We start from the raw sequence: 57,671 nt of genomic DNA on the forward strand, positions 1-57,671 counted from the left end.
ATATAATAATATTACATTTCTTGTTTTAATTTTTTACCAATATCACCTATTTTTAGAGAAACTTATTCTGTGAGTTTCTCTCTTTTTTTACCCAACTAACGCTTGCGTTAGTTGTACAACAGTTCAGTTTAATTAAAAGAAATAAAAGCATCATTTTTAAAATAGTACAGAAATGCCTCAAATAAATCTATTTCAGAACAATCTGGTCTTTGTTGCTTAACATTGTCTACAATATCCTGAATATCCACCATATTAAGTACATAACAATAATTGTTTTGAGTAGCAAATTTAGGTATTTCTTCATTATCATCCAATTTGTCTAGATCAAATAAATAACAAGAAGAATTCAAATCCCATTTCTCTCCATTTGTTAAAAATAGAGAGTCGTTCCATTGGTAGTCACTTGCATTAATCAATATATCTCTTAGCTCCACTAAATTTTTCATGTTTTATTACCTCGTCATTGACCCTTCAATCACTTGTTTTTGTCACTTATTTATATAAAATTATACCATCTCTTATTGCACTAAACTGCCATTATGTTGAAAAGTAAAAAGCGATCTTCTATTGAAGAATCGCATCAGTTAGTGGAATAAATTATTTTCTTATAACTGCAAACTCATAGTGACTGTCCTAATGCTAAATCCCAATTTTTCATACAGTTTAATTGCTTGATTCCCTGCAAATGCACTTAAACGGATTTCTGAGTATCCATCTTGTTTTAGTTGTTCAATACCTGCTTTCATTAATAGTTTGGAAATCCCGCTCCCTCTAAATTCTTCTTTAACAAATAGTTCGTAAATAAATCCACTAATCATATCAGTAAATGGGTCTTTGTTTGTCCCTATAAGAATCCAGCCCATTAATTTATCGTTTTCAGTTGCTATTAAATAATAACTTCCCTTTTCCAAAAGTGGTTTAACAAGTTGGTCAATTTTTTCTTTCGTAGGTTCTACTTCACCTAACGTGCCATCATAAACAGCTTGTGGAGAAAGTAATAATACCTTTTTCAGTTCAAAATCGTTAGGTTTTCTAATTTCCATTAATTGAATCAGTCCTTTAATATTCTTTTCTTCAGTTTAGCATAATGTCCCCATTATTCTCTTCAAAAGGTTATGATTAACTTGAATTATTATTGTGCTAATCTGCAATTTAGTTGAACAAGATTGTTACCAATTTGAGTATTAATTCTATTGATCTATGTTCATGATAAAAGATAAAAAAGCCGACTTCCCAGGAATCGAAATCGACTAAAAAAATCATATATTTACGAATCTGAATTATCCTTATTTCAGCTAAAACAGTACTGTAACTAAATATTTCCAAATTGAAGTTTCGTTCAGTTTCTCCTCTTTAATAGACCTATATAACTATTTATTCTTTAAAATAGAACAAAAAAAGAATCAACTAAACTGTTGATCCTTTTGTTTTAACTAATTCATTTATTTAACCCCTGATTATCCGCGTTCTCTAAATTCAAAACATACTTAAATATTCTCTTAAATTATCTTCTACACAATCTATAACCAATTTCAAAAAATTCTCTGTTTTGCCGGTCATACTAGCAAGCTCTAAAGCTTCATAATAATGAATACGTTTAACTGGATCTGCTTTAATGATTGCTAGAGACCCCCAATCAATTATGAATATTCAATAGTTGAAATTATAGTCCACGGTCCTTATCAAACCATTCATCCGGATTTCATTCAGCAGAAAGACCACCTAAGCATTAATTTGAATGATATCTAGTACTATATGTGCATTTAAAAAAACTGATTCAAAAGGTCAAATTATTTAAACCCTTCAAATCAGCCTCCACTAAACTTTCTCAGAAAAATACTTATTCATCTTATATAAAAGACTTTGTCTAGATATCCCAAGTTTTCTTGCTGCTTTTGCAGGCTGACCTAGTGAATCATCAAGAGCTTTTAATATGTACTTTCTCTCGATTTGGTCTAAAATTTCTGGTAAAGGGAGATCGTCATTCACTGACTCAATTAAACTTTCATTCTTCATTTCACGTATTTCTCTTGGAAAGTCCTCAATTACAAGTCTTTCGCCGTTACATAAAACGACTGCCCTTTCAATTGCATTTTCTAGTTCACGTACATTTCCTTGCCAATGATAGTTCATTAAATAATTTAATAATTCTCGGTTAGCTTGGTAATTTTTTTGATGCTTGTTACGATACTTATCTAGAAATTTTTCTACTAAGAGTGGAATGTCTAACTTACGCTCCCGTAAAGGTGGAATATATAGGTCAACGATATTTAATCGATAATATAAATCTTCTCGAAACTTGCCTTCTTCTACTAATTTCTTTAAATCCCGATTCGTTGCACAAATAATTCGGACGTCAACAGTTCTAAGCAGATCGCTACCAACTCTCATAAACGTTTTATCCTGTGTGACTTGAAGAAGCTTTGCTTGGAAAGCAGGTGAAATCTCACCAATTTCATCTAAAAATATGGTCCCTCCATTTGCAGCTTCAAATTTTCCTTTTCTACTGGCGACAGCTCCTGTGAATGAGCCCTTTTCATGACCAAATAATTCACTCTCCAATAATGATTCTGGAATTGCTGCACAGTTTACTGGAACAAATGGTGCTTGTTTTCTACCACTTAGATTATGGATCATTTTAGCAATTTTTGTTTTTCCTGTTCCGCTTTCTCCTTGAATCATAATATTAGCTTCCGTATCGGAAACCCGTTCTACTAAGTTAATGATGTTTTTCATCTGAGGACTACTTGTTACAATTTCTCCATAAATTTCCGATTGTTGAAGCTGTTCTTTAAGCAGTTTATTTTCCTCTTTTACACCAAGCCATTCGAATGCCTTTTCAATTACAACGACCAATTCAGTTAATTTAACCGGTTTTACCATGTAGTCAAATGCGCCAGCTTTCATTGCTGAGACTGCATTGTCTACATTCCCAAAAGCCGTCATCATAATGTAAACCTTATTAGGATAAAGTCCAATAAATTCTTGTAAAAGCTCTAGGCCTGATACATCAGGGAGTTTCACATCTAAAAAGACTAAACTAGCGGAAACTTCAGCCATTTTTTTTCGAGCCTCTTGCCCATTCGCCGCCGTATAAACGGTATACCCCTGTTTGGAAAGCGAGGATTTTAAGATTTTTAAAATTTTCGATTCATCGTCTACAAGTAAAATATTTTTCATTAATCTATTACTCTCCTTTCCTATACAAATTTTGGGAGTTTTATCGTAAATATTGTTCCTCCCACATCTGATTGTGCATAAATTTCTCCACCAAATTGCGTCGTAATTTCATGGGCAATGGATAATCCGAGTCCTGTACCTTCCTTTTTCGTTGTATAAAATGGATCAAAAATCCAGTTAATTTCCGATTCTGGAATCCCGACACCTGTATCTTTAATTTCAATGGACCAAAAATTACTAGACTCCGACAACTTGATTGATAGGCTTCCACCATCTTCCATTGCATGTAAGCTATTAATTATAATGTTTAAAAATACTTGGCTTAACTTCCCTTGCGAAGCGAAAACGAAAGCTTCTTCCGTTTGGAATATTTTAGTAACGGAAATGCCTTGTTCGATCAATTTATTTTTTAATAGATTAAGAAGCTCATCAATGACAGCTGCTACATCTACCTTTTCCCAATCTTCTTCAATCTCACCTTTTGATAATTTTAAGAATTCAGATAATATTTTGTTTAGTCGATCTGTAGTTTCTAAAATATCATCTGACATTTCCTCTACAAAAGTAGGATCAGTTAAGTCTAATTGAATGGCTTCCGCTGCAGCTTGTATAATGCTTAACGGATTTTTAATTTCATGTGCAATTCCTGCAGTTAATTGTCCTAATGAAGCAAGCTTTTCACTTTGCTTTACGAACTCTTCCATTTTTTTATAATCACTAACATCCCTTAAAATCAAAATGGAACCAATCGTATTTTTCCATTCATCACTAAAGAATGAAGAATATATGCGGACGTCACGCTTATTGCCAAATTTATCATAAATATGACTTTCCATCTCGTTAATTTCAGTACCTTCTTTAATCGTTTTCCATGCCAAAAATTCGTCTTCATTCTTTTTAAAAGGCACATCAATAATATACTTACCTGTGACTTCCTCTCTAGAATGACTCGACAATTCCTCGGCTCCTTTATTAAAGGTAACGATTCTACCTTCATTATCCATCGTGATAATTCCGTAGGGGATCGATTCTACTATATTAAATAAATATCTCTCTTTATTTTTAAGCTCTGTCGCCATATTCCCCATCGTTGTTGCTAGGTTCTCAAGCTCGTCCCCTGTATGAAGAATCTCAAAATTATCCCTTTTTCCTTCAGAATATTCCTTTGCTTGTTTCGTTAATAAAGTGACAGGTTTAATAATGCGAAATGCTCCAAACATCGTTAATAAGAAAGTTAATAAAAGAACAACGAAAAAGCCTTGCAGTAAAAGTACTTGCACTTGATTTGCTGGAGCAAGTGCCTGATCAATCGATTCACCGATCATCAAACCCATTCCTCCTAAAGTCATTGGCTTGTAGGAAATAAGCATTTCTTTATTGAATAATTTTCCTTCCCAAATACCGCTTCGATATTTGCTAAGCTCTTTTCCTAAATGATGATTCGATAGTGATTCACCAATATTCTTTTCAGTCGTATCAGATATAATTGTTCCATTGCGATCGATTAATAGATTGATACCTTTTGAACCAATTTTGCCCTCTGAAAGATAGTCTGATAGCGTACTCAAATTCACATAAGCAATAACCGCTCCATGATAATTTAATTTATCGTCAAGAATTGGATAAGCAACCGCAAATGTTTTCCTTCCATCATCTAAGGTTAAAAGATTCGAAATGTAGAAGGTTTTACTCCATTCTAATCGTTTAACAATACTATTGATTTCAACCGTATATGAATTATTAACATTTGGGATTGTCGTGATTGAATATCCGTTTTGATCGAGCACATCAATAAATAAATAGAGTGGATTTTTAGAGACGACATGATTCATTTCTCCCTGATAGGAAAGCGTATTTTCCTTCTTTGCGAATTCGGTGATCACACGGGTATCATTTATCATTTTGTCGATCATGAAACTTGTCTTCGTAGCAATTGTCTTACTCATTAATTGGTTCCGGTACTTAATCTCAGACCGGACCGAATTATTTAATACATTCGTCGTTATATAATAAATGGAGGCTAATGAGGTAAAAACTACAATAAATGTAAGTAGGACATATCTTTTCGTAATTCTAGATTGCAATAATTGTTTCAAGTTCAATACCTCCATTGGAAGTTCTCTATTTCATTATATATTTTTAGAAAATTCGTGTAAATTATTATTAGAGAAAAACAAAATGCCCTCTCTACCTAAAAGGAGGGCATTTCCTTTTCATCGAAACTGCAACTCGGCAATTTCTTGATAATGCTTCATCGTTACATGAGAATCCTCATCTCTTATGACAGGAAGCAACGTTCTTACTTCTCTAACTAAACTCGAATCGATTTCACATATTTGAACTGACGGTTCGCCATATGGACATTGAGCAATTATTTTGCCATATGGATTAAAAACCTTCGAATTTCCATAAAATGAAATTCCGTTTTCCTCTCCAACTCGATTCACTAATACAACATAACAGCCATAAATACTTGCATAAAACTTCCCTACGGTTTCCCAACCTTCAGAACTAGAATACTGACTGCCAAGGCCACCAGCTGGACTATTAATTAATCCAATTAGTAGGGATGTATGATGATGGGCTGCAATATGAGGTAGTGACGGTTGCCATAAGTCATTACAAATTAACATCGCAGAATTAAAGGAATTGATTTTTTGTGTAATTACTTTTTTTCCTTTTGAAAAATATTTACCTTCTTCAAAAATCCCATAATTAGCCGGATATACTTTTCGTTGAACAGAAGTGACCTGACCATTTTGGATCATGATTGCCGAATTGTAAATTTGATCTCCTAGGCCTTCTTCCACAAAACCGAAAACTACACTCATGCCAAACTCTCTCGATGCTCGGCAAACCTTTTTTATTTCGTTTGAATCTGTTGTTAACGCTACATCGAATAATTGACCTTTTAAGTCATACCCTGTTAACGATAACTCTGGAAAAACTAGTAAATCTGTTTTCCCCTGATATTTCTCCATAAGATTAATCATTTCTGATAAATTCGCTTCAATATCACCAAAAACTGGTGCAACTTGGGCTATTCCTACTTTCATATAACTCTCCTTTTCAATCAAACTTTTAAGAGATTCCACATGCTTCAGCCAGTACATCTACTAAATGCACTCCTTGAACATGAGAACTACAGCCCTTTCTTTCAATCCCAACTCGCATTTGCAGTAAGCACCCTGGATTTGTGGTGACTACAGTTGCTGCTTTCGTCTTTTCCACATTTTCCATTTTTCGATCTAGGATTTTCATTGATTCTTCAAAGTGTAAAAGATTATAAATTCCACCTGAGGCGCAACAGCTATCACTACAAGATAATTCAACAAAGTCAGCTCCAGGGATTGAACATAATAAGGTCCTTGGTTCTTGTTGGACTTCTTGAACATTTCGTAAATGACATGAATCCTGGTACGTAATGACACCTTTCCATTCTTTCTTAAATGGAAGTGGTCCGTATTCTACAAGTACTTCACTTATATCTTTGGAAGTCGAAGCAAAGTTCTTAGCACGCTCTGCCCACTCTTCTTCATTTCTTAAAAGATGGTCGTATTCTTTTAACTGAGCTCCGCAACCACCAGCATTATTAATAAAATATGTTGCGTTTGCTTCCTCAAAAGCAATAATATTCCTTTTCGCCATTTCTTTAGCCTGATCTGTCATCCCTTGGTGTGCATGAAGTGCTCCACAGCAATTTTGAGAGTCTGGAATAATAACTTCGCATCCCACTAAAGTTAGTAGCTCAATCGTTAATCGATTCGTTCGATTTAAGATGGCATCGGATATACAGCCTGTAAAAAACGCGACCCTTGTTTTCGTTTCACCTTTTGCAGGAATGACAGTACCATACTTATTACGTTTTAATGGAGATTCGATCACTGGTAGAACGCTTTCAAATTGTGCCATTGGTTCTGAAATCTTGGAAAGAATCTTCGTCTTTTTCACAATTTTTCTCATTCCAGATTTTTGATAAAACCACGTTAAATTACCTAAGAATCTCATGCGTTTCGGATATGGAAATACTTTTGATAATAATAATTGCTTTACTTTATCATTCCTCGTTTTCTCATTTTTTTTCATTTGCTCCTCAGCAATGACCTCTTTTGCAGATTCTAGAATATGCCCGTAAGGAACACTTACAGGACAGGCTGTTTCACAAGCTCTGCATCCTAAGCATAGATCAATCGGTTCAGCTAAATGCTTGGAAACATCGATTTTACCTTCAGCCGCCATTTTGACGAGGTTAATTCTTCCCCTCGGAGAAGCCGATTCTTTCCCCATTGATTCATAAGTCGGACAGGCGGGTAAACAATAACCGCACTGAATACATTGATTGGTCGCTTCATATGCTAAATCAAATAATCGATGACCTTTTTTAGGTTCGACTTCGATCGACTTTACTAATTCCTTTAAAGGAGGAGGATTCATACTAGACGAGCACCACCTTTGTTTGCCCTGCTTTTGGAAAAATCTTTCCTGGATTTAGGATCTGGTTAGGGTCCCAAGCATTTTTAATTTTTTTCATTAAATCTAGACCATCTACTCCAAGCTCCATCTCCATATAAGGTGCCTTCAACGTACCAATTCCGTGTTCACCTGAAAGTGTGCCACCTAAGGATACTGCTGCTTCAAAGATCTCACTAACCGCATCTTCTACTCGTTTCATTTCCGCAATATTTCGTTTATCCGTAATAATATTCGGATGTAAGTTCCCATCACCCGCGTGACCAAATACAACTAAATTGAGCTCATATTTCCTACGAATTTGATCCAGTTTTTCCATCATAGCTGGGATTTGGCTTCGAGGGACAGTCGCATCTTCTGAAATTTTCGTCGGCCCCATTTGTGTGATCGCAGGAGATACCATTCGGCGTGCTTTCCAAATGTCATCCCTTTCTTCATCGGTTTTAGCCGTTCGAACACTCGTTGCACCAACACTCCAGCAAAGTTCTTCACATATTTCAATTTCTTCTTCAATCGCCAAAGGATGCCCATCTACTTCAATAATGACAAGTGCCTCCGCATCAACTGGAAGCCCGCATGGACTGAAATTTTCAACTGCTCTTATACATGCGTTATCCATTAATTCCATCGCAGCTGGTAAAATACCAGATGATAAAATTTTTGTGATGGCATACCCTGAATCAACTAATTGACTAAATGTCGCTAATAACGTTTTCCGTGCGAGTGGCTTTGGAATTAACCTTAAAGTCGCTTCCGTAACGATCGCCAATGTCCCTTCAGAGCCTACTATTAATCTAGTTAAGTCATAACCTGTCACATTCTTTACTGTTTTCCCACCAGTTCGAACGATTTTCCCTTCTGGTGTAACGATTTCTAAGCCAATGACATATTCCTTTGTCGTTCCATACTTTAGCCCTTTTGGTCCACTCGAATTCTCTGAAATATTTCCGCCAATAGTGGATATTTTCGAGCTACTTGGATCAGGCGCATAAAACAATCCCACTTCTTCCGCTTTTTGATGAATTTCTCCTGTCGTGATTCCCGGAGATACGATTGCTAATAGATTCTCACGGTCTATTATTAACTTTCGATTCATTCTAGTCATATCTAAAACAATACCGCCTTCAACAGGCAAAGGTCCTCCGCTTAAGGAAGTCGCAGAACCTCTTGGATAAACCGGAATGCGATACTTGTTTGCTATTTTCATAATTTCACTAATTTGCTCAGCATTTTCAGGTTGAATCGCTAACTCAGGTAAATACTCACCAAATGAAGCATCATAACTGTAAGAATATAACTCTGCCAGGTCGGTCAGTATCCGATCAGACGGGATAAATTGTTCAATCTCTTTTACAATCATTTCATCCAATTCGATTCTCCCTTTCTAAATCCCTAACAGCTTTTTAGGTTTGTAATTTACCATCGTCAAGATTTCCTCTTCAGTGATTCCATGTCTTAACATATCTTCAATAAAATTACTTAATGCCTTAATTGGCGGGATATTGTGCTGCTGTCCATAGTCGGTAACCATTACACATGACTCGGCTCCTAACTGTTTAATACTCTCGGCCATTCCTTGCGTACTAATATCATTAAAATCTTCACTACTTGCTAAATAACATTTTTCAAGAATGCAGCCTTTTTTCACTAATTGTTTTTCGTATTCAAAAGGAACTCTCGCAATACCAAGATCTGTATGTTGGATTAAGATTTTCTCTACTTTTCGATCTTTCGCCGCATCAACCAATGCAAGAACTTCTTCCACTTCCAAATGTCCAGTAGCTAAAATAACATTCGCTTCCGCTACTAACTCTAAAATCTCATAAACCTCTGGATAGATGTTTCGATCCTCATCCCAGATCTCAATTCCAGCCGTTGGATGAGTCAATGCACGTTTACTATTGAAGAAATTCGATTTTTTCTTACCGAAGAATCGCTGATGCTGCTCCGCTGAAAAAGTAGGCATCCAAATAACTTTAGCTCCTAAACGAATCGCCGCGTCTACCGCTGTAGGAGATAGACCTCCAGTAAAGTAGTTGCAAACTAAACCACCGTACACATGTAATCCAGGTTCCTTTTCACGAATAAGAGTTGCGCGATCTGCAGTTTGAGCCTCGTGAGCTTTTAAAACTACACCTGCCATTCCTGCTTTTTTCACATCTTCTACAAGTTCCCAGTCTGTTTGTTTTCTTGGGAATAAACTTGGGGAACTATGAACATGTAATTCTATTGCACCTTTTAGTAGGGGGTGGAATTCTTGGGTCAATTTTGGTCACTCCTTAATAAATTTGGGTTTTATTGATTTATTAAGCAATATTTGTGCCAATTCTTCTTTAGGGTTAGTTTGAATGAAAACGATTAAAAACCCCCATATATTGATTCACAAGGGTTTAATTTTATAATTTAATTTTAAATTATTTTTATAAACTAAAAAATGTTAGAGTGAAGTGTAAAAAAATATATCAAATGTGCAATATTTTTTTACACTTTTGTGATAAGTACTATTAAATATTTTCATCATTAACTTACATGTTCGTATTCGTTGTAATATGGATCAGCCCATAGTGCTTTTATCTCCTCTCATGTTTAAAGGAAAAACAGAGTAGTTTTCATCGTAAAAAACCTTGATCAGCATAGGCCGACCAAGGTTGCATTACACTTTAGTTTTAATCAATATTTATATCAGATATTTTTAGCCACATATTTATTTCATCATAGCCTACTACTCTACCCTTAACCCATTGATCATAACTTAAATCACATTCACCCATATAAATTCCAAACAAATCTTCTACTTTTAATAACCATCCAATGGGATAATTAAAAGCTACTTTAAAACGCAATTCTTTTCCAATTGGGTATTTTTTCTTTTGACATTCCCAAAATTCCCTTTTTACTAATGTAGCCTTATACCACTTTTCCTCAAATTCGTGATGTGTAATTATTTTTAAAGTACCATCCATTTCATTTTCATCTATAGGTCCCTCAGCTAAACAATCTTCCCAACATGAAACATGAACATTTTTATCATTATCTATAACAATTTGTCTTGATGCATAGCCATCTGTACCTACTTCAATCCAAAACTCTTCTTCTTCAAAAATAATTAAAATATATTTCATATTTTTATATCACCTCACTATTTCACGCCAACTTTTCCAGATCTAACTATTCTTCCAGCTAAATCTAATGGTGTTTCGTTTGGTATTACAAAAACACCATCTCGCCCTTGTATTACTTCCAAACCAGTTACATCAATTTCCACGTAATGAGTATATTTATACTTATTTGGAACATTTATAAATTTTTTTGCGAGTTGTGCGGGAGTTTTTGTTTCTGGCGCAATGTCAGATAAATACTGACCATTACCATATCTTACATCTTTAGGATTATTTGTTTTTAATGATGGATTTAATTGATTTGAATCAATTATTCCATTTGCTCCTTTCTCATTTGTATAATGATATAAGGAATGTTTACCAGTATCGTTAGAAACAGACTTTCCGTCTATCCGTAACATTGATCCAATATTATCACCAGCAACCGCATGCTGTGTTTTACTTTCTACAAGCCTTGGCTGTTTCACATCTCTAGCAGGTTTAGGAGATGGTATGGATTTAGGTTTAGGCTTAGCTGTTACACGACTTACTTTATAAGCTGCCTTGTTTTCTACTTTAGGCGTACTCCTAATTGAAGAAGCATGTACTGTTTTTGGTTTCTTATTTACTTTTGATGCAATTTTTTTAGCAGAGGAACGAACTACTTTTTAAGCTCTCGAAACGGCTTTACTTACTTTATAAGCCTTAACTGCTTTTCTTGTCCCCTTAATCGCAGCTTTTGCAACTTTGGAAACAATTCCGCCTCCTGGTATAAAGTTAGATGCAATACTTACAGCTGCTCCAGCTTTATAATACCATTTTGTTTTCTTGCTTGTTAAGGTTTTAATGTCATCCCCAATCGCAAAATTGTAAGCTGCCTTTGCACCTTTTTTTACACCTTTTGAAAGCTTCTTCAACCATTTTGGTAAATAACCGTCTGGATCAATATTATTTACTGGATCTGCTTCAGCATACAAGTATCGGTTAAAGGAGATCGGATTGTTATCTTCACCTTCATATTCATCCGCAACAATGTATCTACCAATCTTTGAATCATAATCTCGCCAGCCCATAAAATAATGATTCGTATCTTTGTCATATTGAACACCAAATTTTCCAACGTATCGATATGGGTTTGCATTTGCAATTTCTAAACCGATTTCAGTAGGTGCATCAATTTTTTCAAGATTCCCCCACTCATCATAAGTATAGCGTACAATAACTTCTTGTAGCTCATCTGTAATGGCAACTATGTCTCCTCTTTGATTGTAAACATAGTCATACCTTTGTCCTTTGTATTCAAAGTTTAATAACTGACCAGATGCATCTCGATAGAAGTTTAACAAATTATCAATTGAAGAAGATTGTCCAATTTGTTCTGAGATACTTACTCAATCACCATTCGAATCATAGTAATAATATTCAGTACGGTCACCCTCAGAGTTAGTAACCTTTTTAGATGTTCGATTGTCTTCACTATCATAAGTGAATTCCACTTTTTCAACAACGGAACCACCTTTTTTAGATATAATACTTAATAATAGATTAATAGAACCATAGTTATACTCTTTTTCCACATCAATTGCAGCTTTTGAGTTAAAATACAAAAAAAGAAAAACCCTAGTTAAACTTATCTCTAACTAAGGTTTTCTCTTTTCTTAATACCTTTTTCACCTTTAAATTTCCAAACATAATAAATAATCCAAGCAATAATAATGGGTATGTACAAGAGATACCTATATTGATTATCTAATATATAAAATAAAATAAAAACAATTAAAAATGTCGGAATCATTACTATTACATACTTTTTAATATCCATTAAATATCACTCCTCTTTAATCTCCTCAACTAAATGAGAATTGTTCCTCATAACCGTTTCGAAACATAACTCACGCAAACTACCATCACTTGTATACTAACATTAGTTTGATAAGCATTGCTTTTATATTTGTTACAATATTAATACATAAAAAAAGATACCCAAATATGGCATCTAAAATTAAAACCGAACTAATATCCCAGTCTTATCATCAGAATGAATCTTACTTTTCAACTCTTCCATTTCTAATCGTTTTGAATATTCTTCCAAACCAATCTCTTTAATTACTTTAAAAGAATGGATCAAATCAAATTTCGGGTGAAATAAGCCATCACTGATTAGTAAAATTGAGTTCAAATTTTTAGTATCAATATATCCCAATTGAATGTAGTTTCCGACAACTTCAGTTCCATTTGCAACTGAGTAACCATCAACTGTATTAGCCATACTTCGATTATAAATAAGTTGATTTTTAATAGAATGGTAGTACGATTCATCTGGTAAAATCAGCCCTTGCTTCCGCTCTTTTTCTCGTCTCATTTTTGCCCTTGTACTTATTTCCTTCACAGTATCTTTAGTCAGTATTTTAATTTCTCCATTATGGTATTCTGCTAAAATCATGCAATCCCCAAGTTGAGCAAATGCTACCTTTTGCTTATCAATTTTTATAATGGCAACACATGTTGACCATAGTTCTTCTGGACGGTTTATGTCTATTTTATTTAACTTCATTTCTTCCATCAGTCTTCTATTTGCTAAAATAATTCCTTCTGATAGAGTCATATCAGTTCTAAAATGATTTTTAAAATACTTCCTAAATAAATTCGAAGCAATATATGCCCCATTCATGCCATCAGGATTCTTAAATGGAGTAATTGGCGTTGCTCCATCAAAAACCCCGTATACATTTATTTCATTGTTTACTACCATTGCATCCTCGGATACTTTTTTTGATAGAGATACTCTAGAACTAGTACTAATCTCCATATTTTTCTCACCACCAAACAAATGAATTTGCAGGTCTTTAAATTAATATGGAACACAAAAAGGATTATGTACTTTTTCTGTATAAATCCTAAAAATTTGGCTCTGTTAAAAAAACTATAGAACTAATTGCTTCCCGAATTGGTAAATAGTTTCCAAAATTTAACAAATTTTCACACAATAGAAACATCTCGTTAACAAAAACTTATTATACTTAAACATTGTTGCTTGTAAGACAACAAAAAACAAAAAAAGAAGGTGTATCATGAAAAAACGTATTCAATCAAAAAAGCTATTATCATTAGTTGCTGGAAGTGCACTTGCAATCACATCATTACTCAGCAATGATCAGAAAGCATTCGCATGGTCTGACGAGGATGTTCACAATCAAGATCATAGTACACATCATTTTATCGTAAATGGCAGTGTCAAACTTATTGCCGATAATACGAATCCTGCAATAAACAAGCCTACAACACTGCTTAATCAGTTTCGCGATCGTTGGGAACAGGGCTTATACGATGCAGATCATATTAACCCTTTTTATGATACGGGCACATTTATGTCTCACTTTTATGATCCAGACACACAAACAAATTATACGGGAGTTTCTTATCCAACAGCTCGTCAATCAGGAGCGAAGTATTTTAATCTAGCATCAGATTATTATAAGAAAGGCGATTTTAACAATGCATTTTACTACTTGGGAGTATCTTTGCACTATTTTACAGATGTAACACAGCCTCTACATGCTTCAAGTATTTCCAATCTTGATCATAACGCACCTGGCTATCATTCGAAGTTTGAAACTTATGCCGAAAGTATTCAAAATCAAATGACACTACCAGATTCAGGTCTATATAATTGGATCGCTTCAACTGATCCTGGAGCATGGATTCATCAAGCTGCGGTACAAGCAAAATCCGTTTTACCTCAAATTTGGAATGATACGATCATTAATTGGTTCTGGCAAGCAGCTTATAGTAATTATTATTCTTCCATGTGGAAAAACGAGGTTAAAAATCCGACTCTTGTTCAGTTAAATCAAGCAGAACGAGAGACTGCTGGATTCATAGATCTGTTTTTTCGCGTAAACGGTGTAGATATGCCTGTGACGGTATATAAGGAAAATGCTTTTGGTGGTGCATCAGAATTACTTGGATCTGGTAATTATGATTACGATCAGCTTATAAAAGGTATTGGAAATGATACTATTTCTTCGATTCATATTGCACCGGGCTATCAAGTCACTTTATTTTCCGATGCAAATTATAAAGGAGCGTCGATTGTTCTTACAGATGATGTAAATGATTTAGGTAACTTTAATCATCAAGTATCAAGCTTAAAAATCGTGAAGATCTCAGCAATTTCTAAGTAATCTAAAGATAAAGGGAAAGCTGGAAGTTATAGAGGTTCAAATGCAACTAACAAATAATACATAAGATTATATAAAGGAAAATAATAAATTATTTAAAAATAGTATAGTCCTATCGGATAAGTCGTCATATAATAGTAAAGGTATTATTTATACGAAAAAAGTGAGGTGGAACATTTTTATGGGTAGTCCCAGTATAGGTGAGTCGGATAATTTACCGACGACATCAGAGGAAGTCATACAATTGAATATCCGAGGAAGATTACATCATAAAAATGTAATCCAACTTTTATAAGCTTTTGAAGGCTTCCTCTAGAAAAGAGGAGGTTGGAAACATGGTACACAACATTTGGAAGCAAATTTACGTTAAAAAACAAGTTGAGAAACCAAAAAAAATTCAAGGGTTTGATATTGATTTAAACCATGAAAACTTATCACGAATTGACCGATTAGTGGATCGTTATGAGTCAGAAATTCTGCAACATTTAAATAGTGATTACACCCAACGAACAAAATTGTCTGAAAGAATCGCTGATAAAATTGCGCAATTTGGTGGTAGTTGGAAATTTATTATTTGGTTTAGTTGTACACTTGCTGCCTGGATGATTTGGAATAGCTTATCCTTCACGAAAGCTTTTCATTTTGACTCTGCACCGTTTATCTTGTTGAACTTATGTCTATCATTTATTGCAGCATTTCAAGCACCAGTCATTATGATGAGTCAAAACCGTCAGGCAGTACGCGATAAGCATGAATCCGTTATCGATTTCGCAATTAATTATAAAGCCGAACAAGAGATTGGCGACATGCAAAGCCGTCTAACCAGCATTGAAAATCAATTAGCAGAGATTAGAGATCTACTTAAGCAAAAAAATTGAAGATATTTTGATAAAGGATCTTACTAGTGTTATTATCCCCTTATAGTAGACAGTCAAAAAAAGGATCGTACCGTCTATTATGGAGGGGATTTTTTTTATGGGGAAAATTAGAAAAACTTATTCTAAAGAAACTAAGTCCATAACCTTATGAAGCACCCAACATAAACTTAGATAATGTTGCCAAAGCACCAATTCGCACAAGCATGATATCCCACATCGGTAATTGCGCCGAATGCGGAACCCTTGATAGTGAGTAATAATCTCCAACATTTGCCAAAACAGCCCGTCCATTATGCATTGGAACGACAAAGCTTGGATCTACAATCTTTTGTAAATTTTGTGTAATCTTGCTTCTTTCATAATGAAATTTGATTTATTTTTCAATATTAGTGATATACTTAAATTATTAAATCCCTATTATAGGAGGAATGAAAAATGAACGAACAAGAATTAAAAGAATATCGTACAAATGTCATTTCATCACTAGAGGAAGAAATCACTCACTACCAAAACTTAATCAAACTAACAAGACACAGCAGACTGAAAGAAAGCCATACATATAATCTTAAATTCATGCAAGAATTATTGGACGCTGAAAAAGCTGATCAAAAATAATTATGAGGTACCTTCTATTTGGAAGGTGCCTTTTTTGATGATGGGAAACTAGTTATTTTCATTTTTTTGCGTTTAGTCCGATTTCATCTTTAATTAAGCCATGTTCAAAATCCGTTTGTAGTTTCAACAATAGATAACTTCAATCTGTTTTGCATATACACAAAAAAGCCTATATACTTATTTGAATAAATAAGTTATAAGGACCAAAGGGCACTTATATTGATACATTAAGAGGCACCTCCCAATCGGAAGGTGCCTCTCTCATTCTTTATTTACTTCAATCCAAAAGCTTTAATAATGTCCTGATTAATACTATTTCCTGCATCATCCCAAGCACTTGCTCTTAATGATACAGAAGATGCCTTCTTACGGTTTTCAATTCTAGCTTTCCAGCCATCTTTTTCACGATTTAAATCAACAAGTTCCCAAGTCTTGCCTTCATCATATGAAACTTCTAATGTTGCACCTTTCATTTTACCGTTTCCTGGTGCACCAGCTACTTGAATAGCTTTCATTTCTAAATCGACCCAACGGCCTGATTTTGCATTACCATTCATGTCAGTTTCTACATTGTAATCAAGCGAGATTAATGGAAGTTCTGTTTGATATTCTTCTTGCTCTTTAGACCAGAATGTCCACTCTGTATGTGTTTTTACAGAATTATCAAAGCGAGCTGGATCGCGCCAAGCATCACTAACTACTTTATACTGCGTATTTGCAGTTGGGTATTCATTAAATGAGTAGATTGCTTGTCCTTTTGCTTCTTTTACTAGTTTTGATCCTTGGTATAGTTTTAATGTTTGTGAACCTGGATAATTAGATTCTGAACCTGTGCTTCCTACTCCAGAATCAGCCCATGCAGGAATGTTAATAACTAAGTTGTTTCCTGTACGATAAGGTTTCCAGAAGCCATCACCTAAACGAGGACGAGCAACTGGTGAGAACCACTCTTCATCTAATGTTTGGCCTGGTTTGTATGTTGCTTTTGGTTGGCGTACTTCCCAAGCAGCATCTAACACACTAGCTTGATGATACCAAGAAGTGCCTTTTTGAGCTGAAACCCATTCAGTTCGAACTGATGGTAGATTTAATTTAGTTAGGTAACCAACTCCATTTGGTCGGTATGACGGAATATCCCAACGGAACTCTCCACCTGCTGTAGGCTGATCTGATTTATATTCAGCATTAATTTTAACTAGATCGCTCGCTTTAGGTGAGTAAGTTACGTCCTTTGGAATTGCATTGTCATGGTTGTCAACAAGATCATAAACGTATTTCGTATTAGGAGTACCTTTTACGTCGAGTGTTGCTTTTTTGGACTTCGCAGCATCAATCAGTTTTTTACCTTCTGTTTGACTGATTGCTACAACCGCGATTGGAGAATCTGAAAGTGAGTAATCATCATTTTCAACTCCAACATATTCACTAATTTCTTCTGGTCCATCATTTACAGTAATAACTAGTGTTGCCCCTGCTGCATATGCTGCTGCAGAACGCTCCATACCAGTTACTTCATCACTTCGGTCAACAATCACAGCCTTGCCCTTTACGTTTAGCCCTTTATAATCTGCTGGAGCTCCTTTACCTACATAAATAGCGTCAAAGTTGTATTTTCCATCTAGTGGCGTACTTCCTGCTTGTGGAATATCATCTAATTCATTGCCTTTAAAATTAATTGTCATATATGATTCAATCAATCTCCAGCGAGTATTAAATGCAAATTTTCCATTTTCAACTTTCTTAGTTGGCTCAGCATACATCTTATCAACTGTAGCCGGCATCACATAGATGTCACCAACATTGTTGCCATCAATTTCACGGTAATATTCCATTTTTCTAAAACTTGCTTCTGTTTTATTTGGTACGTTTGCTGTAATTTCATTCGCTTTACGTGCATCCAATGTAACAGTTTGTGGACCATTTAAATTAATTTCAGGATTTCCTACAAGTGCAACCCCAGCGTGGTCAGTGTCAGTGTCAACATCCATCATTGACATTGCAGAATATGTTCCTGGTTTTAGACGTAATTCTGTTGTACCGTTAATTGCAATAAACTCTGGAATACCATCTGGACCAAGTAGATTGATATACGCTAATGTAGGGTTACCGTCGCGTCCAATTGCTTTTAATGTTAGTGGATATCTTTCCTCTTCTTTAATCATAGCTAATGCGGTATGCACAACTGTTTTACCATCAACATTTGCAGAAATCTGACCTTGGTAACGTTGTCCATTAGCAGCTGCATTCGGATCAAGTGTTACATTTACTTTTGTACTACCTTTTGCCGGTACAGTTACCTTGTTCGTTGAAAGTTTAAACAAGCCAGCAGGTGCATCTGCATCGCTATTATCAGTAATTTTCGCTGATAGGTCTAACGTCACAGGCTTATCACTGTCGTTAGTGTACGTAATTGGTTTCTCTTTCAATGCATCATTTTCATGAGGCCAAGCGTAGAAACCAAAATCAAGTGAGCCTGTTGCACGCAAATCACCAAGAGTTGCTGCTGCAACGTCAAGTCGTCCAGTTCCACCTTCTAACGGCTTAATATCATCTAATTTTTTAGTTGTACTCATTAATGCATCTTTCAGCTGTGCGCCTGACCAATCAGGATGGCGTTGTGAAAGAATCGCAGCTGCTCCTGCTACGTGTGGCGTAGCCATCGACGTACCACTCATTGAAAGATAAGATCCGCTACCTTGAGTTGAATATTGAGATCGAGCAGCAGTTATATTTACACCCGGTGCTGTCAGATCAGGCTTTAATCCTTCACTTCCAAAACGTGGACCTCGTGATGAGAAGTAAGCAAGATTATCTGATTTATCAACTGCACCAACTGTAAGTGCCGCATCTGCTGCTCCAGGAGAACCGATTCCTTCACGACCTGTATTTCCAGCCGCAATAACAAACAGCGAGCCCGTCTCAGCACTTAAATTATTAACTGCTTGTGCCATCGGATCCGTGCCATCACTTGACTCATCGCTTCCTAAACTCATGCTTACAATTTTGGCATTATGTGCAGCCCATTCCATACCATCAATAATCCATGAATCAAGACCAAAGCCTTCATTGCTTAACACTTTTCCTACAATTAGACTCGCTCCTGGAGCTACACCTTTATATTTTCCACCTGATGCTGCTCCTGTTCCTAATACAGTTGATGCAACATGAGTACCATGTGCATGAAAATCTCGTACATCTTGATCCGGAACAAAGCTTTTTGTTTCTTTTATTTGACCAGATACATCTGGATGCTGTGCATCGATACCCGTGTCAAGAACTGCTACTTTTACGCCACTTCCGTTGTAACCAGCATTCCAAGCAGTAGGTGCTCCAATTTGAGGAACACTTTGCTCAAGCGTAGCTTTAACACGTCCATCTAACCAAATTTTTTCAATGCCAGGTGCAACTAATGACTTTGTAGATTTTGTAGAATCCGCAGATTTTATATTTTTCTTAACATCCTGCCAGAACTCTTTCGAATCCTTCTTATCTGCAGAAAGCGCTGCTCCATTTATACTTTCAAGTTCATGTGTTTTTGTTGAAGCTTTTAATGTCGGCTTCACGCTTGAGCGAGTTTTTGACTCTGAATATTGTACGATAACAGGTAATGTCTTTTGAGACGCATCATCATAACCATCCGCAAGTAGTGCAGTTATGTTGAATAAATTTCGATCTAAAGCACCTGAAGCTAAGTAAGGCATCGCTTGTTTTGGAATAACATATGTATCCTTATTAACTGTCATGATATGTGAACCACCTTCAGCTTTGTCCGCTGGCTCAACACTGATCACACTTTGTCCATCTGCAAACTCAGTTACAGTAACTACATCACCTGTAATAAGAGTTATCACATGCTTTCCTGTACTTGCTTTTGCGTTAATTCCTTGAAGTTTCGTTTCTACAGCATTACTATTTGTTAAATTTGAAACATTATTGCTTGTCCCTGCAGCTAACGCTTGAAAAGTTGGAACGGCAATAAGAGCTGTCGTCATCATCGCAGTAACATACTTATTTAATCTAGGCTTTCCTGTCATCTTACACTCTCCTATTCTGATAAAGTAAAAAAAGCGACTTCTCATATGAATCTATTAAAATCGATTTAATCGTTCATATCCAAACCACTTCTAAAAAAGCTCTCTACATTATCAAAATATAAAGAATATTCAATAATCGGTCAATTGGGTTATTTAGGTGCTGATTTAACAGCATTTTATTAAAAAACACTAATTTTTCTTATTATATTTGAATGTAATTAACCCACTTTTTATCACAAAATAAATGAATAGTTATTTACTTTTAAAATTTTTATCTGGTTATATAATCCTATAAATAAGTCGGAGAAATAAGTCGGAGAAATATCAAAAGGGAAAAAATATACCTATTACTATTTTGCTATTTCATGATTCTTTTTTAATAGTACTTAACAATTCGTTTGTTAAGTGGCATTCCTCTATTTTCTATTAATTTCGTTTCCACAATTAAAAACAGGAGCATTCACAGTTTCTTCACTTTTTTTTCTGGTTAGTGGAAAAACTTTGCTTATTTTAAATGATGATTCAGTAAATCCTCCATTTACTAAATCATCATTGTTAGACCTTACAATCTTGATCCTTTTTTCTTCTAGTTTTTACCTCTAACTATTATTCTTGTAAGTTCCTCCATATTCTTTAAGGAACTAAAACCATCCGTTTTTCCATCAAAAACAACTTTTTGGGGATTAATTTTCAATTGATTATTGGCAGAAATAAAGTGTTTATATGAAGAAAAACCTGCTATTGTTAAGATAATGACAATGCTAACTAACATGCTGAAAAATTTAGTTTGCCTACTAATTTTCATAAAACATCACCTCTTTCAATTTAAGATTAGTATTTAGCTTTAATACCGGCAATATCGTCTGATAAAGGATAATCCTTATTATTAAAATCTAATTTCCTCATTACTGAAATTGAATTATTTTTACTTTGTGTGTGGTCTAGACCAAGCGCGTGCCCAACTTCATGTACTGCTGTTTCTTTTCTTTTTGTAGAACCCTTAGATCTGTACGCCAATTTTTATAAAATGTTATATTCCCCTGAGTTCTATGAACTGCATAAACATCTCCATATAAACTATTTACATATTCCATTTTCACATCAGCTCCCCCCACTGTAGTCACTTCCTTAGTAAATTGAATTTCTGGAAGCGAGTTCCATGCAGTCAATCCTCTTTTAATTTCTGATTTCAGCCCGTAAGTACTAAATTCATTTTCAATCCAATAATAAGCATCTTTCGGATGTGAGACTTTGTTACTTTTTAGTACATACGCATTGCTAGTAGTAGGAAAAAATAATAAAAAGACTCCCAATATAGGTAAATACGGTAAATACAAACTACTAAATCTTTTTTTCATAAAACTTCCTCCGTTTCTATTAAATGTAAAGATTGTGCACTTTTTAACAATTTAGTATATTAATATATATAATCAATTAGGTTTTTAATTAATTCAAATAAATGTCATAACTTTTTTAAAGATTTATTACAATAATTAGGAGTGGTTTTTATGAGGATGAAAATTCTAGTTTTATTTGCTACAATGCTTTTAATAGTTTCTATCTATGGTTGTAATAATAAAAATAAGTTTGATAACCAGATAAATCAGGTAATTAAACTTGAAAAAGATTATTTACAAAAACAAATGAAAATAAAAAATACAGAAAAAATAAAACGACCTAGTATTGTTATTGCTGTCTATAAAAATGGTAAATATATCAATCTAATTTATGAAATAAATAATTCTAATAAAATAGATTGCTTTTATAAAAAAACGAAAAAATCAAAATATATACGATACTTGAATACAGATAAAGAAATTGAGAAAGTAGAGAATGATTTAAGAAAGGCTGATTATATAGAAAATACTTATAACAAGTAATTTTAAATACCAAATAAAAAATGGAATGCAAAATAAACCAATATTCTTGGTTTTATCTTGCATTCCTATAATTTCTGCACTTTATTCTATCCTCACTACCAATCACTCAATATTACTAACCTCCAAAACAATCTCAATCTTCCGCTTCTTTTTCTCAATCATTCTCGCAATAAATTCACTAAAATCATCTTTTTGGCTTTTTGGATTTTTATTTGTATCACCACTAATTGTAGCGATTCGATACAGGATCTTTAATTGTTCCATATGTTCATTTAGACTCATATTTGATAAATCTCATATTGTTCAATGAGCCTTTTTCTAAAAATAATTTCTAAGTCATCGTTTGTGGCGGTTTCGTTTGAAGTATTTTTTCTAATATAAATTTTGTCTGTAAATAATTTATCGGAGCCTCTTTTAGCAATAAATGGGATAAATCGATTTTGCTCGGGGATATAAATGATGAAGAAGGTTTTACCACTAAAGTATCCGTACATTTCATTCTCGTCATAATCAATTTGTTGAAGATGATAAATTAGAATAGAAGGTAAATAGCCATTTAATTTTCTTTGAAAATCGGTTGGATCCTTTATCTCTTCTTTAAGGATTCCGACTGGGTGATTATCATCATTTACGCCAAAAATAATTGATCCTCCACCAGAATTCGCCATTGCAATTATTAATTTTGCAATTTGATCTTCTCTAACGAATGTTTCCTTAAAATCTAATGCATTATTTTCTCCAAAAGATTGTTCAATCAAATTTTTAAGCGAAACAATATCAAAATTCTTGTCTGCATAATTAAATGTATTTAGAAATTCCTGTTTATAAATCGGCCTTTTAACCATAATTCCACCTAGTTTCATATTTTTTAAAATCTAAACTAGATCTGTTATTACATTTAATGTTAGGAGAAAAGAAATGGCACCTAAATATCGTAGAATTTTTCTGGTAAAAAATTCAAAGAAAACTCGTCGATTCGCGAGCCTTTTGGCGAAGACAGAGGCGTAGTTGCACTTATACTTAATTCCTAAAATTGGCAACCACGTCGATTCTTCTTCCCCGCTGCCAATTTATACTTTCTTAATGTGCAAAAAAGCCAAAGCATATTACCTTGGCCTCAAATAACAATTATCTAAAAATCGCTAGGAAATATTCTTCGTTTAAAGTGATATTCAACTGAGCGATTATTAAACAGATTACTATAATTTACTTTAATCTTTTTAACTTCTAATTGCTTAATTTTCTCTTCTAATGACTTCCTATCCTCATCAGTTAATTTTCCATCCTCTGACAAACTAGAAATTTCATCTAATAATTCCTGAATCTTTTCATCACGAAATTCTTTTTCTTCGTTTTGTTGATAAATAGTCATCTTAGTATGAAGGATTGAATTGACCAATTCATCTGCCCCACCCGAAAGCCTATTTAAAATTAAAAGCTGTTCATTTAATATCTCATTATCTAAATCATAAGGATACCTTAGTTGATGATCTATTTCGCTCCAGCCTTCTTCAAATATCGTTCTTACTTGAATTTCAGCTAAATAATTTACTTTTGTCATTTGCGACTTAATTACATAATGCCATGATCGATATCCGGCATCATGAACTAAAAACTGGAACTTTTCTTCTTCGATATGTTGTTCACTCGTCATATCACCTAAGCGATGGTAAATTGTCGCTTTTTCGTGTAAATTCCAATTCTGTCTAATTGTTTTGTCTATATCTGCAGCTTGGTATTTATATAAATGTAATGCTCTTATACCAATTAGATCTGTAATTTCTGATTTATAATTCGAAACATTGATTTCATATTCTGAGTCTGATTTTTTACCTTTTATCGTCTTTCGAATAATCTTTTCAATTAAATGGTCAGGATATTTAATTCTTGATTTTACAGTATGAATTTCGGGATTTTTACGGAGTATCTCCGAAATAAAAGTAGCTACTGTTTCAAGATTCGGTATTTCTGATATGTATTCATTATAAATTTCAATATATTTTGACCAGTCTAAACAGTACGTTTCAAAATCCTGTTCATCGATTTTATATTTTTCAAAGAAATACTTTTGATTTTCTATTAGGCCCATACGTTTTCTCCTTCTAACAATTCCATAACCATATCCTACCATATTTGTGGAAGAAACATACTTTTTCAATTCAGAATTTGAGTACAAAAAAACATTGGTTTTTTTTGCGTTGAAGGGGTATTTGTTTTCGCTAAATCCTAAGCTTAAGTTTTAAACCCTGTAAGATAAATAGTGTCATTAAAATAGAACAGCCAGGACTAATGGCTGTTCTATTTTTTTACCAATCATATTAATAGAGAATCGAACAAACGACCTATTTTGAATATACGTTCGCAAAAAATCTATATATTTTCTAAAAAAACTACTTACATTAGAATAAATGTTCGTGTATAATAAAAACATCCAAACAAAACAGAACATACAATCTTAAAATTTAAGACAATTAAAACTTAAAAGTAGAACAAAAAAAAGGAGATGTGAAAAATGGAAATTATCATTCTATGTAGTGTCTTATTATCTTGGTGTATTTTAGAGGGTTTTAATAAATTTGTAGTAAATCGTTGAGAGCACTGAAAGAGATACTTTATATTACTCTAGAAAGGATAAACTCTTATTCCTTAAAACTAAATTCAAACAAAAAAGTGCTCTTCTACTTTGAAAAGTTAAAAGAGCACTCTTAGAGATTTTTTATTTAGCTATGTATTCCTGCAATTCCTTAATAAGAATTTCTGCGCCGTATTTACTTACTACAATCTTTCCTCTATCAAACGAGAAATTATTTTCATCAATAACTCCTGTTACCATACAAGCATTACTCGAAACAAATTGTCTAAGGATAATCTTTTGTTCCTCAATAAATACTTCAAATGGTTCATATTTATTTAGATTTAACATTTTTCTTAGTTCCTTTGGTAAAACAATTCTTCCTAAGTCATCTAGTCTTCTGACAATTCCACTTAGACCGGAATTTTCATCATATTTTGTAAGAATAATCATACCTTCTTCAAAATGAATTTCAAATGGAGCATTGTTCTCTAAATTCATTGTATTTCTTAGTTCTTTCGGTAGAACAATTCTTCCAAGATCGTCTAGTTTTCTAATAATTCCAGTTGATTTCATACTTGCAACTCCCCATTTATTTCTATCTCTTTATATACTCAATATAATTCTCTCTATAGCTACATTGAGTTTAATTTAATAATACCAAATTATTTTAATTTTCTCTCTACTTATATCGACTCATTTTTAATTATATTAATACAAATTAAAAAAATTTTCTTGATTTTTTTTAGTTTACTTCATCTTTAACACTATCATAATTTAAAATTATGAAAAGTTTCTTAAAAAATTCAAAAAGAGATGAGTTAATCATTTGGTAACGTATTACCTTTAATTAACTCATCTCTAAAATTAAATCTATTATCTTGAATAGCCACCGAGACTTTGTTCAGCCATTTGAACTAAACGTTTTGTAATCTCTCCACCTACTGAACCATTTGCACGAGACGTTGAATCCGGACCTAAATGTACTCCAAATTCTGTTGCAATTTCATACTTCATCTGATCGATTGCAGATTCAGCATTTGGTGAAACATATTGATTTGAAGATCTGTTTGCCATGATATGTAGCCCCTTTAATAAAATTTTCTGATATAAACTATCAGATTGCTGTTAGTATTTCATATTGAATTTAAAATATTCATCATATAAATATTTCTGTAACTTTTTGAATGTTTCATATGAAATTTTATAGCAAATTTATTTGAATTTAATTTCTCTGCAAAGATTGTCAGATTATTTCCCAAAAAATAAATCAATTGATAAATAGGATTGAATCAATAGCTAATCACACTTAAACAGAACTCCCATATATTATATTGATATAATTCCATTTTCTGAAAGGTAGGTGTAACAAAATGAAAGTAGATGGTATCTTTGAAGGAGGAGGAGTTCGAGGAATCGGACATGTTGGTGCTATTTGTGCTTTAGAAGAAGAAGGTTATGAATGGGCACGTTTGGCAGGCACTTCTGCTGGCGCAATTGTTGCTACTCTTCTAGCATGTGGCTTTAAAGGAAAAGAATTAAAGGAAATTATGGATCATCTAGATTATAAGAAGTTTATTACAAAAACATGGTTGCACTTTATTCCTTTAATCGGATTAGGATTAAACATCTTATTTAAAAATGGATTATATAAGAATGACTTTGAAGAGGAATGGTTAGAAGCTTTATTATCCAAAAAAGGAATTCGCTATTTCGATGATCTAGAAGAAGGAAAATTAAAAATCATTATTTCAGATATTAGTAATGGGAAAATGGTCGTTTTACCTGATGATTTACCCGATTACGGCTTATCAGCAAAAGATATAACAATTTCTCAAGCAGTTAGAATGAGCGGTACAATCCCCTTTTTCTTTCAACCAGTTAAACTAAAAACTCCTATTTATAATTATCCAATATTAATTGTCGATGGTGGAATTCTAAGTAATTTTCCAATTTGGATTTTCGATGACCATCAAGAATGGCCGACTTTTGGTTTTCGCTTAATAGATGAAGAAATTATTGCAAAACCGCTGGATGGTCATAACCCAATCTCATTTTATAAATCAATATTTATAACGATGAGACAAGCACATGACATTCGGCATCTAACAGCAGAAGTAAATGAACGAACAATAAAAATCCCAACTGGTGAAATTTCAAGCACAGATTTTAATTTAAATAAAAAAGAAAAAGAAGCACTTTTCACAAACGGATACCAAGCCGCAAAAAAATTCCTTGGAACTTGGGATTTTGAAAAGTTTAAACACAACTATCCACCTGAACCTTACTGCCAAAAGGTGAATAGCCTGTAGTAACTTAAAAAACGCAATCTTTTCTAGATAATCATAGAAAAGATTACGTTTTTGTTTTTCCTATCTAAAGACTCCTTTTTTAATTCATTTAACTCTTATTTTAGCATCACCTTTAATATATACAGGATAAAAAGCCAGCTTAAGCTTTAATGGATTAGTGTAATTTTGAGAAGAAATAGTTATTCCTTCAATTTGCTTACCACCATCATGATATTCTGTTGATCCCGAGCTAGTTTGCACTTCTTTTCCATTAGCATCAAAAATTGATCCTACCAATGAGTAATGAAATTCTTTTTTTGTATTTAAGGTGAACGTCAAGTCATTTCCATCTTTTTTAAAGTCAGTTACAAAATTGCCTTTTGGCTGTTTTAGAATTTGTTGTTTATCTGTATCAACTAATATATAGTCTTCATCCTTATCAACAGCCTGTAACTTATTAATAACTAAATATAATTCTTTTGGATTTTTAAAGTAATTACTCTGTAAAAAGACAATTCTTTCATTATCGCTAATATTTTTTGCAGTAGTCCCATTTGTTATTTTAGACCATACCTCACCATTTTGATCAACAAGTTTAATATTAGAGAAATCAAGTATTTTCTTTGAATTACTTGGATCCATTTCAACTTGTACTGCTACACGGAGAGGGTAGATTGTAACTTTTTTAATTGTTATTTTTTGCCCTTCAATCATCACTGTTTTATTTAGCTCATATATTTGATTCGTTTTTTCATGTTTTTTTATTGAAAGTGGAATCGAAAATTGTGCTGATTGCTTTTCATTCTTAATACTTAATTCTAAATTAAAATCCTGCTGTTCATATGGTTCATTAAAATCGTATTCTACTGTACTTGTATATTGACCTCCGACTTCATTGACAGTATCTCCAAAAGATAATGAGTGATCGGGTAATTCTTCTCCATTACTTGGTTTAAGATATGCAGATTTTATTTCAAAATTTTTCTGTTTCGACTTACTATTAATCGTATAAAACACTACAATATCTTGTTCATCAGCAATAACAGAATCGATTGTAACATTAATTCCATTCTTTTCTTGTGATGTGCCAATCTTTTGGGCATAATTATTTTCTACTGCTGAAAGTAATCCTTTATCATCACTCATACGAACCATTTCAACAATTTTCTCCATTCCTGGTACTTTTGTTAAATAATCAGCAAACGTTGGAGATACACGTATACTTGTTAGAATTCCAAAAAGGAAAATGGCAGCTGCAATTATTGACCAAATTCTAAATTTCCGTTTCGGTTTTGTGATCATCTTAACTTCTTTTGCATTTTGAAAACCAATTTGTATAGCCTCGTCAATTTCATCAAGAGGTATATCGACGTTTTCGTATTTTTCTTTCAAATTTTTTAATTCTCTTTCTTCTTTTTCAAACATTGCCATTTTCTCCTTTCTCTTCAAGAATTCCTCGTAATGATCTCAATGCTTTATTTAACCAGGTCTTTACCGTGCCTTCCGGGCGATTCCACATAATTGCAATATCTTTGATTTTGACATCGTGAAAGTATTTTAAATGTAATAGCTGTCGCTGTGTATCATCAAGCTGTGACATAGCTTCTTCAATTTCAATATAGTTATAGTCTTCGTTCATACCTTGCTGTGAAATATATTCATCGTCGAAGGTTATTCTATTATTCTTCTTTATATAATCCTGACAGTAATTAATCATAATCCGAATAAGCCATGTTTTTACATAATTTGGTTCTCTCAATGTTTTTATGTTTTGATAAGCTCTAAAGGTTACTTCTTGAATTGCTTCAATTGCCTCATCTTTATTCTTCAAGTAAGCTAATGCAGTTTTATATAATGACAATTTATGCTCATGCATAATTGACAAAAATGCTTGCTCATCTCCTTTGATAGCCCTTTTCACTAGACTATGATCCTGCAATCTCAATCCCTCCATCTCGATGTTATATACATTAGACACCTGAGAGCTAAAAAAGTTTTAATAATTTTTAATTTTTTTGAATCAATTTCATAATCCATCTTTTATTAAGCCTCCATCTACGGAATATGATTGCTAACTTTTAAAAAATCAAAAATAACATACAAATAATAGTTTTGTAGATTTTTCTTAAATTCCAAAAGGAGTAATATGCTATTAAAAAATTTGAAAAATTAACAATATCGACAATATATATTGGCTAATTTCATCTTTTTAGATGTTAACATAATTTCGTAAACGTTCACTAAAAAATTAGAGACAGTTTTGAAAAAGACTAATTCTATTTTATCTTCTACGGTATATTTTTTGTCGGTGCAACAACCTATTGGAAACAGGAGAATAATATTATGAAATTAGCAAAAAAAATATTAATTATAACTTCTTACATACTGTTTACCGTATTGATTATAGTTGGTCCAGAGTTTCATAAGTATAAATTGTATGTTCTTTTCTTACAGGTATTATTTTTTTGTACAGGTCCATTATTATTAGTATCGATAGATCGGAAGAGAAAAAGAAGTAAAGTTAAGGCTGAAATCAACAGTAAATCGAAATGAAATAGTTTTACGTTTGTAGATCTATTTAAGCAGCTTTTATAAAGACATAAAAATTTTTAAAAGGAGCCAAAATTAAAAGACATGAGCATCACCACTCATGTCCTTCTCTACATCTATAATTCTATCTATTTCTGTTTTTTCGATTACGTAAGAATGCCGGAATATATGAAGTTGAATCTTCCTTCTCATTGTATCGACCATATTCTTGTTGTTCATTATAGCGCCCGTAATTTTGTTGTTCTTTGTAACCATTATTATCTTGTTGTTCTGTGTAACGATTTTGATCTTGTCGTTCTGTGTAACGGTTATAATCTTGCTGTTCATTAAATCGGCCATAATCATTTTGTTCATTATAACGCCCATAATCTTGTTGCTCATTATATCGATTATGATCTTTTTGTTCATTGTAACGTCCATAATTTTGCTGTTCTGAGTATCGAGCTGAGTCTTGTTGATCATTATAGCGACCGTAATCTTGCTGTTGGTCTACACGATATCTTTGATCTTGTTGGAATCGTTGCTCTCTATTATATAAGCTAGGTGCTTCTTCTATTGGTCTAGAAGGAGTTCTTACCATTTTCTCTTCTTTATCCGCAAATCCTGTAGCAATTACCGTTACAATAATTTCATCTTTTAAGTTTTCGTCGATTACCGAACCGAAAATCATATTTAATTCTTCGTGAGATGCAGAAGCAACGATATCAGCAGCTTCTTGTACTTCAAACAGACTTAAGTTACGTCCACCTGTAATATTCATAATTACACCATGAGCTCCATTAATAGAAGTTTCAAGTAACGGAGAATTTAATGCTTTCTGAGCAGCGATTGTAGCGCGATCTTTACCTTTTGCAATACCGATTCCCATAAGGGCTGTCCCTTTATGAGACATGACCGTTTTAACATCAGCAAAGTCAAGATTGATTAACCCTGGTACTGCGATTAAGTCGGAAATCCCTTGAACCCCTTGTCGAAGTACATTATCAGCTTCACGGAATGCCTCGAGCATCGGTGTTTTTTTGTCAACTAGCTCCAATAATCGATCGTTTGGAATGATAATTAATGTATCAACCGCTTCTCTAAGTTCCTTAATTCCACCTTCAGCATTTGTTGCACGCTTTTTACCTTCAAATTTGAAAGGACGAGTTACTACTCCAATTGTTAAAGCACCAAGTTTTCGAGCAATTTTGGCAACTTCAGGCGCTGCACCTGTACCTGTTCCGCCGCCCATTCCAGCTGTAACGAAAACCATGTCTGCTCCTTTTAGTACTTCCTCAATTTGTGACTTACTTTCATCAACAGCTCTTTTTCCAATTTCAGGATTTGCACCTGCTCCTAAACCACGCGTCAGCGTTGCACCAATTTGCATTGTAATTTCAGCTTTTGATTGTTTTAGTGCTTGCGCATCTGTATTAAAAGCAATGAATTCAACGCCTTCTACACCGTCTTCAATCATTCGATTAACGGCGTTATTTCCGCCACCACCAACACCAATAACTTTTATTCTTGCAAACTGTTCTATATTTTCAAATTCAAACATGATTATTCCTCCTCGTCATACCGATTACATAATTTCACGTTCTTCAAAGAACCATTCATTTTCATTCTAAGATTTATCTTTTTATGTACGTTTTAGTAGATTAGAATTATCCAATTCACTTTTAAGACATAGAATTGTCCTAATTCCCCTAACACTACTATACAAGAAAACTACCTATTATCTTTTTGATAATTTTTCCTTAATATACCTTTAACTAAAACATGTATTTTAACATCTTAATGTAATATCTCTATCAACTTCGTAACAAACTTTCATTAAAAGTTTCTACAATTAATATAATTCTTTCCTTTTTGATTGAATCCTTTAAGAATCTATTGATTTATGAGAAAACAAACACTACACAATATACTTTGTTAAAACATTCACAAATAATACACTTATTCGCACGATGTAACAAGTATAATTTTGTAATATATACATGTAAACACTACTAAATCATCTTCTGTTATAGATGTATATAAAATTACTACAAAGGACGATGGAACGGCTGGAATGACATATTTTATGTATGGAAAAAAACACGTTGACGCTTCTAAAACCGATTGGTACTAGTCATATATAGATTTACAAACCGGAACTTTTAATAAATTAACGGATTGGCAAAAAAGACTTGTTCATGCCCATGAACTAGGAAATGCATTTGGCTTAAATCACACAAAAGTTTATGGAAATTTAATGCATCCAAGTGGGAACCAGTCATCTACTAATATCCCATTAGATGATCAATTTAAAGGTATCAATTTCATTTATAAATAAGGAGGAATTGAATTGAAAAAAAATATAATTATATTTTGTGTTTTAGTTACTTTAGCATTTAGTTCGCTAATTTACTATTATATTAATAATCAAAAACCAAATAAACAAAACAATACGGCAAATATAATGGAAGAAAATAAAGACTTTAAAAAAAGTTCAGATGATAACAAATCTAATCCTTCAAACAATCCATTAAATAACCAATCAACTAATAAAATAGAAACCGTAGTTGCTAGTGCATCTCTTTTTGGTAACTTTGATAGAGTCGAGGACTTAATGAAAGATTCCGATTTAGTCGTAAAGGGTACTGTAAAATCCTCCGAACCATATGTCATAAAAAATAATGATGGAATTGGAAGACCATATACTAAACTAACTTTTAAAATCAAACATGTTCTTTTAGGAGACAAAAATTTAAAAGGAAAAACAATATCGATTTTAGAATATGGAGGAATAATTTCAAAAAAAGACTTCGGTTTAGATAAAAAGTTCAATAATTTATCTAATTCAGAGTTACAGGAAAAACTTGAAGTATCGTTAGAAGGTATTCCCAATTCTAAAGCTGGTCAAAATATGGTCGCTTTTTTAGTGGATGATAAAGATGCCATAAATACAGAGTCTAAGTTATATGGAATCAGAGGAGCATACAAGGGTAGATTTACCCAAGACACTAAGACGAAGAAATATAAACGTGGTATGCCTAAAAATGTAACTACAGAAGAAGAAGGAACGGAATTGAAAATAAATGATGCTGTTACAGAACTAAATAATCAGCTAGAAAGCTAAATAATAATGTTTCATATTAGGAAAAGGACTTGAAATATAACCAAGTCCTTTTCATTTAAAAGTTCACTTTTCAATTAATTCCGTTTTATTATCATCAGTCCAATTTTGAATTCCGTCATCTTCGTCCAATTCGATAATTACGTCTGTTACACCTTTTTCTTTCATAATTTTTTCTTCTAATCGGTCTTTTATGTCATCGGCTTGAGCTACTGTTAAGTTAGGGTCTAGTTCAATTTCTAATTCAACATGTAAATCTTCTCCCTCTTTGACAACCGTAAGAGCTTGAATATCTTTGACATCTGGATCTTCCATTACGATTTCACCAATCTTGTCTTCCATTTCTTCATCAGATTCACCAATTACACCTGCAGCATTATCAAGAAAAACTTTTCCAACAACAAGGAACATCAAAATACCGATTATGACAGAAGCAATACCTTCCGCTTGATGAAATGGTGTAAAGTAAGCAATGATTACTGCAATCATCGCTAATAATCCACCTAGAGTTGCAACTGTATCTTCTAAGAAAACTAATTTTGTAGCTGGTTTTGCTTTCCCTAAATTAGAAATTGCCTCTATAACCACGCCAAAACCACTTGTTGTTATTCCTAATTCATGACTAATTTCTTTCATTGCTTTGTAAAGTACAAATGCTTCAAGCACCACTGAAACACCTAAAATAGAAAGAGTAATAGTTAGCCCCGAAGAGTGGGTAGGATGCATTATATGCTGAATTCCTTCGACAATCGTTTCAAACGCCATAATTCCTACAATTAATACTGCACCAAGTAAAACTAAATTAACAAGTCGGCCAAATCCATTTGGAAACCGATCTGTTGGTGCTTTTTTACTTAAAGCTGAACCGCTAAAAACAAAAAGTTGGTTAGCAGTATCGGCAGCACTATGCATCATCTCAGCAAAAAGTGCAACACTTCCTGTCATACTAAACCCTATTCCTTTTATTATCGCTATTACAGCGTTAACAATAGCTGCTAATAATGCAGATTTATTACCCTTTTTTAAAAGCTGTAAAAATTCTTTCATTCTATACTCCTCTTCACTAGTATTTTTATATTATGTATTTTTATATTTTTTATTAGCTAACTTAGGGAAAGTTCATTAAATTCGAAGTAAAAACAGTTCATTTTTTACTTAATTGGAAATATATGTAATTTAATTTTACCATAGGTTCTGATTATTCTTTTGTCTCTTCTACAAAAATATTTTTGATCAGCTAAAATATTTTGAGGACTTAAATAGAAAACATTTTCCTTAACAAAACGAAGATGTCACTAAAGACGAAAAAACAAATAGAAATCTAATAGATAAATCGCTATAATCAACATGCTTACGCCTATAAGAAGTAAAGTATCTTCTTTAATAAAAGCATTTTTTTATTGAAAATTGAGACCCATAAACAAAATAATGCTAATAATAAGATTGATACCGCTAGTAACACAATCAACAACTATCTTCACATCCTTTAACTGAGATTCCTATGTCATACTTAATTGTTTTTGAACCCCAAAAAAGCTATCTAAAAAGACAGCTTTTAATAATTTATATGCGGTTAATGAATTGTACTAGTTAAATTTCATTTTTTAAAAGCAAATTTACTTCTTACTTTCCTTAAAAGAAAATTGCTCTAATCTCTTTCCCATCAGTTCAGCCATTTGTTTTGAATGTGGATCTTCTTCTTTTTGTAAATGATCAATGATCTTATTATAATCCTTTTCGCTTCGGTTCTGGCTTAATTTATATGAGGCCTGAATTTCTTCCACTTTAATCTTAAATCCCACTATACCTTTTAGTTCACTTTCTAAAAGTTGTGGAGAAAGTTTATCCCATAGTACTGGGTTTTCACGATTTTTTTCATATTTTTCTAGCATGATTGTTAATTCATCTACTAATTCATCTCTTTCTAAAATGCTTGCTTTTCCGTAAACATGCACTGCTTGATAATTCCATGTTGGAACTTCCTCAACTTCATACCAAGAAGATGAAATATAAGCGTGAGGTCCTTGAAACATAACAAGTACGTCTTCACTATTCTCAAATGTTCTCCATTGTGGATTTCCATATGCAATATGCCCAGTAATATAATAATCTTCACCTTTTTTAGTTATACCTAAAGGTAAATGTGTAGCAATTGGTCTACTCTGTTTTGTTGTGATAATCGTACCAAAAGAGTTTTTTTGAACGAAATCCCAAATTTCTTCAGGATTTGTAACTTTATAGTATTTTGGAATATACATGATTCGTATTACCTCCTTAATCATTTTTGTTGCAAATGCAATAAAAATACTTTACTTTAAATCTAACTTAAAATTGTTGCATTTGCAATAATATTTTGAATAGTATGTAAGAGAAACCTTATTATAAATCAATGGTATTTCACTTAATAATAAAAAGAGAAAAATCATTCAATCTAGAAGATTTTTCTCTTTCCTAGTTCAATAACATTTACTTAATCAATGCTTCATAAACAGCAGTCGCCACGGCTTTATATTGTCCTGTAGCAAAGTCATCCCCTACAAATTTGTTTGGATTTATTAGTGGATCGATTACAGGTGAATGTTTTTTATTGGTCAATAAGACAATCCCTAAATTATTATCTGGATCTATAATCGTCAGAGTGCCTACCCAGCCCGTATGTCCAATTGCATTTGGACTTGCATACAACCCAAACGTAGACGACATACTTGGAGAGCCATTTCTTCTCCACCCTAAGCCATATGTTGGATTTAAATCGGAAGGTGCTGAAAACTGATCAATCGTCTCTTGATCGAATAGTTTTACTTTGCCATATCCACCCCCGTTTAACATTACTTGCAATAGAACCGCTAAATCGCTTGTCGTTGAGAAAAGTCCTGCATGTCCGGATACGCCACCCATAGAATAGTAAGCCTTCTCATCATGCACTTCTCCCTGTATTGTGTATGTACGAATATTTGGGAAGGAGATGATACCGTCACGTGAATTCCCCATTAACTCAGTTGCCGCGAAATCTTTCGGTTTGAATCCTTTTTGCAGAGGGTTAAACATTGTATGTTTTAGACCTAACGGCTTATAAATCGTATTTTCTACATATTCGTCTAGTCTTTGGCCAGTTATTTTCTCAATAATAAATCCGAGTATCATATAATCTACGTCACTATAAATGTTTTTCGTACCAGGTACGTATTCTAACGGTGTTTCAGCGATTTTTTCAAATGTTTCATTACGGTCTTGTGTATACAAGGAACCTGCTACAGTAGGATTGTGGTATTGTGGATCAGCTGGAAAACCAGCAGTGTGGTGTAAAATATCGATTAAGCGTAGGGTGTCCTTCCCTTTAATCATATCAGTTGATTTGTCTTTAAAATTCGGAAAGTATGATTGTACAGTTGAATTCAAGTCTATTTTTCCGATACTAACAAGATGTTGCAAAGCGAAGTTAACTGCATACATTTTAGTGTTTGATGCCAAATCAAACATTGTATTAGTCTTCATTTTCTGAGGATGTTTCAGTGGTGACAGCCCATCGTATTTTTTCGCGTACCCATAAGCAGTGTTTTTAACAATTTTCCCATCTTTGATAATCATTAGCACTGCACCCGGAAAACCATTGTTTACATCCTGCTGGATTAATTCATCTACTTGTTTTAATTTCTCAGATGAAAATCCAACCTCCTCAGGACGATTTACTTTGCTCAACACAGGAAAGCTATCACTATGTTTGTTTTGTTTCATTCCATTCACCTCTGCCTGGATTGAGGTTTTCTCTGCATTTGTTTGAGCATAGCTGACAGAACCTGTTGTAGTAACTAAAGCAAGCGATAGTGCTGACGTTACAATACTACGAGTCATTCGAGCCAATTTAAATCTCCTCCCATTAAGATAAAATGTCCAAACTTTCATAGGCTTAATCGTTGTGATTTTTGAAAATTAAATTCAAAATTATATCATTTATAATTGAAAGAAAATTCCAACTACTTTTATTATAAAGGCGAGATTCATAGTTTGTAAAGTTTGATATTTTTACCATGGGATAGGATTCTTCATCAATTTTCTTTTGTTTTCTTAAATTGGTCCCAAATTTCAATCTTGGCTTATGTGGTTATAAAAAAATGGATAGCCAATATAGGCTATCCATTTTAACTAAATTTATGCTTCTACAACATCTACAACATTAGCTTGCTGATAAACTTCTTTTTCGAATTCTCCTGTAGCCTTACTTGTTAGGATACCAGATGTCATTGCTCCACTAACGTTTAGAGCTGTACGGCCCATGTCAATTAGAGGTTCAACTGAGATTAGTAATCCAACGATTGCGATTGGAAGATTCATAACTGATAGTACGATAAGAGCTGCAAAAGTTGCTCCTCCACCAACACCAGCTACACCGAATGAACTGATTGCTACAATTAAAATTAGAGAGATTATAAATGATGCACTTGTTGGATCAACTCCAGCTGATGGGGCTACCATTACAGCTAACATTGCTGGGTAGATACCAGCACATCCATTTTGACCAATTGAAAGTCCAAACGATCCAGCGAAGTTTGCAATTCCTTCTGAAACACCGAAATCTTTTGTTTGTGTTTTGATTGTCATTGGTAATGTTCCAGCACTTGTACGTGATGTAAATGCAAATGATAAAGTTGGTAAAGCTTTTTTCACGTATCTTACTGGGCTTAGTTTTGCAAATGATAATAATAATAAATGCACAATAAACATTACGATTAAAGCCACATAAGATGCTATTACAAACTTACCTAATTTTACGATTGCATCATAATCACTTGTTGCTGCTACTTTTGTAATGATTGCTAAGATTCCATAAGGTGTTAAACGAAGTATTAACGATACGACTCTCATCGTTACTGTATAAAGCGTATCAATTATTTTTGCAAAAAACTCTGCAGTTTCAGGCTCTTTACGTTTTATACCAAGGTAGGCAATCCCCACAATTGCTGCAAAAATTACGACTGCAATTGTTGATGTTGCACGTGCACCAGTTAAATCTAAAAATGGATTACTTGGAATTAATTCAAGTATTTGTTTAGGAATTGTCATTGCTTCTACAGTTGGCACACGGCCTTGTAATTCTGTAATTCTAGCAGTCTCTGCAGCACCTGCTGATATTTTGATTCCATCAAGTCCAAATCCTAAAGCGGATCCAATTCCAATTGCTGCTGAAATAGCTGTTGTACCTAGAAGAATCCCAATAACAAGGACACTAATTTTACCGATATTCTTAGTTAGCTTTAATTTTGTAAACGCTCCGACAATTGAAACGAATACTAGTGGCATAACAATCATTTGTAATAGTTTTACATAACCACTACCAACAATGCTAAACCAGTCAATTGATCCGACTGTCACTTCATGTTCAGTTCCGTAGATTAAATGAATAATATAACCAAAAATAAGACCTAAACCTAAACCCGCGAATACACGCTTTGAAAAAGATACATGCTTCTTTTGCATAAAATACAAACCATACATAAGTACTAATAAGATAACAACATTTACGCAGATAAGAAATGTATTCATTTTTTTCCCCCTTTTCTTTTAATAATATTAATTTACGAAAATATTAATACAAGTATTCCTATAAATCAAGTAGGAATTGTTATATTTTTGTAAAATTCCTACTTTTTTATCATTTAGATACAATTTATCTAGAAATCTATTACTACTTCATTAATAGCGCTTCACCATATTCGTCAAATGCATGCTTAAAATCAAAAGCAGTAGAAGTTGGTCCATTTTGAATATAATAGTCATATCTTTTAAAGGCCTCTTCCCACGAAACATCTCTTTGCTTCTCTGTCCACCACACAACATATGAAAGGTGCTTCTCTTTATAAGATTCCATCCATTTACTTCGATCTTTCAACGCTTGCTTATGTTGTCCTGAGTACGTAAAACGATATAAGGATTCTAGATTCTTCCATACCGTTAGCGTAAGTATAGGATAAACGTCCCCCTTGCTTGCTTCTTCAGGGAGAGAGATTCCATCAGATGAAAACGCATCAATCATGTGTCCAGATTTTGTAGCCTGACGAAATATATCATTTCCTACAGAAAAAAATTGACGAGAGGTAGAGTGATCATATGGGTGTTTTAGCCTACCAACTGTATAGATTGCAACAAAAGCCATAAATAATCCTCCATAGACAGGTTTTATTAAATTTATATTCAAGTAAGCTTTTATTTCATAACTAATTCTTTTTTTCAATATTTTTATATTTTGTAGAGAATTGGCTTAAATTGGACACTTGAATATCGTATTTAGTGCTCTGCAGACAACAAAAAAAGACAATCAACAAGAATTTCTCCCAATTGATTGTCTTTTAAAAATACGATTCTAGTTTATCCCTATTTGAGTTTTAACAAGATCAATGGTTATTCCTTGATACTTTTTAACCGGTTTTGGAGCATCTGTTACGGTTGGATTTTTCATCATATAGTTTTGCTCAATGAAGGCAAAATCTTTTTCATCCGTCGTACCATCGAAATTTAGATCAGTTGCTCGATTAGCTGTACCCCAGTTTGATTTCATCGCAATTGCATCCTTAACATCAATCACATCATCATTATTGACATCTCCAGCAATTAAACTAATACCACCAATTAATTTTGCCTCTCCAAGTACACCATTTTCAGTAGTCTTCCCAATTGTAAATATACCTTTTGTTGTGAAGTGACCTGGTACAGCCATTTCAACTGTAAATGGTTTATCTGATAATGGTAGATTGAATACTTCAAAAAACGCATCAGGATGAACTGTTACATTCGTATAAACATTATTTTGATCATCTATTACTTTAATTTTAGCCCCAATTTTTGTGTAATCGTAAGGAGCAATTTGCATTCCTTGCGGCGAGAAGAAAGCTTCTGGAATTAGTTTTGCAGCCATTTGAGAATACGTTGGCAATACTTTGAATGATTTCATAAATCCAGGCGCATTTTCTGTAGTACCAGATTTATTTGTAACACTTGCTTTTAGGTCTTGTAGTTCATACCAGCCCTTGTTAAAGTTATCACTCTTAGCTCTTACTTGAATATCAAGAAGTGGTACTTCACCAGAAATTGGCTTTGTTAACTCTACTGTTACTTTCATATGTTTTCCACTTGTTGAATTTGATTCTTCAGTTGTAACTGAGCTAATTTGACTTTTTGTTTGTGAGTTTTTCAATACATCCACAATTTCAAAGTTGTATGGCGCATAGTCAAATTCATATGATACTTTATTTGTTTTATTTAAATTATGAGCAGATAGAGTAGCAGAAACTGTTTCTCCCATTTTAATGGTTTCTTTATTTAAGTCACCTGTCACATATGGGCTACCTTTTTTAACAAAAAGTGTCTCATTCATTCTACCAAAATCACCATTTGATGCAGAGTCCATCGCAAATGAGTAATATCTTGTAAAATTAGCGTTTGGATTTAATTTAACTTCACCTTTGTAGTTACCATTTTCGTCAACAGTTAACTCTTCTGAAGGTGATGCAACCCATCCATAAGGACCCATGAACGTATCATAATATCCAACAACCGAGTTATATGACTGGTTGATATCAAATCCCATTGTTTTCATATCCTCAATATCTTTATCAAAGACTTTACCTGAAAACGGAATTGATTGTTGGCTATCTTCGTACTCGTAAACTCCAAATGGTAAGCTATGCTGAACAGTAGGATTATTGTCTTCAATATATACCTTTGTTTCAGAAGTGAAGGTTTTTCCTTGATCATTTCGTCCAATAAATTTAATTTTATATAACCCTGGTTTTGCTTGTATGTACTTGTAAACTAGTGGACTATTAGGATCGGCAGAAAAAGGGATATAGATTCCTCCAAATCCATTCGCCACTCGGTATAGAAGATTTTCATCTGCAGCGATTCCATCCAATGTACCAATAATGCCAAGGTCTTCATTCGTTTTTGCATCCGTCAATACTACGTCGATATAACGCATATGAGACTTCAATTGGAAGTATAGATCTGTACGCGGTCTCGTAAATGGATGATTATCATACGTATTACTTGTTAATGCATATGGAAATGCTCCAACTTCCTCAATACCTTCCTCTACAAAACGCGCAGCAAACGGAATTTGATAGGTTTCATCTGGATTTTGTTTATTCGTATAAACTATATATCCTTCATATGTTCCTTTTTCAGCATTTGCTGGAATATCAATAAAGACTGCATGTTTCTTTTGTTGACCTGGCTTAACCTTTAGCTCTGAATCTACTGTAATCTTTACATTATTAGCAACTGCATCTTTTGAAATTCTTGAAGATTGGTAAACTACTTTTACATCAAATGTTTTTGTTTCTTTACTATCGTTTCTTAAAACTACATTACGATGGTCTTCTCTATTTACGCCAGTTGATGTAAATGTGCCAAAGCTAATAGCTCCTGTCGTTTCTTTAATTGTTTTCATTTTATTGCCAATCATTGTGTCTGTAGTATCTAGTACTTCTAAATTTACGCCAGCATGCACTGCTTCATATGCATCTACACGACCTGCACCAACTTCATAAACACTATATTTATCATTTAGTGGATCTGCAGTATTCATTAAGTTAGCTTTTACATCTAAAGGTGTATAATCCGGATGTGCCTGTAATATCAATGCAGCAATACCAGCTACATGCGGACTTGCCATTGATGTTCCAGATAAGCGAGCATAAGCGTGCTTATAGTCACCAAGTGATGCACTACCCGCAAAGTGCGTTGGCACAGTAGAAAGAATATCTACACCTGGTGCCGTCACTTCAGGTTTAATATCATAAGTTACTCGCGCTGGACCTCGTGAACTAAACGGAGCAAGTTTGTCACCTTCTGTCTTCACTTGACCTAATTTTTCAAATGAATAGGTAGTATTGCCTACATTTACTTTTTGTAATAAATCTAGTCCCTCTGCATTTGTTAATGAGAATGTAGGAATATTCGCAACACCTTCACCTAAATAGTTTGGAACGTAACCTTCTTTTGGATCAGAATTGTAGATAAATAGTGCCGCTGCTCCCTTCATCTTTGCAAATTTGATTTTATCGTTTAATGTAATGCTTCCACGCTGAACTAAAGCAATTTTCCCTTTAACATCCTTACCATTATAATCAGCAAAAGCTCCGTAACCTGCATCAACTACTTGTAAGTTTTGACCTACAAAGTTTTGTATTTGGTCCGTAAAACTCTTCGCCATTAAGCGGATGTCAGTAGCCGTTTTTCCAGTACTCGTTTGAACTGAACCTTTAAGTTCTGCGATCGTAGTTGGTACACTGCTTGCCCCAACAGCTAATCCTAATGGTGCATTTCCTGGCGTTCCAACCGTATACATACCATTACCAGCATTTCCGGCGGCTAACACAGCAGTTACCCCTGACAATACCGCGTTATTAATTGCAAAAGCGATTGGATTCATTGGATCATTGTAATCAGATCCAAGTGATAGATTAATAACATCCATTCCATCACTTACAGCACGATCGATCCCTGAGATGATTGATTCAGAAGAACCTCTTCCGTATGGTCCAAGCACGCGATACACATATAAATCAGCATCTGGAGCAATACCTGTAACTGAATATTCAGAGTCAGCTGTACCTTGGCCAACGATTGTTCCAGAAACGTGCGTTCCGTGTACCGTGTAATACGTAGCTCCTGCACTAAACTCTAGCTGTTTTGATTTTTTCCAGTCATCATAAGTAGCTTCCATTGGATCATTATCATTATCGACAAAATCATATCCACCTTTATAAGCAGCTTTAATGTCGGGGTGATTGTAGTCTACTCCCGTATCGATAACCCCTACCTTTATTCCTTTACCTGTATAACCTTCTTCATGAAGCTTGTCCACTCCTAAAAATGGATTTACGTCTCCTTCAGGAAAATCAGAAGTAGTATCAGTACTTTCTTGTTCAACTGGAGGATCAACTGTTATTTCTTTACTTTCCCATACCGTTTTAACAGCTTTTGATTGCATTAAATCTTCCACTTTATTGGCAGGAATTTGCAGCGATACACCATTAAATGCATGCTTGTATTTTTGCTTAATCGTGTATGGTGTTTTATTTTTGTCATTTTTAAAAATAGATGTTAAATCCTTTTGAAAGTTTGCATGAGAATCTTCTACTTGTTGATTTGCCTGTGTCACGCTTAAAGACATTCCTTCAGCCTTCGCAGACATGACCGCTGTTTTAGATGGTAATGTTTTAAACTGGACGATCACTGTGATTTTTTCATCACTTTTTAAATTGACGTCCGGACTAATTTGGAGACCAGATTGATCACTCATTTTTAATTGAGTTAAAGCTTTTCTTTGTTCTGGTGTAAGCTTAGCTAATATCGATTCCGTATTCATAGCAGCCTGTACATTAACTGGTTTAATCCCTGATGAAGATACAAAGCTTCCAGCAATTAAACTAGTTCCTATAGCAAGTGCAGTAACTGATTTTGTAATGTTTTTTTTCATCTCTTTCTCCCTTTTCCTTTTAAGTAAGAATTGTTTTAAGTTCAACTTTCAGCCTGTCTTTTCTACTGAATATCAAGCGCTTTTAACACACTATCTAAATTTTTACCTTTATAGTTCTTTTTAGGGGTTTATTTGAAGTTGCTTTAAAGCTTGTCTCTGACCTGGAGTAAGTTTTGATAATACTTGCTCAATTGATGAAGTAGTTTGAGCATGCACATTGAAAACTGCAGAAATTGGTGCAAATGTACTGCAAATTAGCCCCATACTTAGCGTCAATGGAGTGATACGTTTGGTAATCTTCTTTCTCATCTTTCTCCCCCCTTCAATTAAATAATCTTACGAGTTTTATTATAAAAAGACTTTATGTAATTTAACTATTTTGAAAATTCTGTCAAACTAACAAAAAAAGTCTCTTTATGAAATTTAATGTCAAGAAAGATGAATCCTAGGCTAGAGAATCGAAGGTAAGCAGAGATTTTTAATTCAAAAAAATATAAACAACCACAAGGAATATTTACCTTGTGGCTCTCTTCTTTTATATCGTTCTTTTAAGACTCACTAGTTATTTACTTAGTATTTGTAAATATTTTCGTTCATGCTCCGAATTAATATAATGTCTATATTTCCAGTACATCAAAAGGTATTTTCCATACTCTTTTAGTACACCTAGTTCTATTGCAGTTATGGCAACATCTAGGATTTCATGTATTCCTTCAGTTATTTTATTTCTTGCACATTGATACAAAGCATGTGAGTAACGGAATTTCAAATGCATTTGCTGCCTAAATGGTTCTTTACTCTCAGCTATTTCTTCAAAAATATTAAAATATCGATTTAACAATCGTTCAACGTCTTCAATCCGCTCAAGCTTTACATAAACTTCTAAAATCCTAGGTAAACCAACAAACAAGTCTTCCCTAACTTCCAACCAATCTAAGTACGCATCAACATGTTCATATTGTTCAAATTCTAAGTAAGCTACAAATCTGTTTCCAATAGCTAAGTCCCTGTAATAATCATTAACTTTTGAATAACGATCTATAATACTTAAAACCTCTTCTAATGAACCACCTAGACGAAGCAATGCAAAACCTTGATAAAGAAGTGCTCTACCATAGTAATCTCCTTCTTTAGCAAATTTCTCTAACGTTTGTGCATAATACATTACCTTTTTCCAATTCTGGCGGAGATAACAAGTAGCCATGATCCATAAATAAGTTGATAATTGTAACTCCTTTGTCAATTTCGTTAAATGCCTCAAAGCATGTACTTCAGCGTCATGTCCCTGATCCGTTGTCCTGACTACGTAATATTTCCTATAATAACTTTTCGCCAATTGAGTTGAATTATGATCGGGCATACTCTCAATTATGCACTCATAAAGCGGTAATGCCTCCCTTTCTTTATTTTCTTCAAAAAGCTTTTCAGCAACTAAAAAAATATAATTTAAATTCTTCTTTAGAATCGCTTTCTGACTTTCATCCAAAACTTTATTAAAAATAACTTTTAGCTGATCTTGATATCCAAATAATGCACATTTATATAAAAACTCCATACTTCTTCGTTTATCTAATATCCCGTTTTCATTAAAACATTCTTCAATATAATCTGAATATAAAGTACCTTCGCTCAGGTTTAAAGCTGCAGTAATAGCATCTAAATTACGTAAAGAAAGAGTTTGTTTATGATTTAAAATACGGCTAATTTCAGTCAAATGAATAGTAGAATTTCGTGCTAATTGAGTTAAATTCATGTTTCTTTCTCGCATATAGTCCATCATTTTATGGAACAATTTTAAATTCACTTTCCTTCCCTTCTTCCTTTAGTTATTTTGAATATCTATTTAGTACTGCCTTTAACTTTAAAATTCTTAAAAACTTCTACTCTCTTAATTAGAAATCTCTAATGAATAACTGTCAAGGTGGCATATGGACTAATCTAGTAAATACGCGTGACATAAAGCACAGATGTATTAAGTCAAATAATTTTTAAAAAAAACATTTAATCGTAAAACAAAAACGACTGCCCTCTCAAAAGGACAGCCGTGTTCCATTCAATCTAAAATCCCATTTTATACTTAACTAATTAATTGATAAACTTTGAAAATTACCCAAATAAAAATCACAAACCAAATCATCAAAATGAATGATCCGACGATCCAATTTTTAGGTTTACCTTTTTTCATCATTTCTTCTGCTTTCATTTCACAGTCAACTATTACATTGTCTGGTATCAACTTTAAAGAAATATAAATACCTATAGGAATGAGAATTACATCGTCTAAATAGCCTAAAATTGGAATAAAATCAGGGATTAAATCAATCGGACTAAAAGCATATGCTACTACACAAACTATGAATACTTTTGCATACCACGGAACGCGTTCATCCTTGCAAGCAAAATAAAGTGTGAAGATTTGGCGCTTTAATTTCTTCGCCCATATTTTTAGTTTTTTAAGCATGTTATCTCCTATAAATTAGCGTTTTTTTTGAATAATTATAACAAAAATTATTTATCAATATTGTAAAAAGTCGGAAAAACTACTCTTAAATTAAAACAAATGTTTTACTACTAAATCTTGAGCAAAAATATAAACAAGCCATCCTAAGATTCCAAGCCCGATTGAACTAAATAAGTGCATTGAATGCTGAAGAGCCAATCCAATAATTAAAAGCATCACGACCGTACCAGGTATTCCTAGTACGACTCCATAAGCAAATTTACTCAATGTTTGCACCTGTTCACCTTGAACATTTAGCCATATTAAACTTAAAAGACTAACAATAGGTAACGCCGCAATCAATCCACCCTGTGAAGGGAATCGACGTGCAATTTCGGTAATAACTCCGATTATAATGGCTGAAGTAAATATTTTAATAATCGCATACATTCTGAGCCCTCTCTTTCATTAAATTAAAGGCTTTTAAAATCGTTTCTCTTTCTTGTTCGGTCATCTGTTCAAAAAGAAGCTGCTGAAGTTTTTCTTCATTTAAACTTGAATTTTGTAACAAAACTTCTCTCCCTAAATCAGTAAGCATTAGGATTACTTTTCGTTGATCAATCTCACCACGAGTTTTATAAACATATTCTTTTTCTAGTAAACGTTTAACATGTTCTGACGCTGTATTGTGAGAGACTTTAATTCCTTCAGCAATATCCTTTATCCCAACTTCAACTTCTTTATCAATAATTTGTAAAATTCGAACGCTTTGGTGCGTAATATTTTCTTTATGCTTATATCGTAAAAGATAGTAAATATCAGTCCATAATTGATTCAATTGTTTAATTTCTTTATTCATGTTGATCCTCCTTATATCGTACGATACGATTATATCTTATAATACGATATATGTAAAATAAAGGGTAACGAAAAGTCATGGAAAAAAACAGTGGACTGCAAATAAAATCTTAGAATCGCAATTAAAATTGGGAAATCTGCAATTAAAAATAGAGAATCGCAATTAAAATTAGTAAAACTGCAATTAAATTCCAAAGAATCGCCATTAAAACAAGAAATTACCCATACCAGTTAAGGTATTATGACCTAGAATTTGTACAATAGTAGTTACTTTCAAATAGAATACTAGCAAACATGGTTCAATTCTTTTCATTTTAGAAAAAAATAGACAAAAACCTTATAAAAAAAGAGCAATCAGATCAACTCACTGTTTTAGATACGCCCACTTCCCTAATATTTTTACAATAAAAAAAGGGCGTCCCTCCGTCAGTTAACCTGACTTAGGGGACTGCCCCTATTAAATTCTTAAATAGAAATAGGTGGTAATGTATTTCCTGTTTCAAGTAAGCTTTTTAAGTTACTTAAAATCGCTGGCCAGCCATTGTTTAATCCTTCAAACGTATCATCACGATCTACTAAATCAGTCGGTTCAAGATTTTCATGTTTCAGCGTTAATCTAACTGTTGACTCTAATTCTTTCAATATAAATGTGACGATTGATGGTTCTTTACGGTTCGTTGGATCGTTTGTATGATTCCATGTGAATGAAAGTAAACGATATGGCTCACATTTTAGAATCGTTCCATAATCTGTAACTTCACCATTTCGTAAATAAGAAACCGTTGAGCCTACTTTCCAATCAGATTCAATTGCAGTTCCGAAAAAGTATTTTTCAGTAAATTGAGTACTTGTTAAAGCTTCCCATAGTTTTTCTGGTGTAGTTGCGATATATGTAACATAAACAAATTGTGGTTTATTCATTGTTCTAATCCTCCTCAAGTTTTTTTAATTCACTTAGTGCATCTAAGCGATTATGTTCGTATTTGTTCATCCATCGCTTTGAAATTTCGTTAATCGGTACAGGATTAAGATAGTGGAGCTTATTTCGACCATGCCACTCTATTACAACTAGATTTGCTTCTTCTAATATTACTAGATGTTTAGTTACTGCTTGTCTACTCATTTCAAGAAGTTGACACAATTCACTTAATGTTTGTCCGTTATTTATAAATAATTCATCAAGCAATTTTCTACGACTTGAATCGGCAAGTGCTTTAAAAACCTTATCTATTTCATTCGACCTCCCCAATATTTATATAATAAGCAACTAATTAGTTGCATGTCAAGTTCATTAAGTTCCTTTTTGAAGTTAATAATTTATTCTCTTTATTGAACAAAATTCATTTTTCTAAACAAAAAATAGCCGCATTAGCGACTGAATTATCATCTATTAACTTTCTAATTTTTCATTCTTTCCTTTTTTTACTTCCTCAAATTGCTCGTCTTCCATATCTTCTTGGTTATCACGTGTAACTTTTGCAACCATAAATGATGATACAATAATTCCAATAGCTCCCATTAAATAATAACCCTTTACATACAATGGTTCATCTAAATGGTAAAGTCCAATAAAAGTTAGAACACTAAAAATAGAGAAAGATGCCCAAGCCAAAAACGTAAAATATGGAGTATTTCTCCTTCTTTTTTTCAACTATAGTCCCCCCTATTTTTTAAGGTATTACTATTTTAATAATTTTTAAAAATTGTTAGAACATAAAGCATATACCAATATTTGGAAGCGTCATCAAAAACAAAAAAAGAGAAATTGCCGAAACAATTTCTCTTTTTCCATTTTATTAACCCGCAAGATCATTCGAAGGTCGAGCAGTTTGTACTCGTTTCCCCGGTTTAACAAAGATCATGGCAACCATACCTAATGTTACTGCGATTGATGCTGCTATAAACATTGCACTATATCCATGTTTTGCTACTAGGCTACCTGTTAAGGTTGGTGCAATAATTGTAGCTAGGTTTGCGATGAAATGTGTTACGCCACCAAATGTTCCAGCTTTTTTAGGTTCTGTATCTAATACTACTGTCCAATAAATCGAGTTTGGTAAATAGTTAAAAGCATTACCAATACACATTAAGATTAAGACTGCTGTAGCGCTTTGAACTGTTGGAATTAGCATGAAACAAATTGCTGTAAAGAACAATGAAATAACTGTGAACCATGATCTAGCAATACGTAAATTCCCTGTTTTTCTAAGAAGTGAATCTGATATTTTCCCACCTAATAATCCTGTAAAAATAGCGCCAATCCAAGGAATCATTCCAACTAATCCTAATGAAGCTAAAGAAAAACCGAATTCATCTTGTAAATATTTTGGCGTCCAAGTAAGTAATAATATATTTACATATAAAAAGGCAAAATAACCAATTGCATTCATTACTAGAGTAGGATTTTTGAAAAAATAATACCACGGTGTAGCTTCTTGTTCACTTTTTCCACTAACCGGATTATTCAAACGGATGATTTCAAGTTCTTGTTTTGTGACTTTTGGATTTTCTTCTGGTAGGTTTGTAAATACTTTAGACCAAATAAATGCCCAAATTAAACCAACTACCCCAAGAATAATAAATGTCAATTTCCAACTTGCAACTGATAATAGAGCAACTACGATTGGTGCAGTAATTAGTGCTCCTACTGGTGTACCTACTAAACCAAGCGCAACTGCAAACCCTCTTTCTTTCGGAGAAACCCAGTTAGCCATTGTTTTATTCATTGTTGAGAGGGTAGGCCCTTCCGCAAGTCCAAATAATACTCGGAATACTGCAAATCCAGCTAAAGCTGATCCACCAAATAATGTTGCACCTAAATGTCCAGCAAATACAGTGCCTATTTCAAAAATTGACCAGGTTGTTGCGGCAAGTAACCACATAAATTTAGGTCCTTTTTTGTCGGCGAAAGCTCCACCAAATAACGCCCCGAATATATAACCATATCCAAAATAACCTAGGATCTCACCCCAACTTATGGGACTTAGTCCAAATTCTTTAATGATCTCTGCCTGTGCATACGCAATTGCACCACGGTCGATATAATTAACAATCGTGATCATAATGATCATAAAAATGATAAAGAATCTATAATTTTTTTTCATTAATGCTAGTTCCTCCTATTTAAGTTTTTATCAGAAGGGACCCCCAAAATATTTATCATTTTCTGCTACTAATTACACAATCTTATTACCTTTTTTCCAAACAGATTTTACATGGTTAACACCAAATAAATATTGTAATTCTTGATAGTTTTTTACATTCCACAATACAATGTCTGCTTGCTTTCCAACTTCAAGAGAACCAATTTTATCTTGGCGATTAATAGCACACGCAGCGTTGTATGTTGCTGCCGTTAAGCTTTCAGCTGGAGTAAGTCTCATTGAAATACATGCTAAATTCATGACAAGTGGCATCGACGTTGTTGGTGAAGAACCAGGATTACAGTCAGTTGAAATGGCTACAGCTACCCCTTCATCTACCATTTTTCTACCTTTTGCAGCATCTTCACGTAAATAAAGTGCTGTTGCAGGTAAAAGACAAGCAATTGTTCCTGATTTAGCCATTGCAGCAATACCTTCATCAGAAGCTTTTAATAAATGCTCGGCTGAAATAGCACCAACTTTTGCAGCTAATTCCGCTCCGCCATATGGTTCAATTTCATCAGCATGAATTTTTGGAATTAGATCATATTTTTTCCCTGCTTCTAAAATTCGCTCTGATTGTTCTGGCGTAAATACACCCTTTTCGCAGAAAACGTCATTAAATTCAGCTAGTTTTTCTTCTGCGATGATTGGTAGCATGTCGTTAATTAAGTGATCAACAAATCCGTCTTCTCGTCCTTTAAACTCTTTCGGTACTGCATGAGCACCCATAAAAGTAGGAACTAATTCAACTGCATGCATATATTTTAATTTTTTCATAACTCTTAACTGCTTTAGCTCGGTTTCTAAATCCATTCCATAACCGCTCTTACTTTCTACAGTTGTCACGCCATGTGCAATGAATGAATCTAGACGACGCATCGTTTGTGCCATCAATTCTTCTTCATTCGCTTCACGAGTCATGCGGGCAGTCGCATGAATTCCGCCACCCGCATTCATAATATCCATATATGTTGCACCTTGAAGACGCATTTCAAATTCACGTTCTCGGCTTCCACCATATACAACATGTGTATGAGGATCCACTAGACCAGGAGTAACAAGTTGGTTTGATGCATCAACTACTTCTGCTTCATGAATTTTTTCTGCATAGCGATCTTGAATCTCTTTTGTTGTACCAACAGCTTGGATTACTCCATCTTCAATCCATAAGCTTCCGTCTTCAATTAAACCAAGCTCTGACATTGCTTCCTTTGAGCGAGGTCCTTTCACTTCAGAAGCAAGCGTTGCTAATTGAGCTGCATTTTTAATCCAAATTGGTTTTGTCATTACTTATCAGTCCCTTTATCAAGCATTGGAATATTTACTCCTCTTTCACGAGCAGTTTGTTTGGCTAGCTCATAGCCTGCATCAGCGTGACGAACTACACCCATTCCAGGGTCTGTTGTTAATACGCGCTCAATACGTGCCGCTGCTTCTTTTGTACCATCTGCTACAATTACAACACCAGCGTGTAAAGAGTAACCCATTCCTACTCCACCACCATGGTGAACTGATACCCAAGTAGCTCCACCAACTGCATTAATCATTGCATTTAGGATCGGCCAGTCTGCTACTGCATCTGATCCATCCATCATGCTTTCAGTTTCACGGTTTGGAGATGCTACAGAACCTGAGTCTAAGTGGTCACGTCCAATTACGATTGGTGCTTTTAATTCACCACTTGCAACCATGTCATTTAAGATTTTACCGAAACGAGCGCGCTCTCCATAACCTAACCAGCAAATACGAGAAGGTAAACCTTGGAATTGAACTTTTTCTTGAGCCATACGAATCCAATTACATAAATGCTCATTATCAGCAAATTCACGTAAAATAGCTTGGTCAGTTTTGTAAATATCTTCAGGATCACCTGATAATGCTACCCAACGGAAAGGTCCTTTACCTTCACAGAATTGTGGTCGGATATAAGCTGGAACGAATCCTGGGAAATCAAATGCATTTTCTACTCCTTCATCCTTCGCAACTTGACGGATGTTATTACCGTAATCAAATGTCACAGATCCTTTTTCCATCATTTCAAGCATTGCTTTTACATGAGTTGCCATTGAAGCTTTTGAACGAGCAACATAAAGTTCTGGGTTTGAAGCTCTTAATTCTGCCGCTTCTTCTAAAGACATTCCTGATGGTGTATAACCGTTTAATGGATCATGCGCTGACGTTTGGTCAGTTAATACTTCTGGAATAAAGTTTCTAGCAATCATTTCTGGTAAAATTTCAGCTGCATTTCCTACAAGACCGATTGATAATGCTTTTCCTTCTTTTTTCGCTTCCTCAGCTAGACGAATTGCCTCATCTAATGAATCTGTTTTTACATCTGTATATCTAGTTTCAATACGACGATCGATTCTAGTTTCATCTACATCAATCCCGATACAAACTCCGCCATTCATTGTAACAGCAAGTGGTTGAGCTCCACCCATTCCACCAAGACCAGCAGTAACAGTAATTGTACCTGCAAGTGTGCCATTGAAATGTTGTTTTGCTAATTCAGCAAATGTTTCGTAAGTTCCTTGAACAATACCTTGAGAACCGATATAAATCCAGCTACCTGCTGTCATTTGACCGTACATCATTAAACCTTTTTTATCTAATTCGTGGAAAGTATCCCAATTAGCAAAAGCAGGTACTAGATTTGAGTTAGCAATTAAAACACGTGGCGCATCAGTATGAGATTTAAAAATCGCTACTGGTTTACCAGATTGAACTAATAATGTTTCATCATTTTCTAAATTCTTTAATGAATCAACAATCGCATCGAAGCACTCCCAATTACGAGCTGCTTTACCAATTCCACCATATACAACAAGATCCTCTGGACGCTCTGCTACATCTTGATCTAAATTATTCATTAACATACGAAGAACTGCTTCTTGTTGCCAACCTTTTGTATTTAATTCCGTACCTCTATATCTAACTACTTTATCGACTGTAACCGTATTCATAATTTAATACCCCCTTGATGTGATATTTTCAGTCTAACACGAATTTTCCGATATTTTATTATAAAATAATGATTATTTTATATTTTATTTCACATTACTTAACTTTAAATTGTATTTTTATAAACTATCTCATTTTTTACTAATTAATTAGTCTATTTTAAATGAAAACTATGTAAAAGAAATTGAACACATTTGACAATTAGCATATTCTAACTCTGACAATTGGATAGGAATGTATTAACGAACGACACTAGTTAATATGAGAGAAAAGACGGGGAAAATCTAAAATTTAAGCCTGTATCATCGATTAATAATTCGACGATACAGGCTATTTTTAAGCATTTTTAAATAATTTACGAATCATTCTTATTTGACCACGGTGATTGATTTCGTCCTCAAAAACATGGAACCATTTAAAGTAATTTGTAGCTTTTTCTCTTCCAAACTCTGTCTTCTCATATAACCACTCATCTGAAAATGTATTAAATTTTGCATAAGTTCCTTCTCGAACCGTGTTTAATAGATTAATATAATAGTCTGCATTATTACCTTTAATTGTCTCTCTAGCATGTTCATCTAAATCTAAACCAGGTAACCATTTCTCTTCTTCTTCCGAATTTAAATCTCGATTTTCAAATGTATTAAGTTGATACCAGTACTCCACTCCTGCCATATGCGTTAGTAACATTCCAATTGTATTACCTGTTGGAGTGTGCAAATAATCTAACTCCTCCACTGTAATATCTTTAATAGCTTCCAAAGTTGTATATCTTACATAATTCATCATAGAAGTTAATGTATTAAAATCTCCTTTAACCCCATCTTGTTCTCCAACTAATAGTAATTTGTTCCATTCGTACATTGCTGCAACCCCTTTCATTTTTTTCTACACAAAAGTTAATTTTATAATAATTAATCAATAGAAAAAAGTTAATTATGATGCATCAGCATGAAGACGATGCTTTTTACAGCAATTACACTGAAATAAATAGCCTTGTAAATTCCCTTCATTTTTTAAAGCATCTTTAAATTCTTGAATTGATAAGCCATACTCTTCACTTAACCTCTTTAGATCAGTCTCTAGTTCTTTTTCTAAATGTTTAACTTCTTCCCATCCAACATAATCAATAATCGAACAGAAATCTCCACAATGACTAAGCCAGTATTCTTGTTGCCACCCTGTATAACCAGGAGTTCGATAAATCAATTCATCTACATATTCTTCACGATCAACTTCATCACAAGAATCGAAATCTTGAAACTCGCCATCATATTTTTTAGCTGCTGAACCATCCGCTATACACCATGGACAAATTCCTTCAACATCTTCTTCTGAGTAAAATGGACCTCCATAAACAAAATTCCGATTCTCCTCGCAAACAGGACAAACTGTCTCTTCTTCAACTATGACACTTAATTTTATTGGATTTGGATTGTATTTAAAAATTGGTAGTTTCACTTTTTTTACCGCCTATTCTAGTTAGATTAACGTTTATAATTTTATCACGGTTTCTTGAATACCAATAAAAAAAGACTACTTTTGTAGCCTTTCATTAAATCAATCTCCGGATAATAATCTTATTCCTTAGCTATATCTACAATATTCCCACACCAAAATTAACCTAAGAGATTAAAGGTAATAAAATAAAAAATGCTCCTAATAAAATAAATACAGATTTTAAAACATACCATGGCATGAATAAAAAAAGTTCTACTGTAAAATAAATACTCCCTCTGTTTCTAGCTATTGCATGGCGCTCTTTTGTATGAAGAATAGCACACACAAATATTACAATTCCAATAACTTGGACAAGCCAAGCTCCAGATATCAAATAGCTAACAAATTTAATTCACCTCAAGTAACAACTTTACGTCTATCAAAAGAAAATGAGCTTTTACTTCTAAATGAAACCACTTCCTACAATCCTGATCGATAAACTAAGGGAGTACACCCCTCAAGTTGTTTGAACTTTGCATTAAAATATGATTGGTGAGAATAGCCAATTAACCTTGAAATTTCATCTAGTGGTAAGTCCGTTTCATCTAATAATCGTTTTGCTTCTCTAATTCGCACTTCATGGAGTGTCTCTCTAAACGAATGATTTGATTCGGCAGCAAAGCGACGGCTAAGTGTGCTTTTATTAATCCGGAGTGCATCAGCGCAATCTGTTAAGCTCCATCCGGCATCCCAATAATTCGATTCAATTAACTCCCTTGTTTTCTCAACTAATGTACGATGGCCTTCTTGGGAAGAATCATGCCCTTGTAGTAATAGACTTGTTGTAAAATCAAGCAATTCTTGCACAATTTGATAGATGATTGGTCCATGTACAATTTTTTGGAAAATGTCATAATAAGTACCTTCCCATGATGCATTTTGAAGATTATTTGATTTCATATATCTTCTTATTTGCGCAAGTACACTTGTTAATCGAATTCGAACAATTTCTGGATCTGGGTAAGGCTGCTGAAAGGTTAAAAATTCTCGTTCCATCCAGTCTCGAATTGCTTTTGCATCTCTTTTTTCTAGCATTTCAATCCAGTGGCGTTGCTCTAGAGGTGTAAGAAATGGATCCTTTTCTTGAAATTCCATTGGTTCGTTTTCAGCCAAAATAATATCATAGCCTTCAAAGAAGATTCTTCGTGTTAACTGAAGTGTTTGCTCGAATATATCTTTTAATGTTTCTTCCTGAGCACCAACTTTCATTACGATTGCAAGAGGCTCATCCATCATTTCTTTCCAACGAGCAAGAAATCCATTATATTCGTCCTGTAATAATACTTCATCAACTTCATGTACACTTAAAATAAAGTCAGATCCTACGAATAAACGATTTTTCCCGGTAAAGGGATTTCGTTCTAATGCTTTATAGACAAGAGGAAGTGTTCCTGAGTTCGGTGTCAAAAATGCAACCATTGTAATTGGACCATCATACATTCGTTCATTCAAAAAAAGGTCGGGATAATCTATATTAAAAGAGCTTATTTCTTCATTTTTGTTTCTAGTAAAGTAACGTTCTTTGTTACGAATTTGATAGCGTAATTGTTGAATATGCTTAATTAAATCAGTAGGAGAAAACGGGCGAAACAATACATCCTCCGCTCGATATTGTAATGCAAGATAGGCAGTTTGAAAAATTCGCTCGGATGAAATACCTAACCAACGAATTGAAAATTTTTGAATTAAATCACCAAATCTTTCACTCTCATTTTTCCAGTGATCCATATCAAATATGACAAGGTCAGGCTGTTGCTTTTGAATAGCCTTTTCAAATTCTCCCATTGTTTTCCAAGAAACAAGGTTAATACCAGTAAAGTGCGACTCCACGACCCACCTAATCCCTGAAGCTTCTAACTCATCTTTTGCAACTAAATGAATTTCCATCGTGTTGTTTCACCTTCACTTCTAGCTTTTTTATATCATAATAGCAAATTTATTTTGTTTTTGTAGATTAAAAAGGTTTAATTAATCGTTTTTAATGAAATAGTATTTGATGTAATTTATAATTTTCAAATTTTCATTTTAAAAAAGAGTGCCTCAAAAGGTGTAAACTTTTGAGGCACTCAATGAATTATTATTTCTGATTATACGGTGTGACAGGAGGCATAATATGCACCTTTTTATTTGGATAGATTCTTGCAATCACTGTTGATTGTGATAAACGTTTTATATCTTTGCCAGGTAGCTCCATTGATACACCATTCAATGCAGTCTTATAAACATGCCTAATCGTATAAGGCACATTTTGGTCTTCTAGAAGAGTTTTTAATTCTTCTTGAAATTTTGCATGACTTTCTTCTACTTGCTTAGTCGCTTCTTCCAAAGTAAGTTGTTTTCCCTCTGCCTCTGCTTCCTTAACGGCTACCACAGCAGGCTTCGTTTTAAATTCAATAATAATAGAGGTCATTTGGTTAGTTGAAAAATCAATTGATGGATCTACAAAAAAAGAAGGGTTCATCGTAACATTCGCCACCTTTGTCTCATCTGAAATTTTAGTTGTATTAAGTGTATTTCCATTACATCCACTCGTTATAAAAAGCATTAAAATAAATAAAATACTTCCTCTATAAAAATTCTTCATATTTACTACATCCCCTTCAAAAACTGTTTAATAAAAAAAGACAATCTATCAGGATTTTATCCTTAAGAGTGCCCTTTCAAACATGATTTTGAGCAGAAAAACTAAGTTTAGAATTAATAAACATTTGTTACATCCTATAGTTGTCATTCAAAAATTCAATATGATAATTAATCGTCCTTAAATATTGTTTTGTTGTATCTTTGGAAAGACTTTTAATCCTCTTTAACATATGAACACTTAATACTTTTTCATTGTTATAAATTCTATATTTTTTTAAAGTTGAAAGTCTATGATTATATTGACTCGCTTTGACTTCATTAAGTTTTTTTACATTTATTAGATAATCTGTAAAGTTCATAATTGCCCCTCCTACTTGTATAGAACAACGATTTTTCGTAAAAAGAACTAGTCCTATTATTAAAACCTACTTAGGACTAGTTCTTTGTATCATTCTATTTAGCATGTCTACTAATTATACCTCTAAAGTTTTATTTGTTTGATCCTTCAAGATTCATTGGTACTATGAGAAAAAAAGTAGTGTACAATGCACTCGCCTAATTTGTCATCATACTTTTTTTAAACTTAATAATCTATACTTAGTAATTCTTTTTTTTTAGAAAAACTAGTTAAAATTTAGCTGATTGTGTTCGCTACTTTTTATCTGTTCCTTATCATTTACACTTGAGTCATACTAGATAAATTTCTGTACTTTTTATAAAAATACAATTAGATTTTATCTTTTTTCAGGACAAAACAAAAAGACCTTATCAAATTGGAAAGGTCTTTGGATAATACTTTAATTTAATTGATTCATCGTCACAGAAAAGATATAGCTTTGATACTTATCGCAGCCTTC

At 33.5% G+C, this 57,671-nt stretch carries 55 protein-coding genes and 1 pseudogene (1 of these 56 running past the window's edge); 7 read left to right on the top strand and 49 right to left on the bottom strand.

Annotation, left to right across the window (positions count from 1 at the left end):
* Positions 1-128: 128 nt before the first annotated feature.
* From CN946_RS06380 to CN946_RS06445, 13 genes are all read right to left on the bottom strand, one after another.
* Complete coding sequence (locus CN946_RS06380) at positions 129-446, bottom strand: DUF7716 domain-containing protein (protein ID WP_098860378.1); 318 nt, start codon at positions 444-446, stop codon at positions 129-131.
* A gap of 159 nt (positions 447-605) precedes the next feature.
* Positions 606-1,043, bottom strand: a complete 438-nt coding sequence (locus CN946_RS06385; RefSeq protein WP_098860379.1) for a GNAT family N-acetyltransferase — start codon at positions 1,041-1,043, stop codon at positions 606-608.
* 775 nt (positions 1,044-1,818) lie between these two features.
* Positions 1,819-3,180 carry a sigma-54-dependent transcriptional regulator gene (locus CN946_RS06390; RefSeq protein ID WP_098860380.1) on the bottom strand — a complete coding sequence of 454 codons (1,362 nt, stop codon included), beginning with the start codon at positions 3,178-3,180 and terminating at the stop codon, positions 1,819-1,821.
* Positions 3,181-3,200: 20 nt separating this feature from the next.
* The gene (locus tag CN946_RS06395; RefSeq protein WP_098860381.1) at positions 3,201-5,276 is read right to left on the bottom strand and encodes a sensor histidine kinase; all 2,076 of its coding nucleotides are present in this window, start codon (positions 5,274-5,276) and stop codon (positions 3,201-3,203) included.
* A gap of 117 nt (positions 5,277-5,393) precedes the next feature.
* Positions 5,394-6,236, bottom strand: a complete 843-nt coding sequence (locus CN946_RS06400) for a nitrilase-related carbon-nitrogen hydrolase (protein ID WP_176547232.1) — start codon at positions 6,234-6,236, stop codon at positions 5,394-5,396.
* Between the two features lie 25 nt (positions 6,237-6,261).
* Positions 6,262-7,614 (bottom strand): (Fe-S)-binding protein, encoded by a 1,353-nt coding sequence (locus CN946_RS06405; RefSeq protein WP_098860383.1) that lies wholly within the window; start codon positions 7,612-7,614, stop codon positions 6,262-6,264.
* A 1-nt stretch (position 7,615) separates the two neighbouring features.
* On the bottom strand, positions 7,616-9,010 hold the full coding sequence (locus tag CN946_RS06410) for an FAD-binding oxidoreductase (protein WP_098860490.1): 1,395 nt from the start codon (positions 9,008-9,010) through the stop codon (positions 7,616-7,618).
* A gap of 24 nt (positions 9,011-9,034) precedes the next feature.
* On the bottom strand, positions 9,035-9,916 hold the full coding sequence (locus CN946_RS06415; RefSeq protein ID WP_098860384.1) for a DUF6282 family protein: 882 nt from the start codon (positions 9,914-9,916) through the stop codon (positions 9,035-9,037).
* A 400-nt stretch (positions 9,917-10,316) separates the two neighbouring features.
* A complete protein-coding gene (locus tag CN946_RS06420) occupies positions 10,317-10,772 on the bottom strand; it encodes a hypothetical protein (RefSeq protein WP_098860385.1) in 456 nt (151 codons plus the stop codon).
* A gap of 17 nt (positions 10,773-10,789) precedes the next feature.
* Positions 10,790-11,236: an HYD1 signature containing ADP-ribosyltransferase family protein gene (locus tag CN946_RS06425; protein ID WP_218012642.1), complete on the bottom strand. Its 447-nt coding sequence runs from the start codon at positions 11,234-11,236 to the stop codon at positions 10,790-10,792.
* 180 nt (positions 11,237-11,416) lie between these two features.
* Positions 11,417-12,094 carry an RHS repeat domain-containing protein gene (locus CN946_RS06430; RefSeq protein ID WP_176547233.1) on the bottom strand — a complete coding sequence of 226 codons (678 nt, stop codon included), beginning with the start codon at positions 12,092-12,094 and terminating at the stop codon, positions 11,417-11,419.
* 45 nt (positions 12,095-12,139) lie between these two features.
* Entirely contained in the window at positions 12,140-12,355 is a 216-nt protein-coding gene (locus CN946_RS06435) for a hypothetical protein (protein WP_098860387.1), read from the bottom strand.
* Positions 12,356-12,750: 395 nt separating this feature from the next.
* Positions 12,751-13,557 (bottom strand): protein phosphatase 2C domain-containing protein, encoded by an 807-nt coding sequence (locus CN946_RS06445; RefSeq protein ID WP_098860389.1) that lies wholly within the window; start codon positions 13,555-13,557, stop codon positions 12,751-12,753.
* A gap of 262 nt (positions 13,558-13,819) precedes the next feature.
* Between CN946_RS06445 and CN946_RS06450 the strand changes: the two genes are divergently transcribed.
* The gene (locus CN946_RS06450) at positions 13,820-14,932 is read left to right on the top strand and encodes a zinc dependent phospholipase C family protein (RefSeq protein WP_098860390.1); all 1,113 of its coding nucleotides are present in this window, start codon (positions 13,820-13,822) and stop codon (positions 14,930-14,932) included.
* Positions 14,933-15,264: 332 nt separating this feature from the next.
* The gene (locus CN946_RS06455) at positions 15,265-15,807 is read left to right on the top strand and encodes a DUF1003 domain-containing protein (protein WP_098860391.1); all 543 of its coding nucleotides are present in this window, start codon (positions 15,265-15,267) and stop codon (positions 15,805-15,807) included.
* Between the two features lie 145 nt (positions 15,808-15,952).
* Here CN946_RS06455 and CN946_RS23755 read toward each other — a convergent pair whose 3' ends face one another.
* A complete protein-coding gene (locus CN946_RS23755) occupies positions 15,953-16,084 on the bottom strand; it encodes a hypothetical protein (RefSeq protein WP_286133843.1) in 132 nt (43 codons plus the stop codon).
* Positions 16,085-16,242: 158 nt separating this feature from the next.
* Here CN946_RS23755 and CN946_RS06460 point away from each other — a divergent pair, with 158 nt between their 5' ends.
* The gene (locus tag CN946_RS06460) at positions 16,243-16,422 is read left to right on the top strand and encodes a hypothetical protein (RefSeq protein ID WP_098860392.1); all 180 of its coding nucleotides are present in this window, start codon (positions 16,243-16,245) and stop codon (positions 16,420-16,422) included.
* Between the two features lie 272 nt (positions 16,423-16,694).
* Here CN946_RS06460 and CN946_RS06465 read toward each other — a convergent pair whose 3' ends face one another.
* From CN946_RS06465 to CN946_RS06475, 4 genes are all read right to left on the bottom strand, one after another.
* Entirely contained in the window at positions 16,695-20,456 is a 3,762-nt protein-coding gene (locus CN946_RS06465) for a S8 family serine peptidase (protein WP_098860393.1), read from the bottom strand.
* 586 nt (positions 20,457-21,042) lie between these two features.
* Positions 21,043-21,261, bottom strand: a complete 219-nt coding sequence (locus CN946_RS06470; protein WP_098860394.1) for a hypothetical protein — start codon at positions 21,259-21,261, stop codon at positions 21,043-21,045.
* Positions 21,262-21,287: 26 nt separating this feature from the next.
* Positions 21,288-21,473, bottom strand: coding sequence for a matrixin family metalloprotease (locus CN946_RS23760; protein ID WP_286133845.1), 186 nt, complete (start codon positions 21,471-21,473; stop codon positions 21,288-21,290).
* A complete protein-coding gene (locus CN946_RS06475) occupies positions 21,398-21,814 on the bottom strand; it encodes a hypothetical protein (protein ID WP_286133851.1) in 417 nt (138 codons plus the stop codon). Before CN946_RS06475 ends, CN946_RS23760 begins: the two co-directional genes overlap by 76 nt.
* Positions 21,815-21,964: 150 nt before the next feature.
* On the opposite strand from CN946_RS06475, the gene CN946_RS06480 reads away from it, so the two are divergent.
* Positions 21,965-22,336 carry a hypothetical protein gene (locus tag CN946_RS06480; protein ID WP_098860395.1) on the top strand — a complete coding sequence of 124 codons (372 nt, stop codon included), beginning with the start codon at positions 21,965-21,967 and terminating at the stop codon, positions 22,334-22,336.
* Positions 22,337-22,438: 102 nt separating this feature from the next.
* On the opposite strand, the gene CN946_RS06485 is transcribed toward CN946_RS06480, so the two are convergent.
* The 5 genes from CN946_RS06485 to CN946_RS06505 form a co-directional block, all read right to left on the bottom strand.
* The gene (locus tag CN946_RS06485) at positions 22,439-22,618 is read right to left on the bottom strand and encodes a hypothetical protein (protein WP_098860396.1); all 180 of its coding nucleotides are present in this window, start codon (positions 22,616-22,618) and stop codon (positions 22,439-22,441) included.
* A complete protein-coding gene (locus CN946_RS06490) occupies positions 22,615-23,181 on the bottom strand; it encodes an AlbA family DNA-binding domain-containing protein (protein ID WP_176547234.1) in 567 nt (188 codons plus the stop codon). Before CN946_RS06490 ends, CN946_RS06485 begins: the two co-directional genes overlap by 4 nt.
* Before the next feature lie 287 nt (positions 23,182-23,468).
* Complete coding sequence (locus tag CN946_RS06495; RefSeq protein WP_176547235.1) at positions 23,469-24,425, bottom strand: hypothetical protein; 957 nt, start codon at positions 24,423-24,425, stop codon at positions 23,469-23,471.
* A 627-nt stretch (positions 24,426-25,052) separates the two neighbouring features.
* Positions 25,053-25,484 carry an AbrB/MazE/SpoVT family DNA-binding domain-containing protein gene (locus CN946_RS06500; protein ID WP_286133846.1) on the bottom strand — a complete coding sequence of 144 codons (432 nt, stop codon included), beginning with the start codon at positions 25,482-25,484 and terminating at the stop codon, positions 25,053-25,055.
* A 300-nt stretch (positions 25,485-25,784) separates the two neighbouring features.
* Positions 25,785-25,985 carry an alpha/beta-type small acid-soluble spore protein gene (locus CN946_RS06505; protein WP_056474362.1) on the bottom strand — a complete coding sequence of 67 codons (201 nt, stop codon included), beginning with the start codon at positions 25,983-25,985 and terminating at the stop codon, positions 25,785-25,787.
* A gap of 296 nt (positions 25,986-26,281) precedes the next feature.
* On the opposite strand from CN946_RS06505, the gene CN946_RS06510 reads away from it, so the two are divergent.
* Positions 26,282-27,220 (top strand): patatin-like phospholipase family protein, encoded by a 939-nt coding sequence (locus tag CN946_RS06510; RefSeq protein ID WP_098860399.1) that lies wholly within the window; start codon positions 26,282-26,284, stop codon positions 27,218-27,220.
* An 84-nt stretch (positions 27,221-27,304) separates the two neighbouring features.
* Here the strand turns inward: CN946_RS06510 and CN946_RS06515 are convergent, their stop codons facing one another.
* From CN946_RS06515 to ftsZ, 3 genes and pseudogenes are all read right to left on the bottom strand, one after another.
* On the bottom strand, positions 27,305-28,624 hold the full coding sequence (locus CN946_RS06515) for a DUF4179 domain-containing protein (protein WP_176547236.1): 1,320 nt from the start codon (positions 28,622-28,624) through the stop codon (positions 27,305-27,307).
* On the bottom strand, positions 28,617-29,138 hold the full coding sequence (locus tag CN946_RS06520) for a sigma-70 family RNA polymerase sigma factor (RefSeq protein WP_098860401.1): 522 nt from the start codon (positions 29,136-29,138) through the stop codon (positions 28,617-28,619). Before CN946_RS06520 ends, CN946_RS06515 begins: the two co-directional genes overlap by 8 nt.
* A 1,167-nt stretch (positions 29,139-30,305) precedes the next feature.
* Positions 30,306-31,289 (bottom strand): annotated as a pseudogene (ftsZ, locus tag CN946_RS06530) (cell division protein FtsZ); the annotation flags it as partial.
* Positions 31,290-31,868: 579 nt separating this feature from the next.
* On the opposite strand from ftsZ, the gene CN946_RS23975 reads away from it, so the two are divergent.
* Positions 31,869-32,066 carry a matrixin family metalloprotease gene (locus CN946_RS23975; RefSeq protein ID WP_098860403.1) on the top strand — a complete coding sequence of 66 codons (198 nt, stop codon included), beginning with the start codon at positions 31,869-31,871 and terminating at the stop codon, positions 32,064-32,066.
* Positions 32,067-32,078: 12 nt separating this feature from the next.
* Positions 32,079-32,852 (top strand): hypothetical protein, encoded by a 774-nt coding sequence (locus tag CN946_RS06540; protein ID WP_098860404.1) that lies wholly within the window; start codon positions 32,079-32,081, stop codon positions 32,850-32,852.
* Between the two features lie 63 nt (positions 32,853-32,915).
* On the opposite strand, the gene CN946_RS06545 is transcribed toward CN946_RS06540, so the two are convergent.
* The 23 genes from CN946_RS06545 to CN946_RS06660 form a co-directional block, all read right to left on the bottom strand.
* Positions 32,916-33,896 carry a cation diffusion facilitator family transporter gene (locus CN946_RS06545; RefSeq protein WP_098860405.1) on the bottom strand — a complete coding sequence of 327 codons (981 nt, stop codon included), beginning with the start codon at positions 33,894-33,896 and terminating at the stop codon, positions 32,916-32,918.
* 569 nt (positions 33,897-34,465) lie between these two features.
* Positions 34,466-35,107: an FMN-binding negative transcriptional regulator gene (locus CN946_RS06550; protein WP_098860406.1), complete on the bottom strand. Its 642-nt coding sequence runs from the start codon at positions 35,105-35,107 to the stop codon at positions 34,466-34,468.
* A gap of 208 nt (positions 35,108-35,315) precedes the next feature.
* Positions 35,316-36,584 (bottom strand): penicillin binding protein PBP4B, encoded by a 1,269-nt coding sequence (gene pbp4b / locus CN946_RS06555; RefSeq protein ID WP_286133849.1) that lies wholly within the window; start codon positions 36,582-36,584, stop codon positions 35,316-35,318.
* A 414-nt stretch (positions 36,585-36,998) separates the two neighbouring features.
* A complete protein-coding gene (locus tag CN946_RS06560; RefSeq protein WP_098860407.1) occupies positions 36,999-38,390 on the bottom strand; it encodes an L-cystine transporter in 1,392 nt (463 codons plus the stop codon).
* A gap of 142 nt (positions 38,391-38,532) precedes the next feature.
* Positions 38,533-39,000, bottom strand: a complete 468-nt coding sequence (locus CN946_RS06565) for a DUF3291 domain-containing protein (RefSeq protein ID WP_098860408.1) — start codon at positions 38,998-39,000, stop codon at positions 38,533-38,535.
* 207 nt (positions 39,001-39,207) lie between these two features.
* Positions 39,208-43,326 (bottom strand): S8 family serine peptidase, encoded by a 4,119-nt coding sequence (locus CN946_RS06570; RefSeq protein WP_098860409.1) that lies wholly within the window; start codon positions 43,324-43,326, stop codon positions 39,208-39,210.
* A gap of 120 nt (positions 43,327-43,446) precedes the next feature.
* A complete protein-coding gene (locus tag CN946_RS06575; RefSeq protein ID WP_098860410.1) occupies positions 43,447-43,635 on the bottom strand; it encodes a hypothetical protein in 189 nt (62 codons plus the stop codon).
* 253 nt (positions 43,636-43,888) lie between these two features.
* Positions 43,889-45,130: a helix-turn-helix domain-containing protein gene (locus CN946_RS06580; protein ID WP_098860411.1), complete on the bottom strand. Its 1,242-nt coding sequence runs from the start codon at positions 45,128-45,130 to the stop codon at positions 43,889-43,891.
* 273 nt (positions 45,131-45,403) lie between these two features.
* Positions 45,404-45,787: a YkvA family protein gene (locus CN946_RS06585; RefSeq protein WP_098860412.1), complete on the bottom strand. Its 384-nt coding sequence runs from the start codon at positions 45,785-45,787 to the stop codon at positions 45,404-45,406.
* A gap of 90 nt (positions 45,788-45,877) precedes the next feature.
* A complete protein-coding gene (locus CN946_RS06590) occupies positions 45,878-46,216 on the bottom strand; it encodes a DUF3147 family protein (protein ID WP_098860413.1) in 339 nt (112 codons plus the stop codon).
* Entirely contained in the window at positions 46,200-46,625 is a 426-nt protein-coding gene (locus tag CN946_RS06595) for a MarR family winged helix-turn-helix transcriptional regulator (protein ID WP_098860414.1), read from the bottom strand. Before CN946_RS06595 ends, CN946_RS06590 begins: the two co-directional genes overlap by 17 nt.
* 464 nt (positions 46,626-47,089) lie before the next feature.
* On the bottom strand, positions 47,090-47,545 hold the full coding sequence (locus CN946_RS06600) for an SRPBCC family protein (RefSeq protein ID WP_098860415.1): 456 nt from the start codon (positions 47,543-47,545) through the stop codon (positions 47,090-47,092).
* Between the two features lie 4 nt (positions 47,546-47,549).
* The gene (locus CN946_RS06605; protein WP_218012643.1) at positions 47,550-47,873 is read right to left on the bottom strand and encodes an ArsR/SmtB family transcription factor; all 324 of its coding nucleotides are present in this window, start codon (positions 47,871-47,873) and stop codon (positions 47,550-47,552) included.
* 141 nt (positions 47,874-48,014) lie between these two features.
* Positions 48,015-48,275: a YiaA/YiaB family inner membrane protein gene (locus tag CN946_RS06610; RefSeq protein ID WP_098860416.1), complete on the bottom strand. Its 261-nt coding sequence runs from the start codon at positions 48,273-48,275 to the stop codon at positions 48,015-48,017.
* 145 nt (positions 48,276-48,420) lie between these two features.
* Positions 48,421-49,728, bottom strand: a complete 1,308-nt coding sequence (locus CN946_RS06615) for an MFS transporter (RefSeq protein ID WP_098860417.1) — start codon at positions 49,726-49,728, stop codon at positions 48,421-48,423.
* Positions 49,729-49,800: 72 nt separating this feature from the next.
* On the bottom strand, positions 49,801-51,057 hold the full coding sequence (hutI, locus tag CN946_RS06620) for an imidazolonepropionase (RefSeq protein ID WP_098860418.1): 1,257 nt from the start codon (positions 51,055-51,057) through the stop codon (positions 49,801-49,803).
* Complete coding sequence (gene hutU, locus CN946_RS06625) at positions 51,057-52,733, bottom strand: urocanate hydratase (protein WP_098860419.1); 1,677 nt, start codon at positions 52,731-52,733, stop codon at positions 51,057-51,059. The genes hutI and hutU overlap by 1 nt, the downstream gene beginning before the upstream one ends.
* A gap of 334 nt (positions 52,734-53,067) precedes the next feature.
* Entirely contained in the window at positions 53,068-53,595 is a 528-nt protein-coding gene (locus tag CN946_RS06630) for a DinB family protein (protein ID WP_098860420.1), read from the bottom strand.
* Positions 53,596-53,667: 72 nt separating this feature from the next.
* Positions 53,668-54,192, bottom strand: a complete 525-nt coding sequence (locus CN946_RS06635; RefSeq protein WP_098860421.1) for a CbrC family protein — start codon at positions 54,190-54,192, stop codon at positions 53,668-53,670.
* Between the two features lie 459 nt (positions 54,193-54,651).
* Positions 54,652-56,118, bottom strand: coding sequence for a response regulator transcription factor (locus CN946_RS06645; RefSeq protein ID WP_098860423.1), 1,467 nt, complete (start codon positions 56,116-56,118; stop codon positions 54,652-54,654).
* Positions 56,119-56,308: 190 nt separating this feature from the next.
* Entirely contained in the window at positions 56,309-56,815 is a 507-nt protein-coding gene (locus CN946_RS06650; protein ID WP_286133847.1) for a protease inhibitor I9 family protein, read from the bottom strand.
* Positions 56,816-56,942: 127 nt separating this feature from the next.
* Positions 56,943-57,173 (bottom strand): hypothetical protein, encoded by a 231-nt coding sequence (locus CN946_RS06655; protein ID WP_069035062.1) that lies wholly within the window; start codon positions 57,171-57,173, stop codon positions 56,943-56,945.
* 438 nt (positions 57,174-57,611) lie between these two features.
* A protein-coding gene (locus CN946_RS06660; RefSeq protein ID WP_098860424.1) for a hypothetical protein crosses the window boundary here: on the bottom strand, positions 57,612-57,671 show its 3' portion. 123 nt of this gene lie beyond the right edge of the window; 60 of the gene's 183 nt are visible here — the last part of the coding sequence; the start codon falls outside the window, past its right edge — the gene reads right to left on this strand; it ends in the stop codon at positions 57,612-57,614.

The sequence above is a fragment of the Bacillus sp. AFS053548 genome (genome assembly GCF_002575105.1).
Classification (GTDB): Bacteria; Bacillota; Bacilli; order Bacillales; family Bacillaceae_G; genus Gottfriedia.

What these genes read in the sequence shown, in the direction of transcription:
- CN946_RS06380 (WP_098860378.1), bottom strand. Translation starts at nt 446, where the DNA reads ATGAAAAATTTAGTGGAGCTAAGAGATATATTGATTAATGCAAGTGAC.
- CN946_RS06385 (WP_098860379.1), bottom strand. Translation starts at nt 1,043, where the DNA reads ATGGAAATTAGAAAACCTAACGATTTTGAACTGAAAAAGGTATTATTA.
- CN946_RS06390 (WP_098860380.1), bottom strand. Translation starts at nt 3,180, where the DNA reads ATGAAAAATATTTTACTTGTAGACGATGAATCGAAAATTTTAAAAATC.
- CN946_RS06400 (WP_176547232.1), bottom strand. Translation starts at nt 6,236, where the DNA reads ATGAAAGTAGGAATAGCCCAAGTTGCACCAGTTTTTGGTGATATTGAA.
- CN946_RS06405 (WP_098860383.1), bottom strand. Translation starts at nt 7,614, where the DNA reads ATGAATCCTCCTCCTTTAAAGGAATTAGTAAAGTCGATCGAAGTCGAA.
- CN946_RS06410 (WP_098860490.1), bottom strand. Translation starts at nt 9,010, where the DNA reads ATGATTGTAAAAGAGATTGAACAATTTATCCCGTCTGATCGGATACTG.
- CN946_RS06420 (WP_098860385.1), bottom strand. Translation starts at nt 10,772, where the DNA reads ATGAAATATATTTTAATTATTTTTGAAGAAGAAGAGTTTTGGATTGAA.
- CN946_RS06445 (WP_098860389.1), bottom strand. Translation starts at nt 13,557, where the DNA reads ATGGAGATTAGTACTAGTTCTAGAGTATCTCTATCAAAAAAAGTATCC.
- CN946_RS06450 (WP_098860390.1), top strand. Translation starts at nt 13,820, where the DNA reads ATGAAAAAACGTATTCAATCAAAAAAGCTATTATCATTAGTTGCTGGA.
- CN946_RS06455 (WP_098860391.1), top strand. Translation starts at nt 15,265, where the DNA reads ATGGTACACAACATTTGGAAGCAAATTTACGTTAAAAAACAAGTTGAG.
- CN946_RS06460 (WP_098860392.1), top strand. Translation starts at nt 16,243, where the DNA reads ATGAACGAACAAGAATTAAAAGAATATCGTACAAATGTCATTTCATCA.
- CN946_RS06465 (WP_098860393.1), bottom strand. Translation starts at nt 20,456, where the DNA reads ATGACAGGAAAGCCTAGATTAAATAAGTATGTTACTGCGATGATGACG.
- CN946_RS06470 (WP_098860394.1), bottom strand. Translation starts at nt 21,261, where the DNA reads ATGAAAATTAGTAGGCAAACTAAATTTTTCAGCATGTTAGTTAGCATT.
- CN946_RS06475 (WP_286133851.1), bottom strand. Translation starts at nt 21,814, where the DNA reads ATGAAAAAAAGATTTAGTAGTTTGTATTTACCGTATTTACCTATATTG.
- CN946_RS06480 (WP_098860395.1), top strand. Translation starts at nt 21,965, where the DNA reads ATGAGGATGAAAATTCTAGTTTTATTTGCTACAATGCTTTTAATAGTT.
- CN946_RS06485 (WP_098860396.1), bottom strand. Translation starts at nt 22,618, where the DNA reads ATGAGTCTAAATGAACATATGGAACAATTAAAGATCCTGTATCGAATC.
- CN946_RS06490 (WP_176547234.1), bottom strand. Translation starts at nt 23,181, where the DNA reads ATGGTTAAAAGGCCGATTTATAAACAGGAATTTCTAAATACATTTAAT.
- CN946_RS06495 (WP_176547235.1), bottom strand. Translation starts at nt 24,425, where the DNA reads ATGGGCCTAATAGAAAATCAAAAGTATTTCTTTGAAAAATATAAAATC.
- CN946_RS06500 (WP_286133846.1), bottom strand. Translation starts at nt 25,484, where the DNA reads ATGAAATCAACTGGAATTATTAGAAAACTAGACGATCTTGGAAGAATT.
- CN946_RS06505 (WP_056474362.1), bottom strand. Translation starts at nt 25,985, where the DNA reads ATGGCAAACAGATCTTCAAATCAATATGTTTCACCAAATGCTGAATCT.
- CN946_RS06510 (WP_098860399.1), top strand. Translation starts at nt 26,282, where the DNA reads ATGAAAGTAGATGGTATCTTTGAAGGAGGAGGAGTTCGAGGAATCGGA.
- CN946_RS06515 (WP_176547236.1), bottom strand. Translation starts at nt 28,624, where the DNA reads ATGTTTGAAAAAGAAGAAAGAGAATTAAAAAATTTGAAAGAAAAATAC.
- CN946_RS06545 (WP_098860405.1), bottom strand. Translation starts at nt 33,896, where the DNA reads ATGAAAGAATTTTTACAGCTTTTAAAAAAGGGTAATAAATCTGCATTA.
- CN946_RS06550 (WP_098860406.1), bottom strand. Translation starts at nt 35,107, where the DNA reads ATGTATATTCCAAAATACTATAAAGTTACAAATCCTGAAGAAATTTGG.
- pbp4b (WP_286133849.1), bottom strand. Translation starts at nt 36,584, where the DNA reads ATGAAACAAAACAAACATAGTGATAGCTTTCCTGTGTTGAGCAAAGTA.
- CN946_RS06560 (WP_098860407.1), bottom strand. Translation starts at nt 38,390, where the DNA reads ATGAATACATTTCTTATCTGCGTAAATGTTGTTATCTTATTAGTACTT.
- CN946_RS06565 (WP_098860408.1), bottom strand. Translation starts at nt 39,000, where the DNA reads ATGGCTTTTGTTGCAATCTATACAGTTGGTAGGCTAAAACACCCATAT.
- CN946_RS06570 (WP_098860409.1), bottom strand. Translation starts at nt 43,326, where the DNA reads ATGAAAAAAAACATTACAAAATCAGTTACTGCACTTGCTATAGGAACT.
- CN946_RS06575 (WP_098860410.1), bottom strand. Translation starts at nt 43,635, where the DNA reads ATGAGAAAGAAGATTACCAAACGTATCACTCCATTGACGCTAAGTATG.
- CN946_RS06585 (WP_098860412.1), bottom strand. Translation starts at nt 45,787, where the DNA reads ATGCTTAAAAAACTAAAAATATGGGCGAAGAAATTAAAGCGCCAAATC.
- CN946_RS06590 (WP_098860413.1), bottom strand. Translation starts at nt 46,216, where the DNA reads ATGTATGCGATTATTAAAATATTTACTTCAGCCATTATAATCGGAGTT.
- CN946_RS06595 (WP_098860414.1), bottom strand. Translation starts at nt 46,625, where the DNA reads ATGAATAAAGAAATTAAACAATTGAATCAATTATGGACTGATATTTAC.
- CN946_RS06600 (WP_098860415.1), bottom strand. Translation starts at nt 47,545, where the DNA reads ATGAATAAACCACAATTTGTTTATGTTACATATATCGCAACTACACCA.
- CN946_RS06615 (WP_098860417.1), bottom strand. Translation starts at nt 49,728, where the DNA reads ATGAAAAAAAATTATAGATTCTTTATCATTTTTATGATCATTATGATC.
- hutI (WP_098860418.1), bottom strand. Translation starts at nt 51,057, where the DNA reads ATGACAAAACCAATTTGGATTAAAAATGCAGCTCAATTAGCAACGCTT.
- hutU (WP_098860419.1), bottom strand. Translation starts at nt 52,733, where the DNA reads ATGAATACGGTTACAGTCGATAAAGTAGTTAGATATAGAGGTACGGAA.
- CN946_RS06630 (WP_098860420.1), bottom strand. Translation starts at nt 53,595, where the DNA reads ATGTACGAATGGAACAAATTACTATTAGTTGGAGAACAAGATGGGGTT.
- CN946_RS06645 (WP_098860423.1), bottom strand. Translation starts at nt 56,118, where the DNA reads ATGGAAATTCATTTAGTTGCAAAAGATGAGTTAGAAGCTTCAGGGATT.
- CN946_RS06650 (WP_286133847.1), bottom strand. Translation starts at nt 56,815, where the DNA reads ATGAAGAATTTTTATAGAGGAAGTATTTTATTTATTTTAATGCTTTTT.
- CN946_RS06655 (WP_069035062.1), bottom strand. Translation starts at nt 57,173, where the DNA reads ATGAACTTTACAGATTATCTAATAAATGTAAAAAAACTTAATGAAGTC.